Genomic DNA, 57,136 nt, shown 5'->3' on the forward strand with positions numbered 1-57,136 from the left:
TTATTGGTTAAGTGCATACGAAAAATAGGGCGATAAAATCGCTTATCGCTCAGTTTACGACTATCTTGTTGAATGAGCTTCCAGTAACGTTTGATAGCTTTGTATTCATGGGATTTCCAATCAAACTGATTCATAATTTGGACACGCACACGACTCATAGCACGGCTTAAGTGTTGGACAATATGAAAACGATCTAGAACGATTTTAGCATTTGGGAGTGAAACAGTCTGGGAGACTGTTTCAGCCTGAGCCTAGAAATTCGAAAGCGAAGCTGTTTAGCCAAGGCATAGTAAGGACTAAACATATCCATAGTAATGATTTTCACCTGACAGCGAACGGCTCTATCATATTTAAGAAAGTGATTTCGGATGACAGCTTGTGTCCTGCCTTCAAGAACAGTGATGATATCGAGCTTTTCAAAATCTTGTGCAATAAAGCTCATCTTGCCTTTCTTGAAGCTGTATTCATCCCAAGACATGTGAGTTGGAAGATAAGATAAATCTGTCTTGAATTTAAACTCTTTCAGTTTACGAATGACGGTGGAAGTGGAGATAGCCAAGCTTTCAGCGATGGCCGTTATAGGGACTTTCTCGATTAATTTTTGAGCGATTTGGTGTTTTTTCTTGACTAAGGGAGTTTCTGCGACAGCCATTTTTCCACAGACTTTACAGCGGAAATGCCGTTTTCTCAATCGAATCAGCGTTTTGTATCCCCGCACATTCTAGGTAAGGTATTTTAGATTCCTTTTTGAAGTCATATTTAGCCATTTTTCCTTGGCAGTGAGGACATTTAGGTGCTGGATAATCTAGCTTAGCGATGACTTCCTTGTAGGTATTCATATTAACGATATAATCTGGATATTAGGGTCTTTAATATCGAGTAGTTTTGTGATAAAATGTAATGGTTCCATATGATTCTTTCTAATGATGGTTTGGTCGCTTTTCATTATAAATCTTATGGGACTTTTTTTCTACAACAAAATAAGCTCCATAATCCCTGCGGTGGATTTACCCACTACAGAATTATAGAGTTATTTTTAATAAAGAAATAAGAGGAATATAAAAGAGTTTAACAAATGACATCAGCTATATATTTTCTTTAATTATGGTAAAATAGTAAGAGAATAATGTGAGGAAAATGAATGTCAAGTAAGTTTGAAATCTTAATGAATCAACTAGGAATCTCTGACCAACTGAAACAGAATCCTGCTCTCGTTGATGCAAGCATTGAGCGAGTTGTGGTTCATAAAATTAGTAAGGTATGGGAGTTTCATTTCGTATTTTCTAATATATTACCGATTGAAATCTTTTTAGAATTAAAGAAAGGTTTGAGTGAGGAATTTTCTAAGACAGGCAATAAAGCTGTTTTCGAAATCAAGGCTCTGTCTCAAGAATTTTCAAATCAACTCTTGCAAGCATATTATAGAGAAGCTTTTTCTGAGGGGCCGTGTGCTAGTCAAGGCTTTAAATCTCTTTATCAAAATCTGCGAGTTCGTGCTGAAGGTAATCAACTGTTTATTGAAGGTTCAGAGGCGATTGATAAGGAACATTTTAAGAAGAATCATCTTCCTAATTTAGCTAAACAACTTGAAAAATTTGGATTTCCAACTTTCAACTGTCAAGTAGAGAAGAATGATGTGCTGACTCAAGAGCAGGAAGAAGCCTTTCATGCTGAAAATGAGCAAATTGTTCAAGCTGCCAATGAGGAAGCGCTCCGTGCTATGGAGCAACTGGAACAGATGGCGCCACCTCCAGCAGAAGACAAACCAGCCTTTGATTTTCAGGCCAAAAAAGCTGCGGCTAAACCGAAGTTGGACAAGGCGGAGATTACTCCTATGATTGAAGTGACGACTGAGGAAAATCGTCTGGTCTTTGAAGGGGTTGTTTTTGATGTAGAGCAAAAAGTGACTAGAACAGGTCGTGTTTTAATCAACTTTAAAATGACGGACTACACTTCAAGTTTTTCGATGCAAAAGTGGGTTAAAAATGAGGAAGCGGCTCAGAAATTTGACCTCATCAAGAAGAATTCTTGGCTCCGAGTGCGTGGGAATGTGGAGATGAATAACTTCACACGTGATTTGACTATGAACGTGCAGGATGTGCAGGAAGTTGTGCATCATGAAAGAAAGGATCTCATGCCAGAAGGTGAGCGTCGGGTTGAGTTTCATGCTCATACTAACATGTCAACCATGGATGCTCTGCCAGAGGTTGAAGAAATCATTGCGACAGCTGCTAAGTGGGGACACAAGGCTGTTGCCATCACGGACCACGGGAATGTCCAGTCCTTCCCACACGGATATAAGGCGGCTAAAAAAGCTGGAATTCAGCTAATCTATGGAATGGAAGCCAATATCGTGGAGGACCGGGTTCCTATCGTCTACAACGAAGTGGAGATGGACTTGTCAGAAGCAACCTATGTGGTCTTTGACGTGGAAACGACGGGGCTTTCAGCTATCTATAATGATTTGATTCAGGTTGCAGCCTCTAAGATGTACAAGGGGAATGTCATTGCCGAATTTGATGAATTTATCAATCCTGGACATCCTTTGTCAGCTTTTACCACGGAGTTGACTGGTATTACAGATGATCATGTCAAAAATGCCAAGCCACTGGAACAAGTTTTGCAAGAATTCCAAGAATTTTGCCAGGATACTGTCCTAGTCGCCCACAATGCGACCTTTGACGTTGGCTTTATGAATGCCAACTATGAGCGTCATGGTCTTCCTAAAATTAGCCAGCCAGTTATTGATACGCTGGAGTTTGCTAGAAACCTCTATCCTGAGTATAAACGTCATGGTTTGGGACCTTTGACCAAGCGTTTTGGTGTTGCCTTGGAACATCACCACATGGCCAACTACGATGCGGAAGCTACTGGTCGTTTGCTCTTTATCTTTATCAAGGATGTAGCAGAAAAACATGGTGTGACTGATCTGGCTAGACTGAATATTGATTTGATTAGTCCAGACTCTTATAAAAAAGCTCGGATCAAGCATGCGACCATCTATGTCAAGAATCAAGTAGGTCTAAAAAACATCTTTAAGCTGGTTTCGTTGTCCAATACCAAGTACTTTGAAGGGGTGCCACGGATTCCGAGAACGGTTCTAGATGCTCATCGGGAAGGTTTGATTTTGGGCTCAGCCTGTTCAGAAGGTGAAGTTTTTGATGCAGTCGTTTCCCAAGGTGTGGATGCGGCGGTTGAGGTGGCCAAGTATTATGACTTTATCGAGGTCATGCCACCAGCTATCTATGCTCCCTTGATTGCTAAGGAGCAGGTCAAGGATATGGAGGAACTCCAGACCATTATCAAAAGTTTGATAGAAGTGGGAGACCGTCTTGGCAAGCCCGTCTTGGCTACGGGAAATGTTCACTATATTGAACCGGAAGAAGAGATTTACCGTGAAATTATCGTCCGTAGTTTGGGACAGGGGGCTATGATTAACCGAACCATTGGTCACGGTGAACATGCTCAACCAGCTCCTCTTCCAAAGGTTCATTTTCGAACAACCAATGAGATGTTGGATGAATTTGCCTTCTTGGGTGAGGATCTAGCACGCAAATTGGTTATTGAAAACACTAATGCCTTGGCAGAAACCTTTGAGCCTGTTGAGGTGGTTAAGAGTGACTTGTACACGCCTTTCATTGACAAGGCGGAAGAAACGGTTGCTGAGTTGACCTATAAGAAGGCCTTTGAGATTTATGGAAATCCGCTGCCAGATATTGTTGATTTGCGGATTGAAAAAGAATTAACATCCATACTGGGAAATGGATTTGCCGTGATTTATCTGGCATCGCAGATGCTGGTGCAACGTTCCAATGAACGGGGCTACTTGGTTGGTTCTCGTGGGTCTGTTGGGTCCAGTTTTGTTGCGACCATGATTGGGATTACGGAGGTTAATCCTCTCTCTCCTCATTATGTTTGTAGTCAGTGTCAGTATAGTGAATTTATCACAGATGGTTCTTATGGTTCAGGATTTGATATGCCCGATAAGGATTGTCCAAAGTGTGGCCACAAACTCAGTAAAAATGGGCAGGATATTCCGTTCGAGACCTTCCTTGGTTTTGATGGGGACAAGGTTCCCGATATTGACTTGAACTTTTCGGGAGAAGACCAGCCTAGCGCTCACTTGGATGTGCGTGATATCTTTGGTGAAGAATATGCCTTCCGTGCAGGAACGGTTGGTACGGTGGCTGCCAAGACTGCCTATGGATTTGTAAAGGGCTATGAGAGAGATTATGGCAAGTTCTATCGTGATGCAGAGGTGGAACGCCTCGCTCAAGGTGCGGCTGGTGTCAAGCGGACTACAGGACAACACCCAGGGGGAATCGTTGTTATTCCTAACTACATGGATGTCTATGATTTTACGCCTGTCCAGTATCCAGCAGATGACGTGACGGCTGAATGGCAGACCACTCACTTTAACTTCCATGATATCGATGAGAACGTCCTCAAACTTGATGTACTGGGACATGATGATCCGACCATGATTCGGAAACTCCAGGACTTGTCTGGGATTGATCCTAATGAAATTCCTATGGATGACGAAGGCGTTATGGCCCTCTTTTCAGGGACCGGTGTGCTAGGGGTAACACCTGAGCAAATCGGAACGCCGACGGGTATGCTGGGAATTCCAGAATTTGGAACCAACTTCGTACGTGGAATGGTAGACGAGACGCATCCGACGACTTTTGCGGAATTGCTTCAGCTGTCTGGACTGTCCCACGGTACTGACGTTTGGTTGGGGAATGCACAAGATTTGATTAAACAAGGGATTGCGGATCTATCAACTGTTATCGGTTGTCGAGACGACATCATGGTTTACCTCATGCATGCTGGTCTTGAACCTAAGATGGCCTTTACCATCATGGAACGGGTGCGTAAAGGCTTGTGGTTGAAGATTTCCGAGGAGGAGCGAAATGGCTACATCGAAGCCATGAAGGCCAATAAGGTACCAGAGTGGTATATAGAGTCCTGCGGGAAAATTAAGTACATGTTCCCTAAAGCCCATGCGGCAGCCTACGTTATGATGGCCCTTCGCGTAGCCTACTTCAAGGTTCACCATCCCATTTATTATTACTGTGCTTACTTCTCAATCCGCGCTAAGGCTTTTGATATCAAGACTATGGGTGCAGGCTTGGATGCTATCAAGCGCAGAATGGAAGAAATCTCTGAAAAACGGAAGAACAATGAAGCTTCTAATGTGGAAATTGACCTCTATACCACTCTTGAGATTGTCAATGAAATGTGGGAACGCGGTTTCAAATTTGGCAAACTCGCTCTCTACCGTAGTCAGGCAACAGAGTTTCTCATTGATGGGGATACCCTCATTCCGCCATTTGTAGCAATGGATGGTTTGGGAGAGAACGTTGCTAAGCAGTTAGTGCGTGCGCGTGAAGAGGGAGAATTCCTCTCTAAAACAGAACTGCGCAAGCGCGGTGGGCTTTCATCGACCTTGGTTGAGAAGATGGATGAAATGGGGATTCTCGGCAATATGCCAGAGGATAACCAGTTGAGTTTGTTTGATGAGTTTTTCTAAAATATAGAAAGAGGTTTTTATGAAACTTACTATTTCTGCTCAGGATAAGCCAGCGCAAAAGGTGTTTGATTACCAGCTGGATCTTGATCCTGATACGATTTTGAGAATGACCGCTTTGATTTGCGGCACTGTGGCAGCGGTTAGCCTGTTGTCCTTGTTTAAAGAGAAATAACAAAAGAAAAGGAAAAATAAAATGGTTTTACCAAATTTTAAAGAAAATCTAGAAAAATATGCTAAATTGTTGGTTGCGAACGGAATTAACGTGCAACCTGGTCATACCTTGGCTCTCTCTATCGATGTGGAGCAGCGTGAGTTGGCGCATTTGATCGTGAAGGAAGCTTATGCCCTGGGCGCGCATGAGGTCATCGTTCAGTGGACAGATGATGTGATCAACCGTGAGAAATTCCTCCACGCGCCGATGGAGCGTTTGGACAATGTGCCAGAATACAAGATTGCTGAGATGAACTATCTCTTGGAGAACAAGGCTAGCCGTCTTGGTGTCCGTTCTTCTGATCCAGGTGCCTTGAACGGAGTGGACGCTGACAAGCTTTCAGCTTCTGCTAAAGCTATGGGACTTGCCATGAAGCCAATGCGTATCGCAACGCAATCCAACAAGGTTAGCTGGACTGTAGCAGCCGCTGCTGGACTTGAATGGGCTAAGAAAGTCTTTCCAAATGCTGCGAGCGATGAAGAAGCAGTCGATCTCCTTTGGGACCAAATCTTCAAAACTTGCCGTGTCTACGAAGAAGATCCCGTGAAGGCTTGGGAAGAGCATGCAGCTATCCTTAAGAGCAAGGCGGAAATGCTTAATAAAGAGCAATTCTCAGCCCTTCACTACACAGCGCCAGGGACAGATTTGACACTTGGTTTGCCTAAGAATCACGTTTGGGAATCAGCTGGTGCTATCAATGCACAGGGCGAAGGGTTCTTACCAAATATGCCAACAGAAGAAGTCTTTACGGCTCCTGACTTCCGTCGTGCAGATGGTTATGTAACCTCTACAAAACCACTTAGCTATAACGGAAATATCATCGAAGGGATTAAAGTGACCTTCAAGGATGGACAAATCGTAGACATCACTGCTGAGAAGGGTGATCAGGTCATGAAAGACCTTGTCTTTGAAAATGCGGGTGCTCGTGCCTTGGGGGAATGTGCCTTGGTACCAGATCCAAGCCCAATTTCTCAGTCAGGCATTACCTTCTTTAATACCCTTTTCGACGAAAATGCGTCAAACCACTTGGCTATCGGTGCTGCCTATGCGACCAGCGTTGTTGGTGGAGCAGAGATGAGCGAAGAAGAGCTTGAAGCTGCAGGGCTTAACCGCTCAGATGTTCACGTGGACTTTATGATTGGTTCTAGTCAAATGGATATCGATGGTATCCGTGAGGATGGAACACGCGTGCCCCTCTTCCGTAATGGAGACTGGGCAATTTAAGGAGAAACTATGCTTGGAAGTATGTTTGTCGGTCTCTTAGTAGGACTCTTGGCAGGTGCTTTGACCAATCGTGGAGAGAGCATGGGATGCTTTGGAAAAATGTTTCTCGGCTGGATTGGTGCCTTTTTGGGCCACTTGCTCTTTGGGACTTGGGGACCAATTCTAGCGGGAACAGCTGTTATTCCTGCTGTTTTAGGCGCTATGATTGTCTTAGCTATCTTCTGGGAAAGAGGAAGTTAGTTCCTTAAATCTGAAATGAAAAGGAGGTTGATCATTGAGTCAGCCTCCTTTTGAGTATGATATAATAGTTCTATGAGATTAGATAAATTTTTAGTTGCCTGTGCTGTGGGGAGCCGGACAGAGGTCAAAAACTTGCTCAAGGCTGGGCGTGTGATGGTAAATGGCAAGAAAGAAAAGTCAGCTAAATTGCAGATCAATGAAGAAAGAGATGAGATCCGCTTTGATGGCCAAGTGCTAGAGTATGAAGAGTTTGTTTACTACATGATGAACAAGCCCCAAGGAGTCATTTCAGCGACTGAGGATACCAAGCATAGAACGGTTCTAGACTTGTTGGATGATTTAGCTCGGACCAAGGAAGTTTTTCCAGTCGGGCGCTTGGATATCGATACGCATGGTCTTCTGCTCTTGACCAATGATGGCCAGCTTGCCCATGCTTTGCTTTCGCCCAAGCGACATGTGGATAAGACTTATCTAGCTCAAGTCAAAGGTATCATGACCCAAGAAGACGTGGAGACATTTGCCAAGGGCATTCCGCTCAAGGATTTTACCTGCCAGCCTGCTAGACTGGAGATTATATCGGTAGATACAGAAAAGAATCAAAGTCTGGTTCGTGTGACCATTGCAGAAGGGAAATTCCACCAGGTCAAACGGATGGTAGCCTACTGTGGTAAGGAAGTGGTGGACCTACAACGTTTGACGATGGGAACTTTAGCCTTGGACGAGAACTTAGAACGAGGAGAATGGCGTCGCCTGACCAAGGAGGAGTTAGAGGTTCTCCTTGCGAGTATTGCTTAATTTAATTTATGCTAGAAAAGGTGAGGAGAATGTCCCTGCCTTTTTCGTTTTTCAGTTGCTTCCTTTGTGAAAAGAGTTATAATAGACAGTAGAATAAAAGGAGGAATCTATGAACTCGATTCAAGAATCATTTACAGATAAACTATTTGCCAACTATGAAGCAAATGTCAAATACCAAGCAATTGAAAATGCTGCCAGCCACAATGGAATTTTTGCAGCTCTAGAACGTCGCCAAAGTCATGTAGACAATGCACCTGTTTTCTCATTGGATTTGACCAAGGACAAGGTTACTAACCAGAAAGCGTCTGGTCGTTGCTGGATGTTTGCAGCTCTCAACACCTTCCGTCACAAACTCATTTCTCAATATAAATTGGAAAACTTTGAATTGTCACAAGCCCACACTTTCTTCTGGGACAAGTATGAAAAATCTAACTGGTTCTTGGAGCAAGTCATTGCGACTGCAGATCAAGAATTGACGAGCCGTAAGGTTAGCTTCCTACTCCAAACTCCACAACAAGACGGTGGACAGTGGGATATGGTCGTGGCCCTCTTTGAAAAATATGGTGTCGTTCCTAAGTCAGTTTACCCTGAGTCTGTTTCATCTAGTAATAGCCGTGAGCTCAATGCAATTCTTAACAAATTGCTTCGCCAAGATGCCCAAATCTTGCGTGACTTGCTCGCTTCTGGTGCTGACCAAGCGACTGTTCAAGCTAAGAAAGAAGACCTCTTGCAAGAAATCTTTAACTTCCTTGCTATGTCACTAGGTCTTCCACCGCGTAAATTTGACTTTGCTTATCGCGATAAGGATGATAACTACCAAAGCGAAAAGGGTATCACGCCACAAGAGTTTTACAAGAAATATGTCAATCTTCCTCTAGAAGACTACGTTTCTGTTATCAATGCTCCAACTGCTGACAAGCCTTACGGTAAATCTTACACAGTTGAGATGTTGGGAAATGTGGTTGGTAGCCGTGCAGTTCGTTACATCAACGTACCAATGGAGCGCTTAAAAGAATTGGCGATTGCCCAAATGCAAACAGGAGAAACTGTTTGGTTTGGTTCAGATGTCGGCCAGCTCAGCAACCGCAAAGCTGGAATCCTTGCGACTGATGTTTATGACTTTGAATCAAGCATGGATATTCAACTGACTCAAGACAAGGCTGGACGTTTGGACTACAGCGAAAGTTTGATGACCCACGCCATGGTCTTGACAGGTGTGGACTTGGACGAAAATGGCAAGTCAACCAAGTGGAAAGTTGAAAACTCATGGGGAGACAAGGTCGGTGCAGATGGTTACTTTGTCGCCTCAGACGCTTGGATGGACGAATACACTTACCAAATCGTTGTCCGTAAAGAATTGCTGACAGCAGAAGAACAAGCTGCCTATGAAGCAGAACCAATCGTACTTGCACCATGGGATCCAATGGGAGCCTTGGCAGAATAAAGCATAAAGAAAAGAGGTTAGGGGAATCCTAGCCTCTTTTTAAGTTCTTCTTGAAGTGGCGATAGGTGATGCTTGCCAAGGGAGTTCTCCTTATTTTGAGTCTTTAAGTGACAGAGAAAAAGATATGTGTTACTATAGTAGTACAAAAGGATATCGGAGTAGAAATGAAGTATTTAAGCAGTCAAGACATCAAGGATCGTCAACGAAATATCAGCGACATTAAACCCTACAAAACAACCAAGGAAATCGTCGTTTCAAATATCTTTACCTTCTTTAATGCCATGAACCTGGCTCTGGCAGTTCTGGTAGCCACAACCTTGCGATTTGAGAACATGCTCTTTTTAGGTGTGATTGCTATCAATACAGCTATCGGGATTTTCCAAGAAGTGCGTTCAAAAAATGCTTTGGAAAAGCTAAGTTTGCTTGGTAAAAGTAAGTACAAGGTCAATCGAGATGGTCAAACGATCGAGATTGATCCAGAAGACATCGTTCTGGGGGAATATCTGCATCTCAATCTGGGAGATCAGGTACCTGTCGATGCAGAAGTGCTTGAAGGAACGATCGAAGTGGATGAGTCCTTGCTGACTGGTGAGAGTGATTCAGTCTTTAAAACAGCAGGTGACAAGCTGATGAGCGGAAGCAATGTCGTTAGCGGTACTTGTCTGGTCACGGCGACGGCGGTCGGACCCGATAGTTATATCAACAAACTCGCAAAATCCAGCAAGGAATTCAAAAAATACCCTTCTCAACTACGCGATTACATGGATAAGATTTTAAAAATCGTCTCGATCTTGCTGGTGCCAGTTGCCATTCTGCTCTATGTCAGAGGTTTTAGTCTAGGACGGTCTTATGTTGAAATTGTTTTAGGAAGTTCAGGTGCCTTGGTCGGCATGATTCCAGAGGGTTTGATTCTCTTGGTTAGTGTGTCCCTAGCAGTAGCAGCCATGAAGCTGGCTAAAAAGAAGGTTCTGGTACAGGAGCTATACTGTGTAGAGACCTTGGCGCGAGTAGATATTCTTTGTTTTGATAAGACGGGAACTATCACGACGGGGAATATGAAGGTCCAAGAAATGGATGCTAATGTAGCAGAGAAACTATCTTCTTATTTGGCTTATTTCGAAGATGAAAATGCAACTTCCCGAGCTCTGAAGACTTACTTAACCTGTGAGAAAAAGTGGGAAGTTCAAGAAGTCGGTGCCTTTTCAAGTAAAAACAAGTATTCCTTTGTCCAAGTAAAAGACAGTGGGACCTATTTCTTCGGAGCCTATGAATTTCTAGGCTTTACCCAGCCGATGGATGCCTACTATGAGCATCTGAAACAGCAAGGTTTTCGAATCTTAACACTCGCTCATAGCAAGGACCAGATTACTAGTCCAGCTAATATGGAACTACTAGGCCACGTCGTTTTGTCAGATGAGATTAAGGACAATACCAAGGAAACCTTTGACTATTTCGAATCTCAAGGTGTTGAAGTGAAGATTATCAGTGGTGATAATCATGTGGCTGTATATGGGGTGGCTCGTAAGGCAGGTTTTAAGGAAGAAGCGCGGGCTATTGATATGACCAAGGTGAGCGATGATGACTTTGAAAGAGTGGTCTTGGAACACGAAATATTTGGACGTGTGACACCTGAACAGAAGCAAAAGATGGTATCTATTTTGCAAAATGCTGGTAAAACAGTTGCCATGAGTGGTGATGGAGTCAATGATGTTCTGGCTCTCAAGAAAGCAGATATTAGTTTTGCCATGAAGGGGGCTACGAGTGCAGCCAAAAGTGTATCCAATATTGTTTTTCTCACAGATGACTTTGCAGTATTTTATGATATCTTGATGGAAGGACGCCGGGTCATTAACAACATCCAAAAGGTAGCCTCTCTTTTTCTAACAAAGACCTTCTTCTCCATCGTGTTTGCCATTTTGAGTGTGGTATTTGGTTTGGAATTTGCCTTTATCCCCATTCAGTTTACAATCATTTCAGCCATTACGATTGGGATTCCATCCTTCTTCCTGACTTTTGAGTCCAATAAAGAAAAGGTTAGCACTCACTTTATGAGAGATATCCTAACCAACGCGGCGATTGGTGGTGGCGTTCTGGTTGCTAGTGTTCTTTTGACCAATTTCTTTATCACTGTCCCAGGTCAGGTCAAATTTATTTGCTTCCTCCTTGCCCTGATCAATGGTCTGTGTCTAGTTGCCAAGGTCAGCTTGCCTTTTAATCGATACAAGATGCTTTTGCTCACGTTTTTGAGCCTTGCAGCCCTTGTTGGTGTACTTGCCAATACTTTTATCCTACAGGGAGCTTTTGTGCCTTTAGAAGCCAAACAGCTACTCTATGTTGCCATACTAGCAGTGGTGATTGGGTGCTTTCATTATCTTACTAGGAGAAAAAGTTGATACATAAAAAGAATCAGGTTTAATCCTGATTCTTTTTTGTTTATATATTCTCACCGAGATTACATGATACCGAAGAAACGAGCTGCGATACCAACTGCAAAGAGGGCAAGGATGATTGTGATTGGAGATACTTTTTTCTTAAGCAACCACATGCAAAGGAAAGTAAGGAGAAGTCCCATCAATCCTGGAATCAATGAGTCCAACTGACCTTGAAGCGTTTGTGGTTGAACTCTATCTAGGCTCATACCACTAAGCGCTTGACCAAGAATGCCCTTCAACTCAGCTCCTGTAACAGGACCTTCTGGGAAGTTGATGTAGGCACCTTCTGACAATTGTTTGCCTGGAAGGTTGATAGTGAAGTTGATGGATACCCAACGTTGTACAAGAACGGCAAGGATGAACATACCAAGGATAGAAGCACCTTTAGTGATGTCTTTCAAGATACCACCAGACATGTCTTTAGTGATCTCAGATCCAGCTTTGTAACCGAACTCTTGTGTATACCATAGGAAGGCCATACGGATAGCATTCCATCCAAAGAAGAAGAGAAGGGGACCAACAATGTTACCAGATGCAGCAAGTGATGCACCAAGGGCTCCAAGGATAGGACGAACTGTAAACCAGAATACTGGGTCACCGATACCAGCAAGAGGTCCCATCATACCGATTTTAACCCCTTGGATAGCCGCGTCATCGATTTCTACACCGTTAGCGCGCTCTTCTTCAAGTGCAAGAGTAACCCCCATGATAGGAGCAGCTACGTATGGGTGAGTGTTGAAGAACTCAAGGTGACGCTCAAGAGCAGCCGCTTGGTCTTCTTTTTTAGTGTATAATTTTTTGATAGCTGGGATTAATGAGTAAGCCCAACCCAAGTTTTGCATACGTTCGTAGTTCCAAGAACCTTGAAGGAATTGTGAACGCCACCAAACTTTTTGACGATCTGATTTTGATAATTGAATTTTTTCAGCCATGATTGTTCCCCTTTCTAGTAGTCTTCTAGGATATCACCGATTGGGTCGTTAGAAGTCGCAGCTCCGCCGCCACCGTTTCCACCTTGTTTTGTAAGGTTAAGGTAGATGAAGGCAAGGGCAACACCGATGACACCAAGGGCAATCAAAGTCAATTGAGAGATAGCTGCAAGAGCAAAACCGATAGCGAAGAATGGCCATACTTCACGAGTTGCCATCATGTTGATAACCATAGCGTAACCAACGGCAACGACCATAGCACCACCAACAGCCATACCACCATTCAACCATTCTGGCATCAATTTAAGAGCATCTTGAACGGCAGAAGCTGGGATAGCGATAAGGAAGGCTGCAGGGATTGCAATACGAAGACCTTGAAGAAGAAGTGCGATAAAGTGAGCACGTTCAACAGCTGCAATATTTCCTTCTTTAGCGGCAGCATCTGCAGTGTGAACCAAACCAACTGAGATTGTACGAACAATCATAGTCAAGAAAAGTCCAGCTACGGCAAGAGGGATAGCTGTTGCTGTTGCAACGGCGATACCTTCAGTAGTAAAGTTACCACCTTTGATCAAGATGATTGCTGCGGCAACAGATGCAAGAGCAGCATCAGGAGCTACGGCAGCTCCGATGTTTGCCCAACCAAGGGCGATCATTTGAAGAGATCCACCAAGCATAACACCTGCTTCGAGGTTACCAGTTGCAAGTCCGATAAGGGTACATGCGACGATTGGTTGATGGAATTGGAATTGGTCGAGGATACCTTCAAGACCTGCAAGGAAGGCAACAACTACAACCAAGATAGCAGAAATGATTGAAATATCTGACATGGTTTTATTCCTTTTCTATTTAAGTATAATAAAGTGTAAAATCTTTCTTCTAAGAGTTCGAGAGAAGAAGATTCTAATTATTGAACGTTCGCTTTGTTAATCAAGTCAAACAAATCTTTTTTCGTGTCGTTTGGTACTTTACGTACGTCAAATTCAACACCGAGGTCACGCATTTTTTCAAATGTTGCAACATCATCTTTGTCCATAGACAAAACGTTGTTAATCATTGTTTTACCTGTTGAGTGAGCCATGGAACCAACGTTAAGAGTCTTGATTGGTACGCCGCCTTCGATTGCACGAAGTGCATCTTGTGGAGTTTCAAACAAGATAAGGGCATGAGTGTCACCGAAACGTGGGTCTTTTGCAACGTCGATCAATTTTTGGATTGGAACAACGTTGGCTTTTACTCCGTTTGGAGCTGCTTGTTTGATCAATTCTTTACGCAAGTCGTCGTTTGCGACGTTGTCTGAAGCAACGATGATACGATCTGCTTTTGAATCTGGAGTCCAAGCAGTGGCAACCTGACCGTGAAGGAGACGAGTGTCTAGACGAGCAAGGTTGATTTTCAGTTTACCGTCGCCGATAACTGTTCCTTCTGGAATAGCAGCTTGGGCAACTGGAGCAGCTGCAGCACTTGCAACTTCCTCAACTGGGTTAAGCTCTTCTGGAAGAGCTTTGATGCCATCTTTGGCTTCTTTAATGATATTCGCAGCGACTTTATCCACACCTGCATTCGCGTCCATCAGGCGCTCTGTGTAGGCTTGGATCAACATCGGTAAGTTCAGTCCTGTGATGATGGCAAACTTGCGCTCAGGATTTTCTCCCATCACGCGACTAGCTTGGTTGAATGGAGATCCACTCCAAAGGTCAGCCAATACTAGCACCTCATCTTCTGCGTCAAATGCAGCCACAGCGTTGTTGAATTTAGCGTAAAGATCATCTGGACCTTCGTTTGGCATAAAGGTTACAACTTGAACCTTTTCTTGTTCACCAAAGATCATAGATCCGGACTGATGAATACCCGCAGCAAATTCGCCGTGGCTTGCAATAATGATTCCGATACTCATTATTGTCATTCCTCCTTTAAAATGTTTGACTCTTAGTTTTTAAGAAAACTTTAAGACTACCATTAAGTATAAACCGTTTTCAAACAAAAAGCAACCATTTCTTATAAATATGTGTTGGTTTTCGATGAAAACTCGCTTACAAAATGTTAATATATAAATACTTTTGTAGGAATGTATAAAAAGATAAGGGAGTAATTTAATATAAAAAAATGAAAACAGGTCGGTTAGTTGAAAAATTGTGAAAATTAAAAAGCTAGCACAAGCTAACTTTTTGAGTGTTATAGGAACAAATCTTGTAGGGCATGGGCAACACCATCTTCATCATTTGTCAGAGAGAGTTGCTCATCTGCATATGGTAGCAAATCGGGATTGGCATTCTTCATAGCATAACCCTTGCCTGCAAAAGCCAGCATTTCGGTGTCATTGTGTTCATCTCCAAAGGCAATCAAATCTTGTCTGTCTCGGTTCATAACATTGAGCAAATACTCTAAAGCAAAGGCCTTGTTGACTCCTTTTGGTGTACATTCGAGAATGTTGAGGGGGCCTCCCCAGGTATTGATTGCTAGTTGGTGTTGGTAAAAACGATTCATCTCATCTGCTAGCGCGTATTTATCATCGACTCTTGTTTGCAAGAGGATACAGTTAGGGTCCTTGGTCACCAATTCAGATTTGAATTGATTTTCTGGTTGGAAATTTTCTACACCAAATAGTTTGGGATTGGCAATTTCTTCATTAGGAGCCGTGATATAAAATTTTTTGCGGTATTCTCCTGCAATAAAGTCGGCTTGGATATCCTCTTTGCGTTTGACCATGTCCAAGAGGTATTTTTTGTCCAAGGTCAAGCACTTTTCGTGTTCCCAAGTCTGCCCTGGTAGATGGGTAAGGGAACCGTTGAAGTTGATCATAGGTGTGTGCAACTCTAGTTCCTGATAAAATTCTTTTGCCATACGGTAAGGGCGCCCAGTAGTGATGATGACATGGTGGCCTTTTTTAGCAATTCGTTTAATTGTGTTTCGAGTAAAATCTGAAATCTTACTCTCTGAGTTGAGCAGGGTTCCGTCCAAATCGACTGCGATAATTTTTTTAGTCATATAAACCTTCCTAGTACATTCCAGATAAGATGTCTACTATTATATCAAAAAGAAAGAAGAAAAACAGACTCAAAACAAAAAATAGAAATTTCATTTTGTTAAATAAATCAAACAAACATATTGAAAAGGTGAATAATAAATGTTATAATACTCTCATTGTTCGTAAAAAAACAAAAGGAGATTAAACATGGACAAACTATTTAAACTAAAAGAGCACGGGACAGATGTCCGTACAGAGGTGCTTGCTGGTTTAACAACATTCTTTGCAATGAGTTATATTCTCTTTGTAAACCCTCAAATGCTTTCACAAACAGGGATGCCTGTTCAAGGTGTGTTCTTGGCAACAATTATCGGTTCTGTAGTTGGTACTTTGATGATGGCTTTCTATGCTAATTTGCCATACGCACAAGCACCAGGTATGGGACTCAATGCTTTCTTCACATTTACAGTTGTATTTGGGATGGGCTATACTTGGAAAGAAGCTCTTGGTATGGTCTTCATTTGTGGAATTATTTCACTGATTATTACCTTGACAAATGTTCGTAAAATGATCATCGAATCTATTCCTACAACACTTCGTTCAGCTATTTCCGCTGGTATTGGTGTTTTCCTTGCCTATGTTGGGATTAAGAATGCTGGTCTCTTGAAATTCTCAATTGACCCAGGTACTTATACTGTAGCAGGTGAAGGAGCAGACAAGGCTCAAGCTGCACTTACTGCAAACTCAGCAGCCGTTCCAGGATTGGTAGACTTCAATACTCCAGCAGTATTGGTAGCTCTTGCAGGTTTGGCTATTACCATCTTCTTTGTTGTTAAAGGCATCAAAGGTGGAATCATTCTTTCTATTTTAACAACGACTGTGCTTGCCATTGCTGTTGGTGTTGTGAATTTGTCAGGGATTGACTTCGCTAGCAACAATCTTTCATCAGCGGTTAATGATCTAGGAACTTTGTTTGGTGCTGCTCTGGGTTCAGAAGGTTTAGGATCTTTGATTTCAAACACTTCACGTTTGCCAGAAACTTTGATGGCTATTCTTGCCTTCTCATTAACGGATATTTTTGATACAATTGGTACTCTTATCGGTACTGGTGAAAAAGTTGGTATCGTTGCGACAAGTGGGGAAAACCATGAGTCCGCTAAATTGGACAAGGCTCTATACTCTGACTTGGTGGCGACTTCAGTAGGTGCCATTGCAGGTACTTCAAACGTTACGACTTATGTTGAGTCTGCGGCGGGTATCGGTGCTGGTGGACGCACTGGTTTGACGGCCCTAGTAGTTGCGATCTGTTTTGCTCTCTCTAGCTTCTTTAGCCCACTTCTAGCGATTGTTCCGACAGCTGCAACAGCGCCAATTTTGATCATCGTCGGAATCATGATGCTTTCTAACTTGAAAAACGTTCCTTGGGATGATATGGCTGAGGCTGTTCCTGCCTTCTTCACATCTATCTTTATGGGATTCAGCTACTCTATCACACAAGGGATTGCTGTTGGTTTCTTGACTTATACCTTGACAAAAGTTGTCAAAGGTCAAGCCAAGGATGTGCACGTGATGATTTGGATTTTGGATGCCTTGTTCATCCTGAACTATATTAGCATGGCGCTATAAGCTATAAATGGTATAATATAGAAAGGGGGTCTTCCCCTTTTTATTATAAGGAGGTATATCATGAAGAAAAAAAGTATCTGGCAAGAAATTCTGGATAGAGGAATATGGGTGTTGATTTTTTTAATAGGATTGGTGTTATCCCAACTTCCTTTAATTTTATCTGCCCTTTTATCCGCCAGACAATTCCCACTCCTCCAGTCAGGACTTTTGGTGGCTTTGCTGTCGGTTGTTATTCTAACTGTTTTTATCTTTAGTGCGCGAAAAACAGAGATTGCGAGCTTCAATCTTTCTTTTTTCAAGGCAAAAGATCTAGCCCGCTTGGTTTTGAGTTATTTGGTTATTTTCACAAGTAACTTATTCGGCTCTGCCTTGCTTCGTCTGATGAATGAATCTACGACCAGCAATCAATCAACTATTAATAATCTGGTTCAGAATAGCTCGCTGATTTCCAGTTTTTTCTTACTGGTTCTGATTGCTCCCATTTGTGAGGAAATATTGTGTCGTGGAATTATCCCTAAAAAGATCTTCCGTGGGAAGGAGAAGTTGGGTTATCTTGTAGGTGCAGTCGTCTTTGCCTTGCTCCACACACCGACCAATCTGCCTTCTCTCCTTATCTATGGAGGAATGTCGACAGTTTTAACTTGGACAGCCTACAGAACAGAACGTTTAGAGATGTCGATCTTGCTTCATATGATTGTCAATGGTATTGCCTTTTGTTTGCTGGCTTTACTGGTTTTGATTAGTCGAAATGTAGGCTTGCCTTTCTAAACCATTTCCTTACTTGGAAAAGATGAATGCTGGCGTATCCATCTTTTTCTTTTTATGGTAAAATAGAGAAATAATGTGGTGAAAAACCTTGAGGAGTGACCGTATGTCCAAAAAAGCTAGTCAGGCAAAAACAGCCATTTGCGGAATTATCAATGTAACCCCAGATTCCTTTTCGGATGGTGGTCAGTTTTTTGCTGTTGACCAGGCTCTCCAGCAAGCTCGTAAATTGATAGCAGAAGGAGCGAGCATGCTAGATATCGGTGGGGAATCGACTCGGCCGGGCAGTAGCTATGTTGAGATAGAAGAGGAAATCCAGCGTGTTGTTCCAGTTATCAAAGCTATTCGCAAGGAAAGTGATGTCCTCATTTCCATCGATACTTGGAAGAGTCAGGTAGCAGAGGCTGCTTTGAAAGCTGGTGCTAATCTGGTCAATGATATCACTGGTCTCATGGGAGATGAGAAAATGGCAGATGTGGTTGCTAAGGCTGGTGCGCAAGTAGTCATCATGTTTAATCCAGTCATGACTCGACCTCAGCACCCTAGCTCGCTCATATTCCCGCATTTTGGATTTGGGCAAGCTTTTACAGAGAAAGAGTTAACTAACTTTGAAAAAATGCCAATCGAAGATTTGATGACTGCGTTCTTTGACCGCGCTCTAACAAGAGCGGAGAAAGCAGGGATTTCGAAAGGGAAGATCATGCTGGATCCAGGAATTGGCTTTGGTCTGACTAAGAAGGAAAATCTGCTCCTTCTACGTGATCTGGATAAACTGCATCAGAAAGGCTATCCAATCTTTCTTGGAGTTTCGCGCAAGCGGTTTGTTATCAGTATTCTGGAGGAAAATGGTTTTGAAGTTAATCCTGAGACCGAACTTGGTTTCCGCAATCGGGATACTGCTTCGGCCCATGTGACCAGTATCGCTGCGAGACAAGGTGTCGAAGTGGTGCGCGTGCACGATGTAGCCAGTCATAAGATGGCAGTTGAAATTGCGTCAGCCATTCGTTTGGCAGATGATGCGGAAAATCTAGATTTAAAACAATATAAATAAGATGAACGAAATTCAAAACAATCAGTGGATTGCCCACTACCGGACGGACCAACCGCATTTTGGTTTGGAGCGAATGGTAGAACTCCTAGCCCTGCGAGGCAATCCCCATCTCAAACTCAAGGTTATCCATATCGGTGGAACCAATGGAAAGGGTTCGACCATTGCTTTTTTGAAAAAGATGCTGGAAAAGATGGGGTTGAAAGTTGGAGTTTTTAGCTCGCCTTATCTCATTCATTACACAGACCAGATTAGCATCAATGGGGAATCCATCCCAGAAGCAAGGCTAGAAGCCCTCATGGCAGACTATCAGTCTTTGCTTGAGGGGGAGAGGAGCGCTGCTTTACAAGAAACGACTGAGTTTGAGATTATCACAGCCATAGCTTATGATTATTTTGCCTCAGAGAAAGTAGATGTGGCTATCATGGAAGTCGGCATGGGTGGACTCTTGGATAGTACCAATGTCTGCCAGCCGATTCTGACAGGGATTACAACTATTGGCTTGGATCATGTGGCCCTACTTGGTGACACCTTGGAAGCTATAGCAGAGCAGAAGGCTGGTATTATCAAACAAGGTATTCCCTTGGTGACAGGTCACATTACTCCAGAAGCTTTGGCTGTGATCGATCCTATTGCAGAAGCTAAAAATGCGCCGAGACTTGCCTATGGAAAAGATTATCAGGTTGGTCATCAAGAAAGTGTGGTGACGGGCGAGGTTTTTGACTATACAAGTCCTGTCAGACAAGGTCGCTTCCAGACAGGTCTGCTTGGTTTACATCAGATTGAGAATGCAGGGATGGCACTTGCTCTCTTAGACACTTATTGTCAGGAGGTTGGACGAGAATTAGCTAGCAATGACTTGGTTGCTCAAGCCATGGAGGAAACCAGATGGTCAGGGCGTTTGGAGGTCCTGTCTAGTGAACCTCTGATGATTTTGGATGGAGCCCATAATCCTCATGCTATCAAGGCTTTATTAGCAACCTTGCAAGAACGCTTTGCGGATTATCATAAGGAAATCCTCTTTACCTGCATCAAAACCAAGGCCTTGGAGGATATGCTGGATTTGTTGGAGGAAATCCCAGATACCGAGCTTACCCTGACACATTTTGACGATAGTCGGGCGACGGATGAAAGCGTGCTGAAAGAGACAGCCAAGTCTAGAAATCTCAATTACCAAAGTTGGCAGGATTTTCTAGAGCAGAAATTGACAGATAGAAAAGAAGAGAAACAAACAGTTAGGATTGTCACGGGTTCCTTGTATTTCTTGAGCCAAGTGAGAGCCTATCTGACGGAGAGGAAGAACGAGAATGGATACACAAAAGATTGAAACGGCTGTAAAAATGATTATTGAGGCTGTTGGTGAGGACGCTAACCGCGAGGGCTTGCAGGAAACACCTGCTCGTGTAGCCCGTATGTACCAAGAGATTTTTTCAGGTCTTGGACAAACTGCTGAGGAACACCTGTCAAAATCTTTTGAGATTATTGATGATAACATGGTAGTAGAAAAAGATATCTTTTTCCACACTATGTGTGAGCACCACTTCTTGCCCTTTTATGGTAGAGCCCACATTGCCTATATTCCAGATGGACGTGTGGCAGGCTTGTCTAAGCTAGCCCGTACGGTTGAAGTTTATTCTAAAAAACCACAGATTCAAGAACGGTTGAATATCGAAGTGGCCGATGCCTTGATGGACTATCTGGGGGCTAAAGGGGCCTTTGTTGTCATTGAGGCCGAGCATATGTGTATGAGCATGCGTGGTGTCAGAAAACCAGGTACTGCGACTTTGACAACAGTCGCTCGTGGTCTATTTGAAACAGATAAGGACCTCCGAGATCAGGCTTATCGTTTAATGGGACTATAAAAAGAATCCGCTTCATGCGGATTTTTCTAGAAAGGACTAGTTATGGATCAACTGCAGATTAAAGATTTGGAAATTTTTGCCTATCATGGTCTCTTTCCAAGTGAGAAAGAATTGGGGCAGAAGTTTGTTATTTCCGCAAGCTTATCCTATGATATGACCAAGGCGGCGACAGACTTGGATTTAACAGCATCTGTCCATTACGGAGAACTGTGTCAGCAGTGGACGACTTGGTTTCAGGAAACCACTGAGGACTTGATTGAAACGGTAGCCTACAAACTAGTTGAACGTACCTTTGAGACTTATTCTCTTGTCCAAGAGATTGAGTTGGAACTAAAAAAACCGTGGGCTCCAGTGCATTTACCGCTAGATACCTGCTCGGTGACCATTCACCGTCGTAAGCAGCAGGCCTTTATCGCTCTAGGAAGCAATATGGGGGACAAGCAAGCAAACTTGGAACAAGCCATTGACAAACTGCGAGCTCGAGGCATCCATATTCTCAAAGAGTCCAGTGTCTTGGCGACGGAACCTTGGGGTGGTGTGGAGCAGGAGAGTTTTGCCAATCAGGTGATTGAAGTAGAAACCTGGCTACCAGCACCAGTCTTGTTAGAAACATTATTAGCCATTGAGTCAGAAATGGGACGGGTGAGAGAAGTGCATTGGGGGCCTCGCTTGATTGATTTGGACCTGCTTTTTGTGGAGGACCAGATTATTTACACAGACGAGCTCATCTTGCCTCATCCTTATATAGCAGAACGCCGATTTGTCCTTGAACCGTTAGCGGAAATAGCTCCCCATTTTATTCATCCGATCCTAAAACAACCAATTCGCCACTTGTATCAAGAATTGAACAAATAGAAAAAACTCTAGTTCCTCAGCAGTTTGCGCCGAGAAGCTAGAGTTTTTAAAATAGGTCATTTTCTTCTGGAAGGAGGATGGTTTCTCTGCCGTCCATGTCTAAAACAAGGACCCTAGGAGGGTAAAGTGGATCGAAAGGATGATTGAAATCAAAATCAATGCTAGTCGGAAGGTGCTGGCTAGAAAAATGGAAGGTGATGGTTCCCTCGTTATTTAGCAGTTGAAATTCAAGTTCCTCTTCTAATTCAAAGACGTTTTTCAAAAAATGATCGATAATAAACCATAAAGAGTCGATAACATCGTCAGGCAAGCTGGTCACAACGCCAAAACTGGCCGAACGTCTCTGAGTATTTGTAAAAGCCATAAACATTCCCTCCCCCATTTTATTTTTCCTTATCATACAGCAAAACATCCCAAAAATCAAGAAATTGTACTTGCTTTTTCAAAATGGGAATAGGTTGTGAAATTTTTTCAAAGTTTCTCTAAAAAATACTTGAAAGTGTTTACAATAAGTGATAAAATGGAGTAAGCAGATGCATGAAAGCGAAATTTTCAATATAGAAAGGAAACAGAATGAACACAGATGATACAGTAACGATTTATGATGTTGCCCGTGAAGCTGGGGTCTCAATGGCAACTGTTAGCCGTGTAGTGAATGGCAATAAGAACGTCAAAGAGAATACTCGTAAAAAAGTTCTAGAGGTGATCGATCGTCTTGACTACCGTCCAAATGCGGTAGCGCGTGGCTTGGCCAGCAAGAAAACCACGACAGTTGGTGTTGTGATTCCAAATATCACTAATGGCTATTTTTCAACCCTAGCCAAGGGGATTGATGATATTGCAGAGATGTATAAGTACAATATCGTCCTAGCCAACAGTGATGAAGACGATGAAAAAGAAGTTTCAGTAGTTAATACTCTCTTTTCAAAACAAGTTGATGGTATTATCTTTATGGGCTATCACTTGACTGAAAAGATTCGTTCAGAATTTTCTCGTTCTCGGACACCAGTTGTCCTTGCAGGGACGGTGGATATCGAACACCAGTTGCCAAGTGTTAATATTGACTACAAACAAGCAACGATTGATGCAGTAACTCATTTGCTTCAGGAAAATGAAAAGATTGCCTTTATCAGTGGACCACTTGTTGATGATATCAACGGCAAAATTCGATTGATTGGTTACAAGGAAGCTTTGAAAAAGGCAGGAATCCCTTATAGCGAGGGCATGGTATTTGAGTCTAAATACAGCTATAATGATGGCTATGCCTTGGCAGAGCGCTTGGTTTCTTCACAGGCTACAGCCGCGGTTGTGACAGGTGATGAATTGGCTGCGGGTGTGTTAAATGGCTTGGCAGATCACGGTATTTCTGTACCAGAAGAGTTTGAAATCATCACGACAGATGATTCTCAAATTGCACGATTCACTCGTCCAAACTTAACGACAATTGCTCAACCTCTATACGACCTTGGTGCTATCAGTATGCGTATGTTGACCAAGATTATGCATAAGGAAGAGTTGGAAGAACGTGAAGTTCTTTTGCCTCACGGTTTGACAGAACGTCGCTCTACACGAAAACGTAAATAGAAAAAATCAGGAAATCTTCACGATTTCCTGATTTTGTATTCTAGAGAAGAGGATTAGCCTTCCATATAGTCTTTTAAGGCCTGTCCTTTTAGTCCAGCATTAAGGGCGATCAATAATTTGAGACGAGCTTTTTGGGCGTTGAGTTCTTTAACAAAGAAAACGCCTGCCTTTTGCAACTGCACGCCCCCACCTTGGTAGGCATAAACAGGCTCGGCAATACCATTAAAGCATCGTGAAACCAGGGCGACGGGAATCCCTTTTTGGAGGAGATTCTCTAACTTTTGAGCTGTTTCTTTGGGGACATTGCCTGCTCCAAAAGCTTGAACGACTAATCCATCTAGGTGATCTAGGTCAAGCATATCAATCAGCTCATCTGTCATACCTGCATAGGCCGAGATGATGGGAACCAGACCTTGAATATGTTCGAGATCAAAACGGACACGAGGCTCAGCTGTTTTGAAGTAGAGGATTTCTTGCTTCATGATGAGACCGAGAGGCCCGTGAGTAGGAGTTTGAAAGGTACCGACGTTGGTCGTATGGGTTTTGGTAACATACTTTGCTGCGTGGATCTCATCATTCATGACGACCAGCACACCCTTGTTGGCTGCTTTGTCATCGCTGGCAACTCGTAAAGCGCTCAGATAGTTATAAACTCCATCACTACCGAGTTCGTTTGAACTACGCATAGCTCCTGTTAGAACGATGGGCATGTGTGGGATTTCCATGGTATCAAGGAAGTAGGCAGTTTCCTCTAGCGTATCTGTTCCATGTGTGATGACAACTCCATCGTAGTGGTCTGCTTCCTCTTTAATCTTATGGTAGAGGGCTAGCATGTGTTTGGGTTTGATATGGGGGCTCGGTAGGTTAAAAAAGTCTAGGGCATGAACCTCAATCCCTTCAAGTGGATTGGATACATGGTTCATGGGATTGTCCTGGCTGGTCACAACTGCGCCAGAGGCGTCTGCTTGCATGGAAATAGTCCCACCTGTATGTAAAACAAGGATTTTCTTAGGCATGAATTACTCACTCTTTCTGAAATGTGGTATAATCATTGTAACACAAAAGGGAAGAATGGGATAGGATGGAAGTCAAAGCTGTTTTTTTTGATATCGATGGAACGCTAGTCAACGATCGTAAGAGTGTTTTGAAATCCACTAAGGACGCGATTAGGATTGTGAAAGAGCAAGGGGTGCTTGTTGGAGTGGCGACAGGACGGGGGCCTTTCTTTGTCAAGGAATTGATGGAAGATTTAGATCTGGATTTTGCAATAACTTATAACGGACAATTTATCTTTAATAAAGAAAAAGTTTTATTTGCTAGTCCGATTGCTAAGTCAAGCCTGCGTCAATTGATTGCCTATGCTAAAAAAGAGCGAAAAGAAATCGCTCTTGGAACCGAGCATGCTGTTGTTGGTTCGAAAATTATGTCATTTGGTCTCGGATCCTTTTCACAGCTGGTTAGCCGTTTTATTCCAACTGGCTTAACAAGAACCGTTAGCCGTTCCTTTAATCGAATGGTTAGCAAGGCAGTCCCTCAAAAGGAAGATGACCTGCTTCGTTTGATTAATGAGCCAATCTATCAAGTGTTAATGCTGATGACTCCTGAAGAATCTGAGAAAGCTGCAAGTGATTTTGAAGATTTGAAATTGACTCGAAGCAATCCTTTTGCAGCAGATATCATCAACCAAGGAAATTCCAAACTAGAAGGCATTCGTCGAGTTGGGAAAGAATATGGCTTTGATCTCAACCAAGTCATGGCTTTCGGAGATTCAGACAATGACCTGGAAATGTTGGCAGGTGTTGGTATGTCTGTAGCCATGGGAAATGGCAGTAGCAGCGTCAAAGAAGTTGCCAAGCACATTACAGCAAGTAACCAACAAGATGGCATCCACAAGGCGCTCGAGCACTTTGGTGTTTTGGCTTCAGAAAAAGTGTTTGTCAGTCGAGATTACCATTTTAATAAGGTCAAGACCTTCCACCACATGATGGATGAACGGACGCAGGAAGAGCCACAGGCATGGGATGTTGAGGGGGCGACCCACCGTGCAGACTTTAAAATTGAAGAATTAGTAGAGTTTGTTCGCGCGGCAAGTTCTTCGGAGGAAGAATTCCAGCAGTCACTTAACAGCATGCATGCGGCACTTGATAAGGCAGCAGAAAAGGTGAGGCAAAAAACGCCTGCCCAAAAAGATCTAATCGGGCAGGTTGATGCCTTAATCGATACACTGTATTTTACTTACGGCAGTTTTGCCTTGATGGGAGTGGATCCAGAACGCATCTTTGATATTGTGCATGAGGCAAACATGGGGAAGGTTTTTCCTGATGGAAAAGCTCATTTTGATCCAGTTACACATAAAATCTTAAAACCGGATGACTGGGACGAAAAATATGCTCCAGAACCTGCTATCAGAAAGGAACTGCAGCGTCAGCTCAAGGCTTATGAGCGACATAAAGAGAGAAATAAGTAAGAAAAAAGGGAGCCTAGCAGGCTCCTTTTATGTTCCTATAATGTTTTTTCTTGTTCTCTCACGACGAGCAAATCAACTTTTGCGTGGCGGAGGATGTATTCAGATGAAGAGCCAACCAAGAGGCGTTCAAAGGCATTAAGACCTGTTGCGCCGACGAGAATCAGGTCAACATTTTCCGCGTCTGGAATGGTACGGGCAAGGAGGGTTTTCGGATTTCCCATTTCGATGACGGTATGAATATCGGTCACACCCGCATCTTTTGCACGTTTTTCGTACTCTTTCATCAAACTTTCAGCGTCAACTTGGAGTTCTTCGTAAACTTCAGCATCAAAGGTAGATACGCTTTGAAGAGCGCGTGTGTCAATAACATGGGCAATGGTGAGCTTGGAATCATTGCGTAGAGCAGTGTAAACACCTTTAACAAAAGCCAAGTCTGCCTCTTTAGAACCATCAATTGCAACCATAACATTTTGGTAACGTTGTGCCATAATGAAACCTCCTGAAATTTTCTTACTGTTATTGTAACCCTTTTCACTAAAGAAGTAAAGTAAAAATCATATTTAAATAAATATTATCGGAGATTCGATTTGGTGGAGATATGTTAAAATAAAAGAAAACGGGATAGTAGGAAACATAGTGAGGAGATGAGAAAGTATGAAAGATTTTGTTCAAGCTTCTAAAAAAATAAGTCTTCTTTATCATGGAATTATCCTTGCGTCACTTGTAGGAGAAGTAGTGATGCTTTGGCAGCTGGAAAGAGTCGTGCCTGTTCTCTATCCAGGTTTTGTTGGCTTTCTTCTCTTTCACTTAGTCTACCACATCATTTTATTTGTGATTGCAAAGAGAAGTGGTCGCTTGAACTATTTGGTCACGTGGGGGCTCTTTCTCATGTTTAATCTTTTGTATGATTCCTTTTTAGTATTAGTCTTTCTAGGTTTGTCTTTTGGTATGTGAGAAAATACTTCTGCATTCTAGTTGTTTAGACAGTGAGAACCTAGTCGTTGTGAGTTTTTTTCTTTGCTTGCTCATTTCAGGAAACTTGTCGCAATCCCTTTCTAGTGGTATAATGTTACTATCTCGATGAATTGAGGAAACAAGATGAAAGAATATAACAAGTCTAGTAAGTTAGAACATGTTGCCTATGATATCCGTGGACCTGTTTTGGAAGAAGCCATACGGATGCGAGCAAACGGAGAAAAGATTTTACGCCTGAATACAGGGAATCCAGCAGAATTTGGCTTTACAGCACCTGATGAGGTCATTCATGATTTGATTATGAATGCGCGTGATAGCGAAGGCTACTCTGATTCTAAAGGGATTTTCTCAGCCCGTAAGGCCATCATGCAGTATTGTCAACTGAAGAAATTCCCAAATGTGGACATTGATGATATCTACCTTGGAAATGGTGTCAGTGAGCTGATTGTTATGTCCATGCAAGGGCTTTTGGATAATGGCGATGAGGTCTTGGTACCTATGCCAGACTACCCTCTCTGGACAGCCGCGGTCAGCCTAGCTGGGGGAAATGCCGTTCACTATATCTGTGATGAAGCTGCAGAGTGGTACCCAGATATTGACGATATTAAGTCAAAAATTACTTCCAATACCAAGGCCATTGTCCTTATCAATCCCAATAACCCGACGGGAGCTCTCTATCCTAAGGAACTCTTGTTGGAGATTATTGAGATTGCCCGTCAAAACGACTTGATCATCTTTGCGGACGAAATCTACGACCGCATGGTAATGGATGGACATGTGCATACGCCTGTGGCGAGCTTGGCACCAGATGTCTTCTGTGTCAGCATGAATGGTCTGTCAAAATCCCACCGTATCGCTGGTTTTCGTGTGGGCTGGATGGTCTTGTCTGGTCCTAAGACACATGTTAAAGGCTATATCGAAGGTCTCAATATGCTGTCTAATATGCGTCTTTGCTCCAACGTTTTAGCCCAGCAAGTTGTACAAACCTCGCTAGGTGGGCACCAGTCAGTGGACGAATTACTCCTTCCTGGTGGTCGCATCTATGAGCAAAGAAACTTTATCTATAATGCCATTCAAGATATTCCAGGTTTATCTGCGGTCAAGCCGAAGGCGGGTCTTTATATCTTCCCGAAAATCGACCGCAATATGTATCGCATCGATAATGATGAACAGTTCGTTCTTGATTTCTTGAAGCAGGAAAAGGTTCTCCTGGTTCATGGTCGAGGATTTAATTGGCAAGAACCAGACCATTTCCGTATCGTTTACCTCCCACGAGTGGACGAATTAGCACAAATCCAAGAAAAGATGACTCGTTTCTTGAAACAGTATCGTAGATAGGGCTTTCATAGGAAAAGCTAGAAAACATTTGCTTGGAGCTATTGACAAAAGTGGCAGAATCAGATAGAATAGTAAAGTATGTTTAGTAACTGATCACTTTATAGCCGGCTAAACGAATACAAAATCTATGAGGAGGTATTCATCGTGAAACGTACTTATCAACCAAGTAAACTTCGTCGTGCGCGCAAACACGGATTCCGTAACCGTATGTCAACTAAAAACGGTCGTCGCGTATTGGCAGCTCGTCGTCGTAAAGGACGCAAAGTTTTGGCTGCTTAATCCAAACGAATTCAACACAGAAGTCAGTAGGAACTCGAGTCTACTGGCTTTTCTTTTTATCTTACATAGTGAATTGTCCACGAAATCGTCCATTTCAACTGAAACTCATAGAAGGCTTATTTAAAAGAACAGATATAGAAAAACTCAAAACCAGATAGAAGTTACTGATTTTGAGTTTTTGTTTATTCTTTTAAGTGATAGGAGTAGCTAGCGACAACGACATCTTCGTGCCATCTGAGAGCGTATTTTAGTTTGAGGCTCATTTGATTGTGCAGGATATTTTGCCAAGGTTTGTTAGGGATAAACTGTGGGACGAGGACTGTAACGGTATAGTTTTTTTGCTTGGCTTCTTGGGCGATTCGTTTGACATACTTGACGCTAGGGGCGATGATGTTTCGGTAGCTGGTGGTGATATTTTTCAGAGTGATATTTGGGAAGTAATCGGCAAATTCCTGAAGAATTTCTTGGTCTTTTTCAGCTGTTTCTTTAGTAGAGATGTGCATGGCCAATACTTCATCACCGATACTTTGAGCGTAGTTAATCGCTCCGATACTTACTCGAGTGACATTCCCTACTAGGACAAGGACAAGGTTGCCGTCGTAAGTGCGTTTTTCAATTCCTTCGTAGAGTCGCAGTTGTTTTGCCACTTTTTGATAATGGTTGTGAATGGACAAAAAGAGGAAGGTTAAAACTAGGATAATTGGGAAGAAAGGCCAGATATCACCCAGTCTAAAAAGGAGTAAAATGAGGACGATAGCATAACAAATGATGGCTCCAAGGATATTAGCAAAGGCAGGTTTTAAGAAGTTTGCTCCTTTTTCCTTTTTCCAATGGCGAATCATCCCAGTCTGAGATAGGGCAAAGGGAACGAAGACCCCAATCGTATAAAGAGGAATCAAGCGTTCAGTATTCCCATTAAAAATGAGAAGAAGGATCATAGCCCCAAAAGCCAGAGTTAAGATACCATTGGAGTAGCCAAGACGATCCCCTTTTTCCATAAAGAGATGGGGCATGTACTTGTTTTTTGCCATATTGTAGGCCAGCATAGGGAAGGCTGAAAATCCAGTATTTGCAGCTACAGCTAGAATCAAGGCTGTCGAGAACTGGAAGAGATAGTAGCTAGCATGACCAAAAAATGAATCTCCCAGAATGCCCTTGGCCATTTGCGAGAGAATGGTTTCTCCGTGTTGAGGTGTGATGCCCATCCAGTAGTTTAGGAAGGTAATGCCTGCAAAAAGAAAACCTAGAATTAGTGACATGATGGTCAAGGTCTGAGCAGCATTCTTTTCTTTTGGAGTTTTGAAAAATGGCACTGCATTTGAAATAGCCTCAACCCCAGTTAGAGAGGCTGAACCGCTAGTAAAGGCTCTCAATAGGAGAACGATGGAAAGGCTAGGAACAGTTTGTCCAATGGTTGAAGTCGCCTGATAATTTAGGGAACCTGTAAATAGTTGAAAGAACCCATAAAGCAAGAGAAAGGCCGTGCTGAAGATAAAAAGGTAGACAGGAATCATTAAAGAACTGGCAGATTCTTTCAATCCTCTTAAATTCAAGAGCATGAGCAGGCAGACTAGGAAAATAGAGATATGAAGATTATAAGGATGGAGGGCAGGGATGGCTGCTGTAATAGCATCAGCTCCAGACGCAACGGATACGGCTACTGTCAGCATATAGTCAACAAGGAGACTACCTCCTGCAATCAAGCCCAGTTCAGGGGAGAGATTTTCCCGAGTGACCATATAAGCCCCTCCACCTTGAGGATAGGCATGAATGATTTGACGATAGGAAATGGTCAAACTAGCGAGGAGTAAGAGGACAAAAATACCGATAGGGAGGCTCCACCAAATAGCGAGAGGAGAGAGACTGACTAAAACGAGAATGACTTGTTCAGGTCCATAGGCAATAGAAGACAGGGCATCACTGGATAACATTGCAAGTGCCTGCATTTTTCCTAATAAGCCCCCTTCGCCGTCTGTGAGAGACTTGAGTGGCCGACCGATAAAGGTATATTTTAATTTTCTAAACATTTTCTTTTCCTTTACTGAAAATTTCAATAAGTGTTATTATACTGCTTTGAAAAAAGGTAGTCAAGGGAGAACGATTGATATTAGAATATTTTTACGAGCCGAGGAATGCTATTTTTGGTATAATAGATGGAAGAAAATGAGGTTAGAAGAGATGATTTTTGATACGCACACACATTTAAATGTAGAAGAATTTGCAAGACGTGAGGCCGAAGAAATCGCCTTGGCAACTGAGATGGGCGTGACTCGGATGAACATTGTTGGTTTTGACAAGCCGACCATTGAACGTGCCCTGGAGTTAGCAGATGAGTATGAGCAACTCTACGCAACTATTGGCTGGCATCCGACGGAAGCAGGGACATACACAGATGAGGTCGAAGCTTACTTGCTTGAAAAGCTAAAACATCCCAAGGTTGTTGCTTTAGGTGAGATTGGTCTGGACTACCATTGGATGACAGCACCTAAGGAAGTGCAGGAACGGGTTTTTCGTCGTCAGATTCAGTTATCCAAGGACTTGAATTTACCTTTTGTGGTCCATACCCGTGATGCGCTAGAAGATACTTATGAGATTATCAAGAGCGAGAGCGTTGGTCCACGAGGTGGGATTATGCATTCATTTTCAGGCTCTTTGGAGTGGGCTGAGAAGTTTGTCGAACTTGGCATGACCATTTCTTTCTCAGGAGTGGTGACCTTTAAAAAAGCGACGGATATTCAAGAGGTTGCTAGGGAACTTCCTTTGGATAAGATTTTGGTAGAAACGGATGCCCCTTACCTGGCTCCTGTTCCTAAACGTGGTCGTGAAAACAAAACAGCCTATACTCGCTATGTGGTAGATTTTATCGCGGATTTGCGTGGGATGACGACTGAGGAGTTAGCCGCAGTAACAACTGCAAATGCAGAGCGTATCTTCGGATTGGACAGCAAGTGATGAAAGAAAAAATTTCCCAAGTCATCGTGGTCGAAGGTCGCGATGATACGGTCAATCTCAAACGCTACTTTGATGTAGAGACCTACGAAACAAGAGGTTCCGCAATAAATGACCAAGATATAGAGCGCATTCGTCGTTTGCATGAACTGCATGGGGTCATTGTTTTTACAGATCCAGATTTTAATGGGGAGAGGATTCGGCGCATGATTATGACGACCATTCCAACTGTGCAGCATGCCTTTCTCAAGCGAGATGAGGCTGTTCCCAAATCTAAGTCCAAGGGACGTTCTCTGGGAATTGAACACGCCAGCTATGAAGACCTAAAAACAGCGCTGGCTCAGGTGACAGAGCAATTTGAAAATGAGAACGAATTTGACATCAGTCGTGGTGACTTGATTCGCCTAGGTTTCTTAGCGGGAGCAGACAGTCGTAGGCGCAGAGAGTATCTAGGCGAACAGCTCCGCATCGGCTATTCCAACGGCAAGCAACTCCTCAAGCGCTTAGAGTTATTTGGGATAACCTTGGCAGAAGTGGAAGAGGCTATGACCAGTTATGAGGATTGAGAAACCGTCCCAAAATGTAGGCGGAATGTGTTACAATAGAAGTGAATAGATTGAGATGCTGGCTGTATGGAAACTGGTGTCCTACCTCATAAGATAGAACTTGAAATTTCTGAAGATATGTTGAAAGTCTATATAGATTTATCTACGGAAGAGGGATGAGTAGAATTCCATATCTTACTTTTAAAAAATTGAAAGGAAACAACATGGGCAATAGAAGCCATATTTACTTAAAAAACGGAGATGAAGCCCGTATTCTAACAGAGGGAATTTACACAATACCTTATTTTTGGCAATTGTTTTGGGATGAAGCAGATTTAAAAGCTCCTATTGCTCTCTGGGAAACAGCAGAAAAACTCGAAGAAGATGAAGAGGAAGCAGAAAAGTTTTACCAAGAGCAGAATGTAGATATCTTACTTTCTATTGAAAAATTCCAGCAAAATGCCCTCCAAAATCGGTCTTTTTTAGAAGAAAATGCCCCGCAAGCCTTGCAACTATATGATGCCTTTGTTCGTTATATTCTTGCAAATGTCAAAGACGGTGATGTGCTTGGATTTGATGTTTTGGATGTAGTTTTTATGAATCAAGTGTCTGTAGTTTCTGATAAACTGTTAAAAAATATCCGAGCTATTCAGGAAAATCAACCAGAAGATTTGGATTTTTCTCTAACGGATAAGAACCTAATTGGCCTTGCTATGGGTTTTCCTGATTATTATGCTTCAGAATTATTGCCAGAAGACAATATTCTAGATTCAGTTGCCTATCAGGATGAATTTAAGAAAATGAACCCCAAAGAAGATAAGAAAGCGCTTGATATGACTGGATCCGATTCAAACAAGCATCGTATTCATTTTGTGTTTTGGATTGTATTGGTACTAGGAATTATATGGGTTCTATATATTGTTTTTAGCTAATAAATAGAAAAGAGAATAAATGAGAATTGCAGATTATAGCGTGACTAAGGCAGTGCTGGAGCGTCACGGTTTTACCTTTAAAAAGTCCTTTGGGCAAAATTTCCTGACGGATACTAATATCCTTCAAAAAATCGTGGATACGGCTGAAATTGACGACCAGGTCAATGTCATTGAAATTGGACCAGGGATTGGTGCCTTGACAGAATTTTTGGCAGAGCGTGCAGCTCAAGTCATGGCCTTTGAGATCGACCACCGTTTGGTACCGATTTTGGCAGATACCCTACGTGATTTTGACAATGTGACAGTAGTCAACGAGGATATTCTCAAAGTTGACTTGGCGCAACATATCCAGAATTTCAAAAATCCAGAATTGCCAATTAAAGTAGTAGCCAACTTGCCCTACTATATCACGACACCTATTCTCATGCACTTGATCGAGAGTGGCATTCCTTTTAGTGAGTTTGTCGTCATGATGCAAAAAGAAGTGGCGGATCGGATCTCAGCACAGCCAAATACCAAGGCTTATGGTAGTTTGTCGATTGCTGTGCAGTATTATATGACAGCCAAGGTTGCCTTCATCGTGCCTCGTACGGTCTTTGTGCCAGCGCCAAATGTGGACTCAGCCATTTTAAAAATGGTGCGCCGTCCAGAGCCAGCTGTAGCAGTGAAAGATGAACAGTTCTTCTTTAAGATTTCCAAGGCTAGTTTCACCCATCGTCGCAAGACCTTGTGGAACAACTTAACAGGCTACTTTGGTAAGACCGAAGAAGTCAAGGATAAGCTGACCAAGGCTTTGGACCAAGCAGGCTTGTCACCAAGTGTGCGTGGGGAAGCACTAAGCTTGGAAGAATTTGCTAGCCTTTCAGATGCGCTTAAAGGGCAAGGACTCTAAGATGCAGGGACAAATCATTAAAGCCTTGGCAGGATTCTACTATGTAGAGAGTGATGGTCAAGTTTACCAGACACGCGCGCGTGGGAATTTCCGCAAAAAAGGCCACACGCCCTACGTCGGAGACTGGGTAGACTTTTCTGCGGAGGAAAATTCAGAAGGTTATATCCTCAAAATTCACGAACGGAAAAACAGTTTGGTTCGTCCACCTATTGTCAATATTGACCAAGCTGTGGTGATCATGTCGGCTAAGGAGCCTGATTTTAATAGCAATTTGCTGGATCGCTTCTTGGTTCTTTTAGAGCACAAGGGTATTCATCCCATCGTTTATATTTCCAAAATGGACTTGCTGGAAGATCGGGCAGAATTGGATTTTTACCAGCAGACTTACGGTGCCATTGGTTACGACTTTGTGACCAGTAAGGAGGAACTTCTGCCTTTGTTGACAGGAAAAGTGACGGTCTTTATGGGGCAGACAGGTGTTGGGAAGTCAACCCTTCTCAATAAAATCGCACCGGACCTCAATCTTGAAACAGGAGAAATCTCAGATAGTCTGGGTCGCGGTCGTCATACCACTCGAGCTGTTAGTTTTTATAACCTCAATGGGGGTAAAATCGCGGACACACCAGGATTTTCATCGCTGGATTATGAAGTGTCAACGGCTGAAGACCTCAATCAGGCCTTTCCAGAGATTGCCAGTGTCAGTCGAGACTGCAAGTTCCGTACTTGTACCCATACCCATGAGCCGTCCTGTGCGGTTAAGCCGGCTGTAGAAGAAGGCGCTATTGCGACCTTCCGTTTTGACAACTACCTGCAATTCCTCAGTGAGATTGAAAATCGCAGAGAGACTTATAAAAAAGTCAGTAAAAAAATTCCAAAATAAGGAGAAACCTATGTCTCAATACAAGATTGCTCCGTCAATTCTGGCAGCAGATTATGCCAACTTTGAACGTGAAATCAAACGTCTAGAAGCAACTGGGGCAGAATATGTTCATATCGATATCATGGATGGTCATTTTGTGCCGCAAATCAGCTTTGGTGCAGGTGTGGTCGAGAGCCTTCGCCCCCATAGCAAGATGGTATTTGACTGCCACTTGATGGTATCAAATCCAGAGCACCATCTAGAAGACTTTGCGCGCGCAGGAGCGGATATCATCAGTATCCATGCAGAAGCAACTCCTCATATCCATGGCGCCCTCCAAAAGATTCGTTCTTTGGGAGTGAAACCTTCAGTTGTGATCAATCCTGGGACACCTGTTGAGGCTATCAAGCACGTCCTTCACCTAGTTGACCAAGTCTTAGTCATGACGGTTAACCCTGGCTTCGGCGGGCAAGCTTTCCTACCTGAAACCATGGATAAGATTCGCGAGTTGGTTGCCCTTCGTGAGGAAAAAGGCTTGAACTTTGAGATCGAAGTCGATGGTGGGATTGATGATCAAACCATTTCTCAAGCTAAAGAAGCTGGTGCTACAGTTTTTGTAGCAGGGTCTTATGTCTTTAAGGGAGATGTCAATGAACGAGTGCAAACGCTCAGAAAACAACTGGACTAGGGTTGCTGTTTTTGCAGGTGGAGACCGTGGTCATTATCGGACGGATTTTGATTGCTTTGTCGGTGTGGATCGAGGATCGCTCTGGGTCTTGGAAGAAGACTTGCCTCTTACTCTAGCAGTTGGAGATTTTGATTCTGTCACTGCAGTTGAACGTCAGTTGATTCAAAAACGAGCCCTGCGCTTTGTTCAAGCTCAGCCAGAAAAGGATGATACGGATCTGGAATTGGCTCTCTTAACCATCTTTGAGCAAAACCCTCAGACTCAGGTCACTATTTTTGGTGCCCTAGGTGGTCGTATTGACCATATGCTGGCCAATGTCTTTCTGCCTAGCAATCCCAAGTTGGCACCCTATATGCGCCAGATAGCGATTGAGGATGGGCAAAACTTGCTTAGCTATTGTCCAGAAGGAACCAGTCAGCTTCAACCCCGTTCAGACTATGACTATCTAGCCTTTATGCCAGTTCGGGATAGTCAGTTGACCATTATCGGTGCTAAGTACGAATTGACTGAGGAAAATTTTTTCTTTAAAAAAGTGTACGCTTCTAACGAATATATAGATAGGGAAGTTTCGGTGACTTGCCCAGATGGTTATGTAGTCGTACTGCATAGCAAGGACAGGAGGTAGGATGGAGACTGTATTATTACTATTATTAATTGCCAACCTAGCTGGACTCTTTCTGATTTGGCAAAGGCAGGATAAGCAGGAGAAACACCTAAGCAAGAGTTTGGAGGGTCAGGCAGATCATCTGTCAGACCAGTTGGATTATCGTTTTGAGCAAGCCAGACAAGCTAGTCAACTAGACCAAAAAGACTTGGAAGTGGCTGTCAGCGACCGTTTGCAGGAAGTGCGAATGGAGTTGCACCAAGGTCTGACGCAAGTTCGTCAAGAAATGACGGATAATCTCATCCAAACCAGAGACAAGACCGACCAACGTCTTCAAGCCTTGCAGGAATCAAATGAGCAACGTTTAGAACAAATGCGTCAAACAGTCGAGGAAAAGTTGGAAAAGACCTTGCAGACGCGCTTGCAGGCTTCCTTCGAGACAGTTTCCAAGCAACTAGAATCTGTCAATCGTGGCCTTGGAGAAATGCAGACAGTTGCCCGTGATGTCGGTGCCCTCAATAAGGTTCTATCAGGTACTAAAACGCGAGGAATTCTGGGTGAATTGCAACTGGGCCAAATCATCGAGGACATCATGACACCTGCCCAGTACGAACGAGAATACGCAACGGTTGAAAACTCCAATGAACGAGTGGAGTACGCCATCAAGTTGCCTGGGCAAGGTGACCAGGAATATGTCTACCTGCCGATTGACTCCAAGTTTCCACTGGCAGATTATTACCGCTTGGAAGAAGCCTATGAGGCAGGTGACAAGGACGAGATCGAACGCTGTCGCAAGTCACTCTTGGCAAGCGTTAAGCGCTTTGCCAAGGATATCAAGAGCAAGTACTTGGCTCCCCCTAGAACAACAAATTTTGGAGTTTTGTTTGTCCCGACAGAAGGTCTCTACTCAGAAATTGTACGCAATCCTGTTTTCTTTGATGATTTGAGACGGGAGGAGCAGATTATTGTCGCAGGGCCAAGTACCCTGTCAGCCCTCCTCAATTCCCTATCAGTTGGCTTCAAAACTCTCAATATCCAAAAGAGTGCCGACCATATCAGTAAGACCCTTGCCAGCGTCAAGACGGAGTTTGGCAAGTTCGGGGGAATTTTGGTTAAGGCACAGAAACATCTCCAACATGCCTCTGGCAATATTGATGAATTATTAAACCGTCGTACCACAGCTATTGAGCGGACGCTCCGTCACATTGAGTTATCAGAAGGTGAGCCTGCGCTTGATCTACTCCATTTCCAAGAAGATGAGGAAGAATATGAAGATTAGTCACATGAAAAAAGATGAGCTTTTTGAAGGCTTTTACCTAATCAAGTCAGCTGACCTGAGACAGACGCGTGCTGGGAAAAACTACCTAGCCTTTACTTTCCAAGATGATAGTGGAGAGATTGAAGGGAAACTCTGGGATGCCCAACCACATAATGTTGAGGCCTTTACCGCTGGGAAAGTAGTCCACATGCAGGGACGTCGAGAAGTTTATAACAACACTCCTCAAGTTAATCAAATCACGCTTCGTTTACCTCAGCCTGGCGAACCCAACGATCCAGCTGATTTCAAGGTCAAGTCACCAGTCGATGTCAAGGAAATCCGTGACTACATGTCGCAAATGATTTTCAAAATTGAAAATCCTGTCTGGCAGCGTATCGTTCGCAGTCTCTACACCAAGTATGATAAGGAATTCTACTCTTATCCAGCTGCCAAGACCAACCACCATGCCTTTGAAACGGGTTTGGCCTATCATACAGCAACCATGGTACGCTTGGCAGATGCCATTAGCGAGATCTACCCCGAGCTCAACAAGAGCCTCCTCTATGCTGGGATTATGTTGCATGACTTGGCCAAGGTTTTAGAGCTCAGCGGTCCCAATCAGACGGAGTACACAGTGCGAGGCAATCTCATCGGCCATATAGCCCTCATCGATAGTGAAATTACCAAGACAGTCATGGAACTGGGCATCGATGATACTAGAGAAGAAGTGGTGCTACTGCGCCATGTGATTCTCAGTCATCATGGCTTGCTGGAGTATGGAAGTCCAGTCCGTCCACGCATTATGGAGGCAGAGATTATTCATATGATTGACAATCTAGATGCCAGCATGATGATGATGTCAACAGCTCTTGCTTTGGTGGACAAAGGAGAGATGACCAATAAAATCTTCGCTATGGACAATCGTTCCTTCTATAAACCAGATTTAGATTAATAATTTAAGAAAAACGAGCATTTTTTACGCAATAATGTTCGTTTTTTTATGTGAATATGGTATAATGGATAAAATATCAAAATTAAATGGAATGGTAAATAAAAATGAAATTAAGAAGAAGTGATCGGATGGTTGTCATTTCCAACTATTTGATTAATAATCCATACAAACTAACAAGTCTCAATACCTTTGCAGAAAAGTACGAATCTGCTAAATCATCGATTTCAGAGGACATCGTGATTATCAAGCGTGCCTTTGAGGAAATTGAAATCGGCCATATTCAGACTGTGACTGGAGCAGGTGGTGGCGTTATCTTTACACCATCAATCTCGAGTCATGAAGCCAAAGAAATGATTGCAGACTTGCGTGACAAACTTTCAGAAAGCGACCGTATCTTGCCAGGTGGCTATATCTACTTATCTGATTTGCTCAGTACACCTGCCATTTTGAAAAATATTGGGCGTATCATTGCCAAGAGCTTTATGGACCAAAAAATCGATGCCGTTATGACAGTGGCAACAAAGGGTGTTCCGCTCGCAAATGCGGTTGCCAACGTTCTCAATGTTCCTTTTGTTATCGTGCGTCGTGATTTGAAAATCACTGAAGGTTCAACTGTCAGCGTCAACTACGTATCAGGTTCAAGTGGAGACCGTATCGAGAAAATGTTCCTTTCAAAACGCAGCCTCAAAGCAGGCAGTCGTGTCTTGATTGTGGATGACTTCTTGAAAGGCGGCGGAACTGTCAATGGGATGATTAGTCTCTTGCGTGAGTTCGACTCTGAACTAGCTGGCGTCGCAGTATTTGCAGACAATGCCCAAGAAGAACGTGAAAAGCAGTTCGATTACAAGTCACTCTTGAAGGTAACCAATATTGATGTTAAGAACCAATCCATCGATGTTGAGATTGGAAATATCTTTGACGAAGACAAATAAGAGATAGAACTAAAGGTTGGAACGATTGTCCCAGCCTTTCTTTGCAAACAGAATAGAAGGAAGCTTATGAAAACACCATTTATCAGCCGAGAAGATTTAGAAACAATTGTTTCCGAATTCCCGACTCCCTTTCACTTGTACGACGAGAAGGGGATTCGCGAAAAAGCAAGAGCAGTCAATCAGGCCTTTTCATGGAACAAGGGATTCAAAGAATATTTTGCCGTCAAGGCCACTCCAACTCCAGCCATCTTGAAAATTCTCCAAGAGGAAGGTTGCGGTGTGGACTGTTCTAGTTATGTGGAGCTCTTGATGAGTCACAAACTGGATTTTCCCGGTTCTGAGATCATGTTCTCTTCTAACAATACCCCAGACCAAGAGTACGCCTATGCGCGTGAATTAGGTGCGACCATTAACTTGGATGCTTTTGAAGATATTGAACATCTGGAGCGAGCGGCAGGCATTCCAGAAATCATCTCTTGTCGTTACAATCCTGGTGGCGTTTTTGAACTAGGAACAGATATCATGGACAATCCTGGAGAGGCCAAGTTTGGGATGACCAAGAATCAACTCTTTGAAGCTTTTGCCATCTTAAAGGAAAAAGGAGCTAAGACTTTTGGGATTCACTCTTTCCTAGCATCCAATACTGTCACCCATCTCTATTATCCAGAGTTGGCACGTCAGCTCTTTGAATTGGCTGTTGAAATCAAGGAAAAGTTGGGAATTTCACTAGACTTTATCAATCTTTCCGGAGGTATTGGTGTCAACTATCGTCCGGAGCAGGAACCAAATGACATCGCTGTGATTGGTGAAGGGGTGCGTAAGGTGTATGAGGAAGTCCTTACACCAGCAGATCTCGGTCAGGTCAAGATTTTTACTGAATTGGGTCGATTTATGTTAGCCCCTCACGGAGCTTTGGTCACAAGAGTCACTCATAAGAAAAAAACTTACCGTACCTATCTAGGTGTGGACGCATCAGCAGTCAACCTCATGCGTCCCGCCATGTATGGAGCCTACCACCATATCACCAATCTGACCCATCCAGATGGACCTATTGAGATGGTAGATGTGGTCGGTTCACTCTGTGAAAACAATGATAAATTTGCAGTGAATCGCGAACTACCTCATACAGAAATCGGTGATTTGCTGGTAATTCATGATACAGGTGCACATGGATTCTCCATGGGTTATCAGTACAATGCCAAATTACGCTCTGCAGAAATCCTCTATACTGAAGAAGGCAAAGCCCGTCAAATCCGCCGTGCAGAGCGTCCTGAGGACTATTTTGCAACCTTGTATGGTTTTGATTTTGAATCGGATCATTAAAAGAAATTGAAAATGAAAGTGAAAAACAGATTGCTTTCTAAAAAATAGACAAAAAAACCTTGTTTTTCACCTTACTCGTGATATAATAAAACTATAAAACGGTTTCAAGGAAGGTGACGATATGTCTGAAGAAACAATTGACTATGGACAAGTGACAGGAATGGTGCATTCGACAGAGAGTTTTGGGGCGGTAGATGGTCCTGGGATTCGTTTTATTGTCTTTTTGCAGGGTTGTCACATGCGTTGCCAGTACTGCCATAACCCAGACACATGGGCTATGGAGACCAATAAATCACGCGAACGGACAGTAGATGATGTCTTGACAGAAGCCCTTCGTTATCGTGGTTTCTGGGGAGACAAGGGAGGAATCACTGTCAGTGGTGGAGAGGCTCTCTTACAGATTGATTTCTTGATTGCCCTCTTTACCAAGGCCAAGGAAAAAGGGATCCACTGTACCTTGGACACCTGTGCCCTTCCTTTCCGTAATACACCACGTTATCTCGAAAAGTTTAATAAACTCATGGCGGTGACAGACTTAGTTCTCTTGGATATCAAGGAAATCAACGAAGAACAGCACAAGATCGTTACTAGCCAAACCAATAAAAACATCTTGGCCTGTGCCCGGTACCTATCAGATATTGGAAAACCTGTTTGGATTCGCCACGTATTGGTTCCAGGATTGACAGATAGAGATGACGACTTGATCGAACTCGGTAAATTCGTCAAAACCCTCAAAAACGTTGACAAGTTTGAAATCCTACCTTATCACACTATGGGAGAATTCAAGTGGCGTGAACTAGGAATTCCTTATTCGCTCGAAGGAGTCAAACCTCCCACAGCAGACCGTGTGAAGAATGCCAAGGAATTGATGGATACAGAAAGCTACCAAGACTACATGAAACGTGTTCATGGATAAAAAGGAGCCTGATGGAAACATCGGGCTTTTGTGATGCAAAAAGACTTAGCCTTTCAGCTAAGCCTTTTGAGTCTTATCTAGATCGTTGTTTGCCAGAGTTGCGGTTTTTCTTTTTCTTATTGGTTGTGATACCCTGAGGCTGTTTAGGAGTCACATCTTTTCTTGCACCTGCAGAAGGGCTGACTTTCGGAGGGTTCTTTTCGTATTCTTCACGTACTTTTTGACGAAGTTTTGGACGAACGACATAGTTGACGATAAATTGTTGGAGAATCATCATGAAACCACCGACAACCCAGTAAAGTGTCACACTGGCTGGTGAGAAGAGGGAGAAGATAACAATCATGAGTGGGCTCATGTAGATCATTTTCTTAAGTTGTTCTCTTTGCATCTCATCTTCTACTCCATGAAGCGAGAGGAGAGATTGGATATAGTAAAGAATACCTGCAAAGGCTACGAGAAGCATGCTTGGTGAGCCAAGATCAATTCCCAAGAAGTTAGAACCAGCAACTCCTTCAGTGTGTTGGGCAGCAAAGAAGATAGCAGAGAAGAAAGGCATTTGGAGCAAGATAGGGAAACATCCGACGCCTCCTAGCATGCTGATACCATGTTCTTTTTGGGCGGCAAAGAGAGCTTGTTGAGCCTCAAGTTTTTCTTCTTGAGTTGTTGCCTCTTTGAGACGTGTTTGATGTGGTTCAAGCACGTGTTTGAGGGCGTTCATCTTTTCAGAGTGAAGCGTCGCCTTCCACGATTGGTAGATACCGAGTGGCAAGATAATCAAACGCACGATAATGGTTACGATGATAATCCCCATTCCAAAACCAAGTCCCATATCATTGGCAAAGTATTTGATGGCCTCTGCCATAGGCGCTCCGATGGTGTTCCAGATAAATCCAGTCGGTTCTCCAGTTGTTTTATCAACAGAAACACAGCCTGTCAAGATAAGTAGCATAGCCACTCCCATAGCTGAGAGGGCAAAACGTTTAATAGATTTCAATGTTTTCATTCCTTCTTTAAAAATTATACCTTTCTATTCTACTGTTTTTTTGTAAAATATACAATAGTTCTGGAGACCTAATTTGCGACTTTGAAGTCCGAATAGGATGAAAAGTTGCTCATCTGCACATCTAGATAGGTAACTTTTGAAAAAGGCGTTGGACCTTTACGGATTTCTTGGATAAATTTTGCCATAGTGGCAGAGGACTCTGCCTGAGCAAGAATTTCCACTGTGCCATCGTCATTATTCCAGACACGACCAGTGATGCCACCGATTTCAAGCGCTAGAGTATAAACGCCCCAGCGAAAACCAACACCCTGTACTCTGCCTTGGGCAATCATTCTAACCTTTTGCATACTAAACCCCTTTGATTGTGTTATAATGTTTCTATGACTATTATAACCTCAAAAGCCAATTCTGTGGTAAAAAATGCCAAGAAATTGCATCAAAAAAAATATCGAAAGTCTGCCTATTTGATTGAAGGTTGGCACTTGTTTGAAGAAGCTGTTCAAGCAGGAGTGACGATTGAGAAGATTTTTGCCTTAGAAAGTTATCGAGATCAGTTAGCTGCTTTTCCTCAAACTGTCTGGGTTTCAGAGGAGATTTTGCGGGACTTAGCAGATACGCAAACCCCTCAAGGCATTGTCGCAGTTATTCAAAAAGAAGAAATGGGACAGCCTGATCTTCGTCAGGGCAAGTTTCTATTTTTAGAAGATGTTCAAGATCCTGGTAATGTAGGTACCATGATTCGGACGGCGGATGCTGCAGGTTTTACAGGGGTCATTGTTTCAGACAAGTCAGCAGATATCTACAGTCTCAAGACCCTGCGTTCCATGCAAGGCAGTCATTTTCACTTGCCCATCTATCGTATGCCTCTTGCCACCTTTGTAGAAGGGGCTAAAAAGAGTGACTTGCCCATTCTGGCAACGACCTTATCGAGAGATTCAAAGGATTATCGTGAGCTTTCTCCTCTAGAAAACTTTGCTTTAGTTATGGGAAATGAAGGACAGGGAATTAGTCCTGTCATGGTTGAGAGTGCTGATCAGCTGGTTCATATAGGCATGAAAGGCCGAGCAGAAAGTCTCAACGTGGCAGTTGCCGCAGGTATATTGATGTTTTATTTCAGCTAATTTATAAAATCTTTGTTATAATCAAGACATATTTATAGAAAAAGGAGAATCGGAATGAATCAAACAATTATTCAAGAACGTTCAGGTCTCAATCAATTTTACGCTAAGGTTTACGCCTTTGTGGGACTTGGGATTGGTCTGTCAGCTCTCGTGTCAGCTTTGATGTTGACGGTCTTTCAGACTCAATTGGTCTACTTTTTAATGCATGGCCGTCTCTGGTTGATGATTGCAACTTTTGCAGAACTTGGTCTGGTCTTTGTTGCAAGTAGCATGGCTGCTAAAAATAGCCCAGCAGCTCTGCCAGTATTTCTAGTATACTCCCTACTGAATGGCTTCACACTTAGCTTTGTCGTAGCTTTCTATACGCCGGGAACAGTTTTGTCAGCCTTTGTATCCAGTGCCCTACTCTTCTTTGTCATGGCGGCAATCGGGATTTTCACCAAGAAAGATTTGAGTGGAATGGGCCGAGCTCTGATGGCGGCGCTTGTTGGCCTCATCATTGCCATGATTGTGAATATTTTCTTAGCTAGTGGTTTCTTTGACTACATGATTAGTATTGCCATGGTCTTGGTCTTCTCTGGTTTGATTGCTTGGGATAACCAAAAGATTCGCTATGTTTATGAGCAGTCACAAGGACAAGTAGCGACAGGCTGGGTCATTTCAATGGCACTCAGCATTTACCTAGACTTTATCAACCTCTTCCTTAGCATCTTGCGCATCTTTGGTCGAAACGATTAAAGAATTATAGAGTCAGTGTTCGAAAGTGCGCTGACTTTTTCTTATTTGCCCTTTTCTTTTCTGAAAAATAGGAGTATAATGCTAGTAATTATGTTTTTAGGAGTATTTATGAAGAAAAGTTTTATTCATCAGCAAGAAGAAATTTCTTTTGTTAAAAACACCTTTACCCAGTATTTGAAAGATAAACTAGAAGTCGTTGAAGTTCAGGGACCTATCTTGAGTAAGGTCGGCGATGGGATGCAAGACAACCTTTCAGGTGTTGAAAATCCAGTATCGGTGAAGGTCTTGCAAATTCCAGATGAAACCTACGAAGTCGTTCATTCACTTGCTAAATGGAAACGCCACACCTTGGCTCGTTTTGGTTTCGGTGATGGGGAAGGTTTGTTTGTCCACATGAAGGCTCTTCGCCCAGATGAAGATTCGCTAGATGCGACCCACTCTGTTTATGTAGACCAGTGGGACTGGGAAAAAGTGATTCCAAATGGAAAACGTAATATCGCTTATCTTAAAGAAACAGTTGAAAAGATTTACAAGGCTATTCGTCTGACAGAGCTAGCCGTAGAAGCCCGCTATGATATCGAATCAATCTTGCCAAAACAAATCACCTTTATCCATACAGAAGAGTTGGTGGAACGTTACCCAGACTTGACACCAAAAGAGCGTGAAAATGCGATCTGTAAAGAGTTCGGTGCGGTCTTCTTGATTGGTATTGGTGGAGAGTTACCAGATGGAAAACCGCATGATGGCCGTGCGCCTGACTACGATGACTGGACCACAGAGTCTGAGAATGGCTACAAGGGATTGAATGGGGATATCCTGGTTTGGAATGAATCTCTTGGTTGTGCCTTTGAACTCTCCTCAATGGGGATTCGGGTAGATGAGGATACACTTCGTCGCCAAGTTGCCCTTACAGGAGACGAAGATCGTCTGGAGTTGGAATGGCATAAGGCTCTGCTTAACGGCCTTTTCCCACTGACAATCGGTGGGGGTATCGGACAGTCTCGGATGGCCATGTTCTTACTTCGCAAGAAACACATTGGAGAAGTTCAGACCAGTGTCTGGCCTCAAGAAGTCCGCGATACTTACGAAAATATCTTGTAGAGAATCGAACCGCAAGGTTCGGTTTTCTTTCTCTTTTTGCCTATAATTTGGTATAATAAACGGTATGAAAATCGTATCAGGAATCTACGGAGGGCGTCCTCTCAAGACGTTAGAAGGAAAGACGACGAGGCCGACATCGGATAAGGTGCGTGGAGCTATCTTTAACATGATAGGTCCTTATTTTGATGGTGGTCGTGTATTGGATCTCTATGCTGGCAGTGGTGGCTTATCTATTGAGGCAGTATCACGTGGTATGTCCTATGCTGTCCTAGTGGAACGGGATAGAAGAGCCCAAGCTATCATCGCTGAAAATATCCAAATGACCAAGGAAGTTTCCAAATTTCAGCTCTTAAAGATGGAGGCTGAACGGGCCTTGGAGCAAGTGAAAGGTCCCTTTGACCTGGTCTTTTTAGACCCTCCCTATGCCAAGGAACAAATCGTTGCAGATATCGAAAAAATGGCAGAAAGAAACCTTTTCTCCGAAGAGGTCATGGTTGTCTGTGAAACCGATAAGTCTGTAGAACTACCAGAAGAAATCGCCTGCTTAGGTATCTGGAAGGAAAAAATATATGGGATTAGTAAGGTGACGGTCTATGTCAGATAAAATTGGATTATTTACAGGTTCATTTGATCCTATGACAAATGGACATCTGGATATCATTGAACGTGCCAGCAAACTCTTTGATAAGCTCTATGTCGGGGTTTTCTACAACCTCCACAAACAAGGTTTTCTCCCTGTTGAAAATCGCAAACGAGCAGTTGAAAAAGCTGTGGCGCATTTAGGTAATGTAGAGGTGTTGGCCTCTCATGACCAACTAGTCGTCGATGTTGCAAGAAGACTGGGGGCTAAAACCCTTGTCCGTGGCTTGCGGAATGCCACAGACTTGCAATACGAGTCTAGTTTTGATTACTACAATCATCAACTGGCTCCAGAAATCGAAACCATTTACCTATATAGTCGCCCAGAGCACCTCTATATTAGCTCTTCAGCCATGAGAGAACTTCTGAAGTTTGGTCAGGAGATTCAGCAATATGTACCAAACAGTGTTGTGGAGGAATTAGAACATGAAGAAAAAAACTAGATGGCCCTTATATGTCATCCTAGCACTAGTAGTGACTTTTTTAGCTTTTGTAGTGCCTTTACCCTACTACATAGAAGTTCCAGGTGGAGCGGAAGATATTCGTCAAGTTTTGAAAGTCAATGAAACAGAGGATACAGAAGCAGGAGCTTACCAGTTTGTAACAGTCGGTATTCGGCACGCAACTCTGTCGCATCTTGTCTATGCTTGGTTAACACCTTTCACGGATATTAGAAGCGCTAAGGAGACTACGGGTGGTTCTACGGATGCGGAGTTTATGCGGATCAATCAGTTCTACATGCAAACATCCCAAAATATGGCCAAGTATCAAGGCTTGAAGACGGCTGGCAAGGATATCGAGCTCAAGTATCTGGGAGTCTATGTCTTGACCGTGACGGACAATTCAACTTTTAAGGGCATTCTGAACATTGCAGACACAGTGACGGCTGTTAATGATAAGACATTTGACAGTTCCAAAGACTTGGTTGACTATGTCAACTCTCAAAAACTAGGAGATCCAGTCAAGGTAACCTACGAAGAAGACGGAAGAATCAAGACTGCTGAAGGTAAAATTATCACTCTCGAAAACGGGAAAAACGGGATTGGGATTGGTTTGATTGACCGTACGGAAGTGACCAGTGATGTTCCGATTCGCTTTTCAACAGCTGGTATCGGGGGTCCAAGTGCAGGTCTCATGTTTAGCCTAGCTATCTACACCCAGATAGCAGATCCAGGTCTTCGTAATGGTCGTATCGTTGCAGGAACAGGAACCATTGATCGCGATGGAAATGTTGGCGATATTGGTGGAATTGACAAAAAAGTAGTTGCAGCCTCTCGTCAGGGAGCCAACATCTTTTTTGCTCCTGACAATCCAGTTACCGAGGAAGCAAAAAAAGCAGATCCCAATGCGAAAAGCAACTATGAAACAGCCCTAGAAGCTGCTAAAACGATCAAAACAGAGATGAAAATCGTTCCTGTTAAGACTTTGCAGGATGCAATTGATTACCTTAAAAACAATCCCTAATTTGTAGAAAAATTGAAAACTAGCGCGCAAGCGGATAAGATGGTATAATAGTCAAATGGTTCAATTATTATTCACTCTAAGTAGTCATATACTCTTTATTTATTTGAGTTTTTACCTTTTAAAAGATCTTGTAAGATGGGAAAAGGTTTTAAAAGTAACTGCTACTAACACAAAAAAAGTTCGTTTATTGGTAGGCTTCTTTAGTATTGTGATGGGCTATATCTTGAGTTCATTCTTTATCAGTTTGTACCAACTGTGGCAAGAAGCACTTAGAGGACTATTATAAAATCAAAAGTAAAGGAAATAACTATGGAAAAAATTGTGGTTCAAGGCGGAGATAATCGTTTGGTCGGGAGTGTGACCATCGAGGGAGCAAAGAATGCCGTCTTGCCCTTGTTGGCAGCGACTATTCTAGCAAGCAAGGGTAAGACAGTCTTGCAGAATGTTCCAATCTTGTCAGATGTTTTCACCATGAATCAAGTGGTTCGAGGTCTGAATGCCAAGGTGGACTTTGATGAGGAAGGTCATGTTGTCGAAGTCGATGCGACAGGAGATATCACGGAGGAAGCTCCGTATAAGTATGTCAGCAAGATGCGGGCATCTATCGTGGTCTTGGGACCAATCCTTGCTCGTGTAGGCCATGCCAAGGTATCCATGCCAGGTGGATGTACCATCGGGAGTCGTCCGATCGATCTCCACCTCAAGGGTTTGGAAGCTATGGGGGCTAAGATCAGCCAGACAGCTGGTTACATTGAAGCCAAGGCGGAACGCCTGCATGGCGCTCATATCTACATGGACTTTCCTAGTGTCGGCGCAACACAAAACTTGATGATGGCAGCAACTTTAGCTGATGGTGTGACAGTCATTGAAAATGCTGCGCGTGAGCCAGAAATTGTAGATCTCGCTATCTTCCTTAATGAAATGGGAGCCAAGGTCAAGGGAGCTGGTACCGAAACAATCACAGTGACTGGTGTCGAGAACCTCCATGGTACGACTCATACTGTAGTACAGGACCGTATTGAAGCTGGAACCTTTATGGTAGCAGCAGCCATGACAGGTGGGGATGTTCTCGTTCGTGATGCAGTCTGGGAGCATAATCGTCCCTTGATTTCAAAACTACTTGAGATGGGTGTTGAGGTGACGGAGGAGTCGGAAGGTATTCGTGTTCGTTCTCAACTTGAAAATCTCAAGGCTGTTCATGTAAAAACCTTACCACATCCAGGATTCCCAACAGATATGCAGGCGCAATTTACAGCTCTGATGACAGTCGCAAAAGGGGAATCCACCATGGTGGAAACGGTGTTTGAGAATCGCTTCCAACACTTAGAGGAAATGCGCCGTATGGGCTTGCATTCAGAGATTATCCGTGATACAGCTCGTATTGTAGGGGGACAGGCTTTACAGGGGGCAGAAGTTCTATCAACGGACCTTCGCGCTAGTGCTGCTTTGATTTTGACAGGTTTGGTGGCGCAGGGAGAAACAGTTGTCGGTAAATTAGTCCACCTTGATAGAGGTTATTACCGCTTCCATGAGAAATTGGCTCAGCTAGGAGCGAAGATTCAGCGAATTGAGGCAAATGATGAAGAAGAATAAAAACTTACGCTATGTACTCCGCCGCCTACTGTTGATTTTTATTGTTCTCTTGATAGGTTTCCTTGCTTTAGGAATCGGCTTGATGGTAGGCTATGGCATCCTAGGAAAGGGACAGGATCCGTGGGCTATCTTATCTCCGGCAAAGTGGCAGGAATTGATTAGCAAATTTACAGGAAATTAGACTGGGAGACCAGTCTTTTTCTAAAGAAATAAGGAGAAAAATGGACAAAAAAACAAGACAAGCTCTGATAGGGTTACTTCTATTCTTACTCTTGGCTGCTGGAAGCTACTATATCAAGCAGATGCAGACAGCGCCAAACACCCCTAGAACTAAGGTTAGTCAGAAAAAGCAAGCTTCAGAAGCTCCCAGTCAGGAGCTGGCTGAAAGTGTCTTAACTGAGTCAATCAAAAACCAAATCAAGGGGGGACTCGAGTGGAATGGAGCAGGGGCCTTCATTGTCAATGGCAATAAGACCAATCTAGATGCCAAGGTTTCTAGCAAACCCTATGCGGATAATAAGACAAAGACAGTGGGAAAAGAAACAGTTCCAACTGTTGCCAATGCCATCTTATCCAAAGCGACTCGGCAGTATAAGAATCGTGAAGAAACAGGAAATGGATCCACCTCTTGGACGCCACCAGGATGGCATCAGGTTAAAAATCTAAAGGGAGCCTACACACATGCAGTTGATAGAGGACACCTGCTAGGCTATGCCTTGATAGGTGGTTTGGATGGTTTTGATGCCTCTACCAGCAATCCCAAGAACATTGCAGTCCAGACAGCTTGGGCGAATCAAGCGCAAGCTGAGGATTCGACTGGTCAGAACTACTATGAGAGTTTGGTCAGAAAAGCCTTGGACCAGAATAAGAGAGTCCGTTATCGGGTAACTCTCCACTATGCGACAAATGAGGATCTAGTTCCGTCCGCTTCACAAATTGAAGCCAAGTCTTCGGATGGCGAGTTGGAATTCAATGTCCTAATCCCCAATGTTCAAAAGGGTATCCAGCTTGACTACCGAACAGGTCAAGTTACGGTGATAAACTAGAAACAATCTATAAAAGAACAAAAATTGCTCCCTTGTTTATCATACGATAAGGGAGCAATTGTATAAATTAGAAAATAATGTGATTCCTACGCTAATTTATGATATAATGGAACACGAGATACTATTTTAGGAGAAGGACTATGGAAGACCCGAGCAGTCAGAATTTGTTGCTACAGTTTGTATTATTATTTATCTTGACCTTGTTAAATGCTTTTTTCTCAGCCACTGAAATGGCGATGGTGTCACTAAACCGTGCCCGAGTAGAGCAAAAGGCAGAAGAAGGAGACAAACGTTATATCCGTTTGTTAAAGGTACTTGAAAATCCTAATCACTTTTTATCAACGATTCAAGTCGGTATCACCTTGATTACGATCTTGTCAGGGGCCAAATTGGCGGATACCCTTGGACAAGTGATCGCATCTTGGATGGGAAGCGGAGAGACGGCTTACGCCATTGCAAGTTTCCTCTCTTTGGCATTCTTGACCTATATCTCCATTGTTTTTGGTGAGCTCTATCCTAAGCGGATTGCCCTCAATTTGAAAGATGCTTTGGCGATTCGAACAGCACCAATTATTATTGGTCTTGGAAAGATTGTAAGTCCCTTTGTCTGGCTACTATCTGCTTCAACTAATTTGTTGAGTCGTGTGACGCCAATGACCTTTGATGATGCTGATGAAAAGATGACACGTGATGAAATAGAGTACATGCTCACCAATAGTGAAGAAACACTGGATGCAGATGAGATTGAAATGCTACAGGGGATCTTTTCTCTAGATGAACTAATGGCTCGTGAGCTAATGGTGCCTCGTACCGATGCCTTTATGGTAGATATTCAGGATGACAGTAAGGCGATTATCGAAAGTATTTTGAAGCAAAATTTCTCACGTATTCCCGTTTATGACGGTGATAAGGACAATGTGATTGGTTTGATTCATACCAAGCGTTTGCTAAACGCCGCCTATGCAGATGGTTTTGAAAATATTATTTGGAAACGAATCCTCCAAACGCCACTATTTGTGCCTGAGACTATCTTTGTGGATGACCTCCTTAAAGAGCTTCGAAATACCCAAAATCAAATGGCTATCTTACTAGACGAATACGGTGGTATGGCTGGTTTGGTAACTCTGGAAGATCTCCTAGAGGAAATCGTCGGCGAAATTGATGACGAAACGGACAGGGCAGAAATCGAAGTCCATCAAATCGGTGAGGATACCTATATTGCACAAGGAACCATGAATCTTAACGACTTCAACGACTACTTTGGCGTTGAACTAGAAAGCGATGATGTTGATACTATCGCCGGTTATTATTTGACAGGTGTTGGAACGATCCCAACAACTGAAAAAATCAGTTATGAACTGGTCAGCCAAAACAAGCAGATCGTCTTGACCAATGATAAGGTAAAAAATGGACGTGTTACCAAGGTAAAAGTTCAAATCACCGAAATAGACCCCGAAGAAGAAACCGAGTAAAACAGTGATTTTCGTCACTGTTTTTTTATTCGCCCCAAATTCGCCTCAAAAGATTTTCAAAGTTATCCTTATTTTTATCCGAAGAAAAAAACAAAAAAGCCCGATTTTACGGGCTTTTCATTCGGTTAATTCCTGTTAATTCAGGTACTGAAAGGCGGTAGACGGATTTGAACCGACGATCAAGCTTTTGCAGAGCCGTGCCTTACCACTTGGCTATACCGCCTCAACGTTTAATATTATACCTTGAAAATGATTCTACGTCAATAGTTTCTTAATCGAAAATCCAATTTAGAAGATTGCCCTTTCTGATTGGATAGAAAAATGGGGAGAGAAAACCTGAAAATCAGGCTTTATGGGCATTAAGTTTGCCTTATGACTTGATAGATAGCAAACAAAGAATAGAAAAATTTGATAAATGAAAGTTTTTTGTGGTTACACGCCTAAATATTCTGAAAATTCGTTTACTTTTTGAGAAATCTATGGTATAATTGACAATAAGCCTAAATTTTTTAAGAGGAGTTACATACATGAAAAAAAGTAGAGTATTTGTTACAGCAGGGATTGCTTTGCTGGCAACTGGCGTTCTCGCTGCTTGCGGTTCTTCAAAATCATCTGATTCAACAGCACCAAAAAATTATGGTTATGTTTATACAGCTGATCCGGAAACATTGGATTACCTCATTTCAGGGAAACAAAGTACTAAGATTGCCACTTCAAATGGTATTGACGGTCTCTTCACAAATGACAAATATGGGAATTTGACTCCCGCAGTTGCAGAAGATTGGTCAGTCTCAAAAGATGGTTTGACTTATACCTACAAAATCCGCAAAGGTGTTAAATGGATGACATCTGATGGGGAAGAGTACGCTGAAGTAACAGCTAAAGATTTCGTAAATGGTTTGAAACACGCAGCAGATAAGAAATCCGAAGCTCTATATCTAGCAGAAACTTCTGTTAAAGGATTGTCTGATTATTTGTCTGGAAATTCAAAAGACTTTTCTACGGTAGGTGTGAAGGCAGTTGATGATTATACTCTTGAATACACTTTGAACAAACCCGAACCATACTGGAACTCTAAGATGGCCTACTCAATCTTCTGGCCATTGAACGAAGAATTTGAAAAATCAAAAGGATCAGATTTTGCCAAAGCAACAGATCCTACGTCATTGCTTTATAATGGTCCGTTCTTGCTGAAAGGTTTGACTACTAAATCTTCTATCGAATTTGCTAAGAATGAGCAGTACTGGGATAAGGATAACGTTCACCTTGATAAAGTTACCCTTGCTTTCTATGATGGTTCAGACCAAGAGTCCATTGAGCGTAACTTTACAAGTGGAGCCTATAGCTATGCTCGCCTTTACCCAACAAGTTCAAACTATTCTAAAGTAGAAGAGACATACAAGGAAAATATCTTCTACACTCCATCAGGACCAGGGATTGCTGGTTTGGGTGTGAATATTGACCGTCAAGGTTACAAATACACTTCTAAGACAACTGATGAAGAGAAGACTTCTACTAAGAAAGCCCTTCTTAACAAAGACTTCCGTCAGGCCTTGAACTTTGCCTTTGACCGTACTTCTTACTCAGCACAAATCAATGGTAAGGAAGGGGCCCCCCTTGCAGTTCGTAACCTCTTTGTGAAACCAGGGTTTGTCTCTGCAGGTGAAAAAACTTTCGGTGACTTGGTAACTGATAAGATGGCTACTTACGGTGATGAATGGAAGAACGTAAACTTTGCTGATGGTCAAGACGGTCTCTTCAATGCTGATAAAGCCAAGGCTGAATTTGCCAAAGCTAAAACTGCATTGGAAACAGAAGGCGTGAAATTCCCTATTCACTTGGATGTTCCAGTAGACCAAACATCTAAAAATTATATCGCTCGTATTCAATCCTTTAAACAATCAGTTGAAAAAGTACTTGGTGAAGATAATGTAGTGATTGATATCCAACAAGTTTCTAAAGATGAGTTGAACAACATCACTTACTATGCTGCAAACGCTGCGGCAGAAGATTGGGACCTCTCAGGAGCAGTTGGATGGATCCCTGACTATGAAGATCCATCAACTTACCTTGATATCTTAAAAACAACGAATGCTGAACAAACAAAAACATACATGGGTTATGAAGGTGCAGATAATGCTGCAGCAGCTCAAGTTGGTTTGAAAGAATACGATAAGCTAGTTGATGAAGCTGCTAAAGAAACAAGCGATTTGAATGTTCGTTATGAAAAATACGCGGCTGCTCAAGCTTGGTTGACAGATAGCTCACTCTTCTTGCCAGCTATGTCATCAAGTGGTGCTGCACCATTCATTTCTCGTGTTGTACCATTCACAGCATCATACAGCCAGTCTGGAGATAAGGGCTCAGATGTATACTTCAAGTATATTCAGTTACAAGACAAGGTTGTAACAAAAGTTGACTATGAACAGGCTCGTGAAAAATGGCTCAAAGAGAAAAAAGAATCAAACGAAAAAGTTCAAAAAGAATTGGCTAATCACGTTAAATAAATAACTCTCAAGAGAACTTTCTCTCCATGAGGAGAAGGTTCTTTTGGGATTTTAAAAGGAAACGATATGAAGAAATATATTTTTATGCGTGTATTGCGTTCATTGGTGTCTATCTTCTTGGTGACAACCTTGACCTACACGATTATCTATACGATGGTTCCTCGAAAACTGATTTTCAAGCAGGATACCAACTATAACAAAATTGCAACGACGCCAGATAAACGGGATAATTATGAAAATACCGTTTATGAGCGGATGGGCTATATAGAGTACTACGATACTAAGGAGTTGCAAGAAAAAGCGAGCACAATGGACTCATCTGTAACAGTAGATGCCAATGATACAAATAAGGCAATCTACGAAAAATACATCAACCAACTCGGTAATGGTTGGACACTCGGTGTATTCTCAGAAAGTGGTCAATTCTACGCTACGCGTGAAATTCCAATTTTTGAACGTGTTTTCAAATTCTACTCGAACTTGCTCGACATTGATCATACAAACAAGATTCAAGACCCTGAAAATCCAAACTTGGAACGTTATCTTCGTTTTGAAAATGACCCTGCTATAGGTTGGTCATTGGTTGGTTCAGGTACAAAACATAAATACCTTTTGTATTTCAATAATCAATTTCCATTTGTACACCAAAACTTTGTGAACATTAACTTGGGAGACTCTTACCCAACTTATGCAAACACACCAGTGCTTCAAGTTATCACACAGGGTCAGGGACAAACCAAGACATCAGAAGTTCAATTCCCTACGGGTAAAAAGACTTCCTCTGTAGATATTTACTCTCGTACCTACAAGTCACCAAGTCAAGCAGATGCGCGTGAGGTAGCTAACTATGGTAAAGACGATCCATATACAGCTACAGAAAGCAATTATCAATATCCATCAATGATTGCAAGCTCGGCTGTTGCTGGTTTGATCGGTTTGATTATTTCTTATGCTATCGCAATTCCTCTTGGATCTGCTATGGCTCGCCACAAGAATACTTGGATTGATAGTTTCTCTACAGGTGCTCTAACCTTCTTGCTTGCCCTTCCAACGATCGCTTTGGTTTACATCGTGCGCTTGATTGGATCATCTATTGGTCTGCCAGACTCATTCCCTATCTTGGGTGCTGGGGATTGGCGTTCCTATGTCTTGCCTGCAGTCATTCTAGGTTTGTTGGGAGCGCCAAGTACAGCTATCTGGATTCGTCGTTATATGATTGACTTGCAATCTCAAGATTTCGTTCGATTTGCTCGTGCAAAAGGACTGTCTGAAAAAGAAATTTCAAATAAACACATCTTTAAAAATGCCATGGTTCCTTTGGTTTCAGGTATTCCTGGTGCCGTAATCGGAGTTATTGGTGGTGCAACATTGACAGAAACCGTCTTCGCCTTCCCAGGTATGGGTAAAATGTTGATCGACTCTGTTAAGGCATCAAACAACTCAATGGTAGTTGGTCTCGTCTTCATCTTCACATGTATTTCTATCTTCTCACTCTTTGTAGGAGATATCTGGATGACCATGCTTGATCCACGTATTAAATTGACAGAGAAAGGAGGCAAATAATGTCAACAATCGGAAAAGAAAAATTTCAGTTCGTAAAACGTGACGATTTTGCCTCTGAAACAATTGACGCCCCTGCCTATTCATACTGGGGTTCTGTATTTAGACAGTTTCTAAAGAAAAAATCAACAGTCGTTATGTTGGGGATTTTGGTAGCCATTATCCTGATGAGCTTTATTTACCCAATGTTCTCAAAGTTTGACTTTAACGATGTGAGCAAGGTCAATGACTTTTCTGCTCGTTTTATCAAACCAAACGCTGAACATTGGTTTGGTACAGACAGCAATGGTAAATCCTTGTTTGACGGGGTTTGGTTTGGGGCGCGTAACTCGATCCTCATCTCTGTCATTGCCACTTTTATCAACCTTGTGATTGGGGTTATTGTTGGTGGAATTTGGGGAATTTCAAAATCTGTTGACCGCGTCATGATGGAAGTTTATAACATTATTTCAAACATTCCATCTCTCTTGATTGTCATCGTATTGACTTACTCGATTGGTGCTGGTTTCTGGAATTTGATTTTTGCCATGAGTGTGACAACTTGGATTGGGATTGCCTATATGATTCGTATCCAAATCATGCGTTATCGTGACTTGGAATACAACCTTGCTTCTCAAACATTGGGGACACCAACCTTTAAAATCATCGTTAAAAACATCATGCCACAATTGGTATCCGTTATTGTTTCTACGATGACCTTGATGTTGCCAAGCTTCATCTCTTATGAAGCCTTCCTTTCCTTCTTTGGACTTGGCTTGCCTGTAACAGTACCAAGTTTGGGACGTTTGATCTCAGATTACTCACAAAACGTTACGACCAACGCTTACTTGTTCTGGATTCCGTTGACAACCTTGATTTTGGTATCCTTATCTCTTTTCGTTGTTGGTCAAAACCTAGCGGACGCTAGTGATCCACGTACACATAGATAGGAGTAGACATGACAAAAGGAAATAATGTAATTTTGACTGCTCGTGATATTGTCGTGGAATTTGACGTTCGTGACAAAGTTCTGACGGCTATCCGAGGAGTTTCTCTGGACCTGATTGAAGGAGAAGTTCTTGCCTTGGTAGGTGAGTCCGGTTCTGGTAAATCCGTATTAACAAAAACCTTTACAGGGATGTTAGAAGACAATGGACGTATTGCCCAAGGAAGCATCGACTATCGTGGACAAGACTTGACTGCTCTTACTTCTAACAAGGAATGGGAGAAGATTCGTGGTGCTAAAATTGCGACCATCTTCCAAGACCCTATGACAAGTTTGGACCCAATCAATACAATCGGTAGCCAAATCACTGAAGTTATCGTTAAACACCAAGGGAAAACAGCTAAGGAAGCCAAAGAGATGGCAATCGACTATATGAACAAGGTCGGAATTCCAGATGCTGAAAAACGTTTTGAAGAGTATCCTTTCCAATATTCTGGAGGGATGCGCCAACGTATCGTTATTGCCATTGCCCTTGCGTGTCG

The 57,136-nt window shown here is 42.8% G+C and carries 55 protein-coding genes, 1 tRNA gene and 1 pseudogene (2 of these 57 cut by a window edge); 45 read left to right on the forward strand and 12 right to left on the reverse strand.

The annotated features are described in order from the left end of the window. Window positions 1–910, reverse strand: a pseudogene (locus GOM47_RS01145) (transposase) (it extends 369 nt beyond the left edge of the window). A gap of 231 nt (window positions 911–1,141) precedes the next feature. Between GOM47_RS01145 and GOM47_RS01150 the strand changes: the two are divergent. From GOM47_RS01150 to GOM47_RS01180, 7 genes are all read left to right on the forward strand, one after another. Beyond that, the gene (locus GOM47_RS01150; protein ID WP_235080800.1) at window positions 1,142–5,533 is read left to right on the forward strand and encodes a PolC-type DNA polymerase III; all 4,392 of its coding nucleotides are present in this window, start codon (window positions 1,142–1,144) and stop codon (window positions 5,531–5,533) included. A gap of 19 nt (window positions 5,534–5,552) precedes the next feature. After that, entirely contained in the window at window positions 5,553–5,705 is a 153-nt protein-coding gene (locus tag GOM47_RS01155) for a hypothetical protein (RefSeq protein ID WP_061409820.1), read from the forward strand. A gap of 21 nt (window positions 5,706–5,726) precedes the next feature. Beyond that, complete coding sequence (locus tag GOM47_RS01160) at window positions 5,727–6,968, forward strand: aminopeptidase (RefSeq protein ID WP_000243940.1); 1,242 nt, start codon at window positions 5,727–5,729, stop codon at window positions 6,966–6,968. Between the two features lie 9 nt (window positions 6,969–6,977). Continuing rightward, entirely contained in the window at window positions 6,978–7,208 is a 231-nt protein-coding gene (locus GOM47_RS01165; RefSeq protein ID WP_235080801.1) for a GlsB/YeaQ/YmgE family stress response membrane protein, read from the forward strand. A gap of 72 nt (window positions 7,209–7,280) precedes the next feature. Then, window positions 7,281–8,003 (forward strand): pseudouridine synthase, encoded by a 723-nt coding sequence (locus tag GOM47_RS01170; protein WP_235080802.1) that lies wholly within the window; start codon window positions 7,281–7,283, stop codon window positions 8,001–8,003. 109 nt (window positions 8,004–8,112) lie between these two features. Continuing rightward, a complete protein-coding gene (pepC, locus tag GOM47_RS01175) occupies window positions 8,113–9,447 on the forward strand; it encodes a C1 family peptidase (protein ID WP_235080803.1) in 1,335 nt (444 codons plus the stop codon). A gap of 164 nt (window positions 9,448–9,611) precedes the next feature. Further along, on the forward strand, window positions 9,612–11,840 hold the full coding sequence (locus GOM47_RS01180; protein WP_235080804.1) for an HAD-IC family P-type ATPase: 2,229 nt from the start codon (window positions 9,612–9,614) through the stop codon (window positions 11,838–11,840). A gap of 59 nt (window positions 11,841–11,899) precedes the next feature. Here GOM47_RS01180 and GOM47_RS01185 read toward each other — a convergent pair whose 3' ends face one another. The 4 genes from GOM47_RS01185 to GOM47_RS01200 form a co-directional block, all read right to left on the reverse strand. After that, the gene (locus tag GOM47_RS01185; RefSeq protein WP_000818313.1) at window positions 11,900–12,811 is read right to left on the reverse strand and encodes a PTS system mannose/fructose/sorbose family transporter subunit IID; all 912 of its coding nucleotides are present in this window, start codon (window positions 12,809–12,811) and stop codon (window positions 11,900–11,902) included. 14 nt (window positions 12,812–12,825) lie between these two features. Further along, window positions 12,826–13,638, reverse strand: coding sequence for a PTS mannose/fructose/sorbose transporter subunit IIC (locus GOM47_RS01190; protein ID WP_049490467.1), 813 nt, complete (start codon window positions 13,636–13,638; stop codon window positions 12,826–12,828). A 77-nt stretch (window positions 13,639–13,715) separates the two neighbouring features. Continuing rightward, window positions 13,716–14,705: a PTS sugar transporter subunit IIB gene (locus tag GOM47_RS01195; protein ID WP_235081263.1), complete on the reverse strand. Its 990-nt coding sequence runs from the start codon at window positions 14,703–14,705 to the stop codon at window positions 13,716–13,718. A gap of 278 nt (window positions 14,706–14,983) precedes the next feature. Further along, window positions 14,984–15,796, reverse strand: coding sequence for a Cof-type HAD-IIB family hydrolase (locus GOM47_RS01200; protein WP_235080805.1), 813 nt, complete (start codon window positions 15,794–15,796; stop codon window positions 14,984–14,986). A 187-nt stretch (window positions 15,797–15,983) separates the two neighbouring features. On the opposite strand from GOM47_RS01200, the gene GOM47_RS01205 reads away from it, so the two are divergent. From GOM47_RS01205 to folK, 6 genes are all read left to right on the forward strand, one after another. Further along, on the forward strand, window positions 15,984–17,402 hold the full coding sequence (locus GOM47_RS01205) for an NCS2 family permease (RefSeq protein ID WP_235080806.1): 1,419 nt from the start codon (window positions 15,984–15,986) through the stop codon (window positions 17,400–17,402). A 60-nt stretch (window positions 17,403–17,462) separates the two neighbouring features. Further along, the gene (locus tag GOM47_RS01210; protein WP_235080807.1) at window positions 17,463–18,170 is read left to right on the forward strand and encodes a CPBP family intramembrane glutamic endopeptidase; all 708 of its coding nucleotides are present in this window, start codon (window positions 17,463–17,465) and stop codon (window positions 18,168–18,170) included. Between the two features lie 103 nt (window positions 18,171–18,273). Further along, window positions 18,274–19,218 (forward strand): dihydropteroate synthase, encoded by a 945-nt coding sequence (folP, locus tag GOM47_RS01215; protein ID WP_235080808.1) that lies wholly within the window; start codon window positions 18,274–18,276, stop codon window positions 19,216–19,218. 1 nt (window position 19,219) lies between these two features. Beyond that, window positions 19,220–20,542: a bifunctional folylpolyglutamate synthase/dihydrofolate synthase gene (locus GOM47_RS01220; RefSeq protein ID WP_235080809.1), complete on the forward strand. Its 1,323-nt coding sequence runs from the start codon at window positions 19,220–19,222 to the stop codon at window positions 20,540–20,542. Beyond that, window positions 20,523–21,077: a GTP cyclohydrolase I FolE gene (gene folE / locus GOM47_RS01225; protein WP_000380931.1), complete on the forward strand. Its 555-nt coding sequence runs from the start codon at window positions 20,523–20,525 to the stop codon at window positions 21,075–21,077. The genes GOM47_RS01220 and folE overlap by 20 nt, the downstream gene beginning before the upstream one ends. Window positions 21,078–21,119: 42 nt before the next feature. Next, window positions 21,120–21,932 (forward strand): 2-amino-4-hydroxy-6-hydroxymethyldihydropteridine diphosphokinase, encoded by an 813-nt coding sequence (gene folK / locus GOM47_RS01230; protein ID WP_235080810.1) that lies wholly within the window; start codon window positions 21,120–21,122, stop codon window positions 21,930–21,932. Window positions 21,933–21,978: 46 nt separating this feature from the next. On the opposite strand, the gene GOM47_RS01235 is transcribed toward folK, so the two are convergent. Then, window positions 21,979–22,296 (reverse strand): DUF960 domain-containing protein, encoded by a 318-nt coding sequence (locus tag GOM47_RS01235; RefSeq protein ID WP_223328903.1) that lies wholly within the window; start codon window positions 22,294–22,296, stop codon window positions 21,979–21,981. Between the two features lie 209 nt (window positions 22,297–22,505). Here GOM47_RS01235 and ccpA point away from each other — a divergent pair, with 209 nt between their 5' ends. After that, on the forward strand, window positions 22,506–23,516 hold the full coding sequence (gene ccpA, locus GOM47_RS01240; RefSeq protein ID WP_235080811.1) for a catabolite control protein A: 1,011 nt from the start codon (window positions 22,506–22,508) through the stop codon (window positions 23,514–23,516). A 53-nt stretch (window positions 23,517–23,569) separates the two neighbouring features. On the opposite strand, the gene GOM47_RS01245 is transcribed toward ccpA, so the two are convergent. Next, entirely contained in the window at window positions 23,570–24,532 is a 963-nt protein-coding gene (locus GOM47_RS01245; protein ID WP_235080812.1) for an asparaginase, read from the reverse strand. A 65-nt stretch (window positions 24,533–24,597) separates the two neighbouring features. Between GOM47_RS01245 and GOM47_RS01250 the strand changes: the two genes are divergently transcribed. Next, window positions 24,598–25,983, forward strand: a complete 1,386-nt coding sequence (locus GOM47_RS01250) for a Cof-type HAD-IIB family hydrolase (protein WP_235080813.1) — start codon at window positions 24,598–24,600, stop codon at window positions 25,981–25,983. A 35-nt stretch (window positions 25,984–26,018) separates the two neighbouring features. Here the strand turns inward: GOM47_RS01250 and GOM47_RS01255 are convergent, their stop codons facing one another. Continuing rightward, window positions 26,019–26,471, reverse strand: a complete 453-nt coding sequence (locus tag GOM47_RS01255; RefSeq protein WP_000079159.1) for a universal stress protein — start codon at window positions 26,469–26,471, stop codon at window positions 26,019–26,021. Window positions 26,472–26,637: 166 nt separating this feature from the next. Between GOM47_RS01255 and GOM47_RS01260 the strand changes: the two genes are divergently transcribed. From GOM47_RS01260 to rpmH, 3 genes are all read left to right on the forward strand, one after another. After that, window positions 26,638–26,937: a hypothetical protein gene (locus GOM47_RS01260; protein WP_235080814.1), complete on the forward strand. Its 300-nt coding sequence runs from the start codon at window positions 26,638–26,640 to the stop codon at window positions 26,935–26,937. 144 nt (window positions 26,938–27,081) lie between these two features. Next, window positions 27,082–28,296, forward strand: a complete 1,215-nt coding sequence (locus tag GOM47_RS01265) for a pyridoxal phosphate-dependent aminotransferase (RefSeq protein WP_235080815.1) — start codon at window positions 27,082–27,084, stop codon at window positions 28,294–28,296. 144 nt (window positions 28,297–28,440) lie between these two features. Continuing rightward, a complete protein-coding gene (rpmH, locus tag GOM47_RS01270) occupies window positions 28,441–28,575 on the forward strand; it encodes a 50S ribosomal protein L34 (RefSeq protein WP_000831905.1) in 135 nt (44 codons plus the stop codon). A gap of 182 nt (window positions 28,576–28,757) precedes the next feature. Here rpmH and GOM47_RS01275 read toward each other — a convergent pair whose 3' ends face one another. Continuing rightward, a complete protein-coding gene (locus GOM47_RS01275; RefSeq protein ID WP_235080816.1) occupies window positions 28,758–30,602 on the reverse strand; it encodes an APC family permease in 1,845 nt (614 codons plus the stop codon). A 151-nt stretch (window positions 30,603–30,753) separates the two neighbouring features. On the opposite strand from GOM47_RS01275, the gene GOM47_RS01280 reads away from it, so the two are divergent. The 12 genes from GOM47_RS01280 (at window position 30,754) to pflA (ending at window position 41,425) form a co-directional block, all read left to right on the forward strand. Then, entirely contained in the window at window positions 30,754–31,527 is a 774-nt protein-coding gene (locus GOM47_RS01280; RefSeq protein WP_235081264.1) for a TatD family hydrolase, read from the forward strand. After that, entirely contained in the window at window positions 31,527–32,090 is a 564-nt protein-coding gene (rnmV, locus tag GOM47_RS01285) for a ribonuclease M5 (RefSeq protein WP_235080817.1), read from the forward strand. Before GOM47_RS01280 ends, rnmV begins: the two co-directional genes overlap by 1 nt. A 203-nt stretch (window positions 32,091–32,293) precedes the next feature. Beyond that, complete coding sequence (locus tag GOM47_RS01290; protein ID WP_235080818.1) at window positions 32,294–33,001, forward strand: dimethyladenosine transferase; 708 nt, start codon at window positions 32,294–32,296, stop codon at window positions 32,999–33,001. 19 nt (window positions 33,002–33,020) lie between these two features. Beyond that, a complete protein-coding gene (rsmA, locus tag GOM47_RS01295; protein WP_235080819.1) occupies window positions 33,021–33,893 on the forward strand; it encodes a 16S rRNA (adenine(1518)-N(6)/adenine(1519)-N(6))-dimethyltransferase RsmA in 873 nt (290 codons plus the stop codon). A gap of 1 nt (window position 33,894) precedes the next feature. Beyond that, window positions 33,895–34,773, forward strand: coding sequence for a ribosome small subunit-dependent GTPase A (gene rsgA / locus GOM47_RS01300; RefSeq protein WP_235080820.1), 879 nt, complete (start codon window positions 33,895–33,897; stop codon window positions 34,771–34,773). 10 nt (window positions 34,774–34,783) lie between these two features. Beyond that, window positions 34,784–35,440 (forward strand): ribulose-phosphate 3-epimerase, encoded by a 657-nt coding sequence (gene rpe / locus GOM47_RS01305; RefSeq protein WP_235080821.1) that lies wholly within the window; start codon window positions 34,784–34,786, stop codon window positions 35,438–35,440. Beyond that, window positions 35,403–36,065 carry a thiamine diphosphokinase gene (locus tag GOM47_RS01310; protein ID WP_235080822.1) on the forward strand — a complete coding sequence of 221 codons (663 nt, stop codon included), beginning with the start codon at window positions 35,403–35,405 and terminating at the stop codon, window positions 36,063–36,065. Before rpe ends, GOM47_RS01310 begins: the two co-directional genes overlap by 38 nt. A gap of 1 nt (window position 36,066) precedes the next feature. Next, entirely contained in the window at window positions 36,067–37,323 is a 1,257-nt protein-coding gene (gene rmuC / locus GOM47_RS01315; RefSeq protein ID WP_235080823.1) for a DNA recombination protein RmuC, read from the forward strand. After that, on the forward strand, window positions 37,313–38,254 hold the full coding sequence (locus GOM47_RS01320; RefSeq protein ID WP_235080824.1) for a 3'-5' exoribonuclease YhaM family protein: 942 nt from the start codon (window positions 37,313–37,315) through the stop codon (window positions 38,252–38,254). The genes rmuC and GOM47_RS01320 overlap by 11 nt, the downstream gene beginning before the upstream one ends. A 104-nt stretch (window positions 38,255–38,358) precedes the next feature. Then, window positions 38,359–39,186 (forward strand): pur operon repressor, encoded by an 828-nt coding sequence (purR, locus tag GOM47_RS01325; protein WP_002874197.1) that lies wholly within the window; start codon window positions 38,359–38,361, stop codon window positions 39,184–39,186. Window positions 39,187–39,252: 66 nt separating this feature from the next. After that, entirely contained in the window at window positions 39,253–40,509 is a 1,257-nt protein-coding gene (locus tag GOM47_RS01330) for a diaminopimelate decarboxylase (protein ID WP_235080825.1), read from the forward strand. A 121-nt stretch (window positions 40,510–40,630) separates the two neighbouring features. Further along, on the forward strand, window positions 40,631–41,425 hold the full coding sequence (gene pflA, locus GOM47_RS01335) for a pyruvate formate-lyase-activating protein (RefSeq protein ID WP_235080826.1): 795 nt from the start codon (window positions 40,631–40,633) through the stop codon (window positions 41,423–41,425). 73 nt (window positions 41,426–41,498) lie between these two features. Here the strand turns inward: pflA and yidC are convergent, their stop codons facing one another. Then, entirely contained in the window at window positions 41,499–42,419 is a 921-nt protein-coding gene (yidC, locus tag GOM47_RS01340) for a membrane protein insertase YidC (protein ID WP_235081265.1), read from the reverse strand. A 77-nt stretch (window positions 42,420–42,496) separates the two neighbouring features. Next, window positions 42,497–42,775: an acylphosphatase gene (locus tag GOM47_RS01345; RefSeq protein ID WP_001174621.1), complete on the reverse strand. Its 279-nt coding sequence runs from the start codon at window positions 42,773–42,775 to the stop codon at window positions 42,497–42,499. A 33-nt stretch (window positions 42,776–42,808) separates the two neighbouring features. On the opposite strand from GOM47_RS01345, the gene GOM47_RS01350 reads away from it, so the two are divergent. From GOM47_RS01350 to GOM47_RS01400, 11 genes are all read left to right on the forward strand, one after another. Further along, on the forward strand, window positions 42,809–43,549 hold the full coding sequence (locus GOM47_RS01350) for a TrmH family RNA methyltransferase (RefSeq protein WP_235080827.1): 741 nt from the start codon (window positions 42,809–42,811) through the stop codon (window positions 43,547–43,549). 54 nt (window positions 43,550–43,603) lie between these two features. Then, entirely contained in the window at window positions 43,604–44,287 is a 684-nt protein-coding gene (locus GOM47_RS01355; protein WP_235080828.1) for a Bax inhibitor-1/YccA family protein, read from the forward strand. Window positions 44,288–44,395: 108 nt separating this feature from the next. After that, window positions 44,396–45,388, forward strand: coding sequence for an aspartate--ammonia ligase (gene asnA, locus GOM47_RS01360; protein ID WP_061409759.1), 993 nt, complete (start codon window positions 44,396–44,398; stop codon window positions 45,386–45,388). Between the two features lie 64 nt (window positions 45,389–45,452). Next, window positions 45,453–45,992: a 16S rRNA (guanine(966)-N(2))-methyltransferase RsmD gene (gene rsmD / locus GOM47_RS01365; protein ID WP_235080829.1), complete on the forward strand. Its 540-nt coding sequence runs from the start codon at window positions 45,453–45,455 to the stop codon at window positions 45,990–45,992. After that, window positions 45,982–46,470, forward strand: coding sequence for a pantetheine-phosphate adenylyltransferase (gene coaD, locus GOM47_RS01370; RefSeq protein WP_235080830.1), 489 nt, complete (start codon window positions 45,982–45,984; stop codon window positions 46,468–46,470). Before rsmD ends, coaD begins: the two co-directional genes overlap by 11 nt. Continuing rightward, window positions 46,454–47,491, forward strand: coding sequence for a SepM family pheromone-processing serine protease (locus tag GOM47_RS01375; RefSeq protein ID WP_235080831.1), 1,038 nt, complete (start codon window positions 46,454–46,456; stop codon window positions 47,489–47,491). The genes coaD and GOM47_RS01375 overlap by 17 nt, the downstream gene beginning before the upstream one ends. A 55-nt stretch (window positions 47,492–47,546) precedes the next feature. Beyond that, window positions 47,547–47,777: a DUF1146 family protein gene (locus GOM47_RS01380; protein WP_002892633.1), complete on the forward strand. Its 231-nt coding sequence runs from the start codon at window positions 47,547–47,549 to the stop codon at window positions 47,775–47,777. Window positions 47,778–47,800: 23 nt separating this feature from the next. Further along, window positions 47,801–49,084: a UDP-N-acetylglucosamine 1-carboxyvinyltransferase gene (gene murA / locus GOM47_RS01385; protein WP_235080832.1), complete on the forward strand. Its 1,284-nt coding sequence runs from the start codon at window positions 47,801–47,803 to the stop codon at window positions 49,082–49,084. Next, window positions 49,071–49,265: a DNA-directed RNA polymerase subunit beta gene (locus GOM47_RS01390; RefSeq protein ID WP_061415718.1), complete on the forward strand. Its 195-nt coding sequence runs from the start codon at window positions 49,071–49,073 to the stop codon at window positions 49,263–49,265. The genes murA and GOM47_RS01390 overlap by 14 nt, the downstream gene beginning before the upstream one ends. A gap of 40 nt (window positions 49,266–49,305) precedes the next feature. After that, window positions 49,306–50,130, forward strand: a complete 825-nt coding sequence (locus GOM47_RS01395; RefSeq protein WP_235080833.1) for a DNA/RNA non-specific endonuclease — start codon at window positions 49,306–49,308, stop codon at window positions 50,128–50,130. Between the two features lie 140 nt (window positions 50,131–50,270). Next, entirely contained in the window at window positions 50,271–51,602 is a 1,332-nt protein-coding gene (locus tag GOM47_RS01400) for a hemolysin family protein (RefSeq protein ID WP_235080834.1), read from the forward strand. Between the two features lie 152 nt (window positions 51,603–51,754). Here the strand turns inward: GOM47_RS01400 and GOM47_RS01405 are convergent. Then, window positions 51,755–51,825, reverse strand: a tRNA-Cys gene (locus GOM47_RS01405). 304 nt (window positions 51,826–52,129) lie between these two features. Between GOM47_RS01405 and GOM47_RS01410 the strand changes: the two genes are divergently transcribed. From GOM47_RS01410 to GOM47_RS01425, 4 genes are all read left to right on the forward strand, one after another. Next, window positions 52,130–54,109 carry a peptide ABC transporter substrate-binding protein gene (locus tag GOM47_RS01410; protein ID WP_235080835.1) on the forward strand — a complete coding sequence of 660 codons (1,980 nt, stop codon included), beginning with the start codon at window positions 52,130–52,132 and terminating at the stop codon, window positions 54,107–54,109. A gap of 66 nt (window positions 54,110–54,175) precedes the next feature. Beyond that, a complete protein-coding gene (locus GOM47_RS01415) occupies window positions 54,176–55,672 on the forward strand; it encodes an ABC transporter permease (protein ID WP_093585951.1) in 1,497 nt (498 codons plus the stop codon). After that, window positions 55,672–56,598: an oligopeptide ABC transporter permease OppC gene (gene oppC, locus GOM47_RS01420; protein WP_125450037.1), complete on the forward strand. Its 927-nt coding sequence runs from the start codon at window positions 55,672–55,674 to the stop codon at window positions 56,596–56,598. The genes GOM47_RS01415 and oppC overlap by 1 nt, the downstream gene beginning before the upstream one ends. An 8-nt stretch (window positions 56,599–56,606) precedes the next feature. After that, on the forward strand, window positions 56,607–57,136 hold the 5' end (the start) of the coding sequence (locus GOM47_RS01425; protein WP_235080836.1) for an ABC transporter ATP-binding protein. The gene runs 538 nt beyond the window's last position; 530 of the gene's 1,068 nt are visible here — the first part of the coding sequence; it begins with the start codon at window positions 56,607–56,609; the stop codon falls past the right edge of the window.

Source organism: Streptococcus oralis, from assembly GCF_021497945.1.
GTDB lineage: Bacteria > Bacillota > Bacilli > Lactobacillales > Streptococcaceae > Streptococcus > Streptococcus oralis_BR.

What these genes read in the sequence shown, in the direction of transcription:
- GOM47_RS01150 (WP_235080800.1), top strand. Translation starts at nt 1,142, where the DNA reads ATGTCAAGTAAGTTTGAAATCTTAATGAATCAACTAGGAATCTCTGAC.
- GOM47_RS01155 (WP_061409820.1), top strand. Translation starts at nt 5,553, where the DNA reads ATGAAACTTACTATTTCTGCTCAGGATAAGCCAGCGCAAAAGGTGTTT.
- GOM47_RS01160 (WP_000243940.1), top strand. Translation starts at nt 5,727, where the DNA reads ATGGTTTTACCAAATTTTAAAGAAAATCTAGAAAAATATGCTAAATTG.
- GOM47_RS01165 (WP_235080801.1), top strand. Translation starts at nt 6,978, where the DNA reads ATGCTTGGAAGTATGTTTGTCGGTCTCTTAGTAGGACTCTTGGCAGGT.
- GOM47_RS01170 (WP_235080802.1), top strand. Translation starts at nt 7,281, where the DNA reads ATGAGATTAGATAAATTTTTAGTTGCCTGTGCTGTGGGGAGCCGGACA.
- pepC (WP_235080803.1), top strand. Translation starts at nt 8,113, where the DNA reads ATGAACTCGATTCAAGAATCATTTACAGATAAACTATTTGCCAACTAT.
- GOM47_RS01180 (WP_235080804.1), top strand. Translation starts at nt 9,612, where the DNA reads ATGAAGTATTTAAGCAGTCAAGACATCAAGGATCGTCAACGAAATATC.
- GOM47_RS01185 (WP_000818313.1), bottom strand. Translation starts at nt 12,811, where the DNA reads ATGGCTGAAAAAATTCAATTATCAAAATCAGATCGTCAAAAAGTTTGG.
- GOM47_RS01190 (WP_049490467.1), bottom strand. Translation starts at nt 13,638, where the DNA reads ATGTCAGATATTTCAATCATTTCTGCTATCTTGGTTGTAGTTGTTGCC.
- GOM47_RS01195 (WP_235081263.1), bottom strand. Translation starts at nt 14,705, where the DNA reads ATGAGTATCGGAATCATTATTGCAAGCCACGGCGAATTTGCTGCGGGT.
- GOM47_RS01200 (WP_235080805.1), bottom strand. Translation starts at nt 15,796, where the DNA reads ATGACTAAAAAAATTATCGCAGTCGATTTGGACGGAACCCTGCTCAAC.
- GOM47_RS01205 (WP_235080806.1), top strand. Translation starts at nt 15,984, where the DNA reads ATGGACAAACTATTTAAACTAAAAGAGCACGGGACAGATGTCCGTACA.
- GOM47_RS01210 (WP_235080807.1), top strand. Translation starts at nt 17,463, where the DNA reads ATGAAGAAAAAAAGTATCTGGCAAGAAATTCTGGATAGAGGAATATGG.
- folP (WP_235080808.1), top strand. Translation starts at nt 18,274, where the DNA reads ATGTCCAAAAAAGCTAGTCAGGCAAAAACAGCCATTTGCGGAATTATC.
- GOM47_RS01220 (WP_235080809.1), top strand. Translation starts at nt 19,220, where the DNA reads ATGAACGAAATTCAAAACAATCAGTGGATTGCCCACTACCGGACGGAC.
- folE (WP_000380931.1), top strand. Translation starts at nt 20,523, where the DNA reads ATGGATACACAAAAGATTGAAACGGCTGTAAAAATGATTATTGAGGCT.
- folK (WP_235080810.1), top strand. Translation starts at nt 21,120, where the DNA reads ATGGATCAACTGCAGATTAAAGATTTGGAAATTTTTGCCTATCATGGT.
- GOM47_RS01235 (WP_223328903.1), bottom strand. Translation starts at nt 22,296, where the DNA reads ATGGCTTTTACAAATACTCAGAGACGTTCGGCCAGTTTTGGCGTTGTG.
- ccpA (WP_235080811.1), top strand. Translation starts at nt 22,506, where the DNA reads ATGAACACAGATGATACAGTAACGATTTATGATGTTGCCCGTGAAGCT.
- GOM47_RS01245 (WP_235080812.1), bottom strand. Translation starts at nt 24,532, where the DNA reads ATGCCTAAGAAAATCCTTGTTTTACATACAGGTGGGACTATTTCCATG.
- GOM47_RS01250 (WP_235080813.1), top strand. Translation starts at nt 24,598, where the DNA reads ATGGAAGTCAAAGCTGTTTTTTTTGATATCGATGGAACGCTAGTCAAC.
- GOM47_RS01255 (WP_000079159.1), bottom strand. Translation starts at nt 26,471, where the DNA reads ATGGCACAACGTTACCAAAATGTTATGGTTGCAATTGATGGTTCTAAA.
- GOM47_RS01260 (WP_235080814.1), top strand. Translation starts at nt 26,638, where the DNA reads ATGAAAGATTTTGTTCAAGCTTCTAAAAAAATAAGTCTTCTTTATCAT.
- GOM47_RS01265 (WP_235080815.1), top strand. Translation starts at nt 27,082, where the DNA reads ATGAAAGAATATAACAAGTCTAGTAAGTTAGAACATGTTGCCTATGAT.
- GOM47_RS01275 (WP_235080816.1), bottom strand. Translation starts at nt 30,602, where the DNA reads ATGTTTAGAAAATTAAAATATACCTTTATCGGTCGGCCACTCAAGTCT.
- GOM47_RS01280 (WP_235081264.1), top strand. Translation starts at nt 30,754, where the DNA reads ATGATTTTTGATACGCACACACATTTAAATGTAGAAGAATTTGCAAGA.
- rnmV (WP_235080817.1), top strand. Translation starts at nt 31,527, where the DNA reads ATGAAAGAAAAAATTTCCCAAGTCATCGTGGTCGAAGGTCGCGATGAT.
- GOM47_RS01290 (WP_235080818.1), top strand. Translation starts at nt 32,294, where the DNA reads ATGGGCAATAGAAGCCATATTTACTTAAAAAACGGAGATGAAGCCCGT.
- rsmA (WP_235080819.1), top strand. Translation starts at nt 33,021, where the DNA reads ATGAGAATTGCAGATTATAGCGTGACTAAGGCAGTGCTGGAGCGTCAC.
- rsgA (WP_235080820.1), top strand. Translation starts at nt 33,895, where the DNA reads ATGCAGGGACAAATCATTAAAGCCTTGGCAGGATTCTACTATGTAGAG.
- rpe (WP_235080821.1), top strand. Translation starts at nt 34,784, where the DNA reads ATGTCTCAATACAAGATTGCTCCGTCAATTCTGGCAGCAGATTATGCC.
- GOM47_RS01310 (WP_235080822.1), top strand. Translation starts at nt 35,403, where the DNA reads ATGAACGAGTGCAAACGCTCAGAAAACAACTGGACTAGGGTTGCTGTT.
- rmuC (WP_235080823.1), top strand. Translation starts at nt 36,067, where the DNA reads ATGGAGACTGTATTATTACTATTATTAATTGCCAACCTAGCTGGACTC.
- GOM47_RS01320 (WP_235080824.1), top strand. Translation starts at nt 37,313, where the DNA reads ATGAAGATTAGTCACATGAAAAAAGATGAGCTTTTTGAAGGCTTTTAC.
- purR (WP_002874197.1), top strand. Translation starts at nt 38,359, where the DNA reads ATGAAATTAAGAAGAAGTGATCGGATGGTTGTCATTTCCAACTATTTG.
- GOM47_RS01330 (WP_235080825.1), top strand. Translation starts at nt 39,253, where the DNA reads ATGAAAACACCATTTATCAGCCGAGAAGATTTAGAAACAATTGTTTCC.
- pflA (WP_235080826.1), top strand. Translation starts at nt 40,631, where the DNA reads ATGTCTGAAGAAACAATTGACTATGGACAAGTGACAGGAATGGTGCAT.
- GOM47_RS01345 (WP_001174621.1), bottom strand. Translation starts at nt 42,775, where the DNA reads ATGCAAAAGGTTAGAATGATTGCCCAAGGCAGAGTACAGGGTGTTGGT.
- GOM47_RS01350 (WP_235080827.1), top strand. Translation starts at nt 42,809, where the DNA reads ATGACTATTATAACCTCAAAAGCCAATTCTGTGGTAAAAAATGCCAAG.
- GOM47_RS01355 (WP_235080828.1), top strand. Translation starts at nt 43,604, where the DNA reads ATGAATCAAACAATTATTCAAGAACGTTCAGGTCTCAATCAATTTTAC.
- asnA (WP_061409759.1), top strand. Translation starts at nt 44,396, where the DNA reads ATGAAGAAAAGTTTTATTCATCAGCAAGAAGAAATTTCTTTTGTTAAA.
- rsmD (WP_235080829.1), top strand. Translation starts at nt 45,453, where the DNA reads ATGAAAATCGTATCAGGAATCTACGGAGGGCGTCCTCTCAAGACGTTA.
- coaD (WP_235080830.1), top strand. Translation starts at nt 45,982, where the DNA reads ATGTCAGATAAAATTGGATTATTTACAGGTTCATTTGATCCTATGACA.
- GOM47_RS01375 (WP_235080831.1), top strand. Translation starts at nt 46,454, where the DNA reads ATGAAGAAAAAAACTAGATGGCCCTTATATGTCATCCTAGCACTAGTA.
- GOM47_RS01380 (WP_002892633.1), top strand. Translation starts at nt 47,547, where the DNA reads ATGGTTCAATTATTATTCACTCTAAGTAGTCATATACTCTTTATTTAT.
- murA (WP_235080832.1), top strand. Translation starts at nt 47,801, where the DNA reads ATGGAAAAAATTGTGGTTCAAGGCGGAGATAATCGTTTGGTCGGGAGT.
- GOM47_RS01390 (WP_061415718.1), top strand. Translation starts at nt 49,071, where the DNA reads ATGAAGAAGAATAAAAACTTACGCTATGTACTCCGCCGCCTACTGTTG.
- GOM47_RS01395 (WP_235080833.1), top strand. Translation starts at nt 49,306, where the DNA reads ATGGACAAAAAAACAAGACAAGCTCTGATAGGGTTACTTCTATTCTTA.
- GOM47_RS01400 (WP_235080834.1), top strand. Translation starts at nt 50,271, where the DNA reads ATGGAAGACCCGAGCAGTCAGAATTTGTTGCTACAGTTTGTATTATTA.
- GOM47_RS01410 (WP_235080835.1), top strand. Translation starts at nt 52,130, where the DNA reads ATGAAAAAAAGTAGAGTATTTGTTACAGCAGGGATTGCTTTGCTGGCA.
- GOM47_RS01415 (WP_093585951.1), top strand. Translation starts at nt 54,176, where the DNA reads ATGAAGAAATATATTTTTATGCGTGTATTGCGTTCATTGGTGTCTATC.
- oppC (WP_125450037.1), top strand. Translation starts at nt 55,672, where the DNA reads ATGTCAACAATCGGAAAAGAAAAATTTCAGTTCGTAAAACGTGACGAT.